Genomic DNA, 55,741 nt, shown 5'->3' on the forward strand with positions numbered 1-55,741 from the left:
TGTTGAACAGCTCGCCCTCGTCGAGACCGAGCGACGTGCAGATGTACTGGAAGGTGTGCGTGTGCACGGCCTCCTCGAACGCCTGGCGGAGCAGGTACTGCCGGCACTCGGGGTTGCTCAGCTGGCGGTAGACGGCGAGGACGACGTTGTTCGCGACCAGGGACTCGGCGGTGGCGAAGAACCCGAGGTTGCGCTTCAGCATCAGCCGCTCGTCGTCGGTGAGGCCGTCCTTCGACTTCCACAGTGAGATGTCCGCCTGCATGGACACCTCGGTCGGCATCCAGTGGTTGTTGCACCCGGCAAGGTACTTCTCCCAGGCCCACGTGTACTTCAGCGGCAGCAGTTGGTTCACGTCGGCGCGTGAGTTGATCATCGCCTTGTCGGTGACCTGCACCCGGGATGCGCCAACGGTGATCTCGCTCAGTCCGGTGGTCACTGGCAGGCCTCGCAGTCAGGGTCGTCGATGGAGCAGACCGCTCCGGTGGGCTCGGGCAGTGCTGGTTCGGCGAGGGATACGGGTACGGCGTTGAGTCGGCCGTCGGTGCCCTTCAGCGTGGACTTCTCGACATGGGTCGCTGACTGGGAACGCAGGTAATAAGTCGTCTTGAGGCCATAACGCCAAGCTGACCGGTAAAGCTCGTCGAGCGCACGACCGGACGGCTTCGCCATGTAGAGGTTCAGCGACTGCGCCTGGTCGATCCACTTCTGCCGCCGCGACGCGGCCTTCACCAGCCAGAGCGGGTCGATCTCGAACGCCGTCGCATACAGCTCGCGCAGGTCGGCCGGGATCCGCTCGATCCCCGCGACGACGCCGTCGTGGTACTTCAGGTCCGACACCATGACCTGGTCCCACAGCCCGCGGGCCTTCAGATCGGCAACCAGGTACGGGTTGGCGACGGTGAACTCGCCGGACATGTTCGACTTCACGAACAGGTTGCTGTACGTCGGCTCGATCGACTGGCTCACGCCGCAGATGTTGGAGATCGTCGCGGTCGGCGCGATCGCCATCACGTTCGAGTTCCGCATGCCGTCGCGCAGGACCTTCGCGCGCAGAGCGTCCCAGTCGAGTTGCGTGTCGCGGTCGACGATCACGTCGCCGTCGCGCGCCGTGTGCAGCAGGTCGAGCGAGTCGATCGGCAGAATCCCAAGGCTCCACAGCGATCCGTCGTACGACGAGTACCGGCCGCGCTCGGCCGCGAGATCGCTGGACGCCTCGATCGCGTGGTAGCTGATCTGCTCCATCGAGCGGTCCGCGAACTCGACCGCGGCGTCGGACGCGTACGGGATCCGCAGTGTGAACAACGCGTCGGCGAACCCCATCAGGCCGAGGCCGACCGGGCGGTGCCGCTGGTTGGCGCGCTCCGATTCCGGGGTGGTGTAGAAGTTCACGTCGATGACGTTGTCGAGCATCCGCACCGCGGTCTTCACGGTGTCGCGGAGCAGGTCGGTGTCGAGACCGTCCGCGGCCAGGTGGGCGACCAGGTTGACCGAGCCGAGGTTGCAGACCGCGGTTTCGTCGACGGTCGTGTTCAGGGTGATCTCGGTGCACAGGTTCGACGAGTGGACGACGCCGTCGTGCTGCTGCGGCGAGCGCAGGTTGCAGGCGTCCTTGAAGGTGATCCACGGGTGGCCGGTCTCGAACAGCACGGTCAGCATCCGTCGCCACAGGTCAACGGCCTTGACCCGCTTGAACACCCGGATCTCCCCGCGATCCGCAGCCGCCTCGTACCGCGCGTACGCCTCGGCGAACGCGGCGCCGTACAGATCGTGCAGGTCCGGCACCTCGTCGGGGGAGAACAAGGTCCACTCCCCACCGGCCTCCACTCGCTGCATAAAGAGGTCCGGCACCCAGTTGGCCGTGTTCATGTCATGCGTACGCCGCCGCTCGTCGCCGGTGTTCTTCCGCAGATCGAGGAACTCCTCGACGTCGATGTGCCACGTCTCGAGATACGCACACACCGCACCCTTTCTTTTTCCACCTTGATTCACGGCCACGGCGGTGTCGTTGGCGATTTTGAGGAAGGGGACGACTCCCTGGGACTCGCCGTTGGTGCCGCGGATGTGGGCGCCGATGCCGCGGACCGGGGTCCAGTCGTTGCCGAGGCCGCCGGAGTACTTCGCGAGCAGGGCGTTGTTGCGGATGCCGGTGAAGATGCCGGACAGGTCGTCCTCGACCGTGGTCAGGAAGCACGACGACAGCTGCGGCCGGGTGGTGCCGGAGTTGAACAGCGTCGGCGTCGACGACATGAAGCGGAACGAGCTGAGCAGCTCGTAGAACTCGATCGCCCGCGCCTCGCGGTCGTCCTCGCGCAGCGCCATCCCCATCGCGACCCGGAGGAAGAACGCCTGCGGCAACTCGTACCGCACCTTGTCGAGGTGCAGCAGGTACCGGTCGTAGAGCGTCTGCAGGCTGAGGAAGGTGAAGTTCAGATCGGCCTCGGGCTTGATCGCGGCAGCGAGCCGGTCGAGGTCGAAGGTGCCGAGCTCGGGGTCGAGCTGCCCGGCCTCGATACCGACCTGGATGTAGCGCGGGAAGTAGTCGACGTACGCCGTGGTCATGTCGGCCTGGCTGGCCTGCCGGGGCTCGCCGTGGACGCGGCCCAGCGCCTCGCGGCGGATCTGGTCCAGCAGCAGGCGGGACGCGGCGAAGCTGTACTGCGGCTCGGTCTCGACGTACGACCGCGCGGCCATCACCAGCGCGAGCTCGACCTCGTGCTGCGCGATGCCGTCGTAGCAGGCGCCGAGCGTCTCGTTCAGGATCAGTTCGGGCTCAACCGCGTCGAGTCCTGCGGCGGCCTCGGCGACGATCACCCGGAGCCGGTCGACGTCGAGCGGGGACCGGCTGCCGTCGGCCGCGCGGACGGTCAGCGCCGGCTTCTCGGTGACGCCGGTCGGGTCGGCGGGGGTGCGGGCCTTGGTCCGCTCTTCGCGGTACAGCACGTAGGCACGGGCGACCTGGTGCTCGCCGGCGCGCATCAGCGCCAGCTCGACCTGGTCCTGGATGTCCTCGACCTGCACGCTGCGGCGGCTGTCACCGCGGCTGGTCAAGGCGGCGACGACCCGGCCGGTCAGGTCGGCGACCAGGTCACGGACCCGGTGGGTGGCGCCCGCGTCGGCGCCCTCGACGGCGAGGAACGCCTTCGTCACGGCGACGGAGATCTTGGTGGCGTCGAACGGCGTACTGCTGCCGTCGCGGCGGATGACGGTGAGCTCCGTGCGAAGCTCAGCCGCCACAGAAGCAGCCGGCACAGACGCAGCCGGCACAGATGAGGAAGCAATGGTCACAGGTGTGCGCTCCAGAAGAGTTCGGAAGCCCGGGACCACGCGAGCGGGCGCATGACGGGACCGGCGGCACCGGCCGGGAACACTGCCGTCACGCCCTGCGACCCACCCGCGAGATCTCGGACCGCGTGCACCGGCGGTACACGCACCGGTGGCAGGTATCCGGGCTCGCGGACACGACTCGACGTCACGTCCGCACACCGTTGCGGGGCAGCTCCGGATTCGCACCGGATTCCCCTGTTGCCTCGGAACAATCAACATCTTGTGGTGCCGACCGTCCCGAACCACCAGTAGTAGTGATGCTAGGTGGGTCGCCCTAGATCTTGTGGTAGCGCCACGCCGCGTGTCGCACATCTTGTGGTCCTCGTCCCCGCATTACGCTGCGACCGCGTAGAGGTCCTGGAGTGTCATGATCTCCGAGCCGTGATGGATCAGCTCGCGATTCAGCCGCAGGACGACGTGGCCGAACGGTTCGGCGGCGTCCAGTTCGTTGGCCTGACTCAGGCCGATCGTCAGCGCCGCGTCCTCGTCCAGACCGGCGATCGCGTCCTGCCAGGCCTCGACCCAGTAGGTCAGCCAGGCGACCGCGTCCCGGGCGTTGCCGTGCAGCGTGATGTCGGCCCGCCCCTGCCGGCTCTCGCCGAACGTCCACTCCCAGCGCTCGAAGAACATCTCGGTCAGATGCGCGATCAGCCAGGCGATCGTCCGCGGTCCGCGATGGTCCGGCTCGTCCGGCCATTGCGCGACCCATTCACCGGACCCGAGTGGCCGGAACGGCCCTGTGTAATGCCGCCGGACGACGGTGAGCGCCTCGCTGCTCGGTCGCCAGAAGTACTGCTCGTCGGTCAGGTGGGCGAGCCGCCCGGACAGCACCATCCAGCTGAACCCGAGCTGGCCGCGGACCATCGCCATCGCCGACGGCCGGTGCAGGATGTCCCAGTCGAACGCCTCCGGCATCACAACTCCCCTGTACGATCGAACATATGTTCGAATTCTTGCTCGATCGCGACCGGAAAGTCAAACCGCCTAGTGTGTCGGTTCTGGCCTCGCGGGGACCGGTCTGCTAGGCGGCTCGATCCGCGTGTCCGCGGCCGGACTCGCGAAGCGACGCTCCAGCAGCGTGAAGGCGTCGATCAGTTCGGGCGCCTCGTAGACGCGGTTGCGGCGCCCGTCGGTGATCTCGCGCAGGATGCCGGTCTCGACCAGCCGGGCGAGGCCTTGGTTGGCGGCCTGCTGGGACCGGTCGATGAGCTGGGCCGCGGCCGCGAGCGTCAGGACCGGCGCGGCGGGCAGCGCCTCGATCAGGAGTTCGGCCGCAGAGCCGGCGCGGACCGGTGCCGCGCGTTCCCGCCATGCGGCCTTGAGGTCTGCGGCGCTCTGCTCGAAGCGTGCGGCCTCGGCAGTCGCGTGCGTGCAGGCCTTCGCGAACATCCGCAGCCACGGGTTCGCGGCCGCGCGGGCCTTCGCGGTCGTCGCGCGTCCGACGTACCGGAAGGCGGTGAGTGTCTCGACGTACTCCGCGGCGTGGGTGGCGAGCGAGAGCGAGACCGGTGGCACGGTGCGCGTGATCAGGCCCTCGGCGCGCAGGATCAGGTGGATCAGCGCGCGCCCGGTCCGGCCGTTGCCGTCGGCGAACGGGTGGATCGTCTCGAACTGCGCGTGCGCGATCGCGGTCTTCGCCAGCACCGGCAGCCCCGACTCGCGGACGAACGTCATCAGGTCCGCGAGCAGTTCGGGGATCAGTTGCGCCGGCGGCGGCACGTAGTACGCCTCGGCGGGGGAGCGGCCGCCGATCCAGTTCTGCAGGTAGCGGATCTCGCCGCCGTACTCCGGGTGCGGCGACTGCGCCATCAACCGGCGATGCGCCTCGAGCAGGTGGTCGACCTCGAGTTTGTCCCCGGCCTGGACGGACTCGGTCGCCCACGTCATCGCGTCGACCGCGCCGAGCACCTCCTCGGCGGTCACGTCGCGGGTGCGCTCTCGCAGTACGTCGGCCTTCAGCAACCTGTGCGCGCCGACGACGAGGCCTTCGATGTGCGACGACCCGACCGCTTCGGCGCGCAGCAGCAACCGCGCCAGCGCCTCGCTGTTGGTCAGTACGGCGGCCGTCGCGTCGAGGCGGGCCAGATCGCCGGCGGCGTCCTCGAGCAGCGCGAGCACGTCGTCGGACAGGTCGAACTCCCGCCCGACCAGCGGGTCGGGGAAATACAGCTCGTACGAGCCGCCCAGGCGCTCCGCCCGGGTGAACCCGTCGGGGTGCCCGGGCCAGCGGTGCAACTCAACCCGTGCCATACCCTTATTCAAGCTTATCCACAAACCTTGAACAAGGTCTGTGGATAAACAACCTGCTGTGGACCCGGATCTGGGGAGACTTCTGGTTGTGACTCTGGATGCGCAGACTCAGCAGATGGTGGCCGCCAACGAAGCCGACTGGAACGCACGGGCGCCGCTGCACGCGGCGAGCGACTTCTACGACCGGCCCGCGGAGTTCTGGTTCGCCGACTACGAGTGGGAGGATCTCGGCCCGCTCGACGGTCGCGACGTACTGCACCTGCAATGTCACCTGGGCACCGAGACGATCGAGTTCGCGCGGCGGGGTGCGCGGACGAGCGGGCTCGACCTGTCCGAGAAGTCGCTGGAGGCCGCACGGCAGATCGCGGCCGAGGCCGGCGTCGAGGTCGACTACCTGCACGCCAACGTGTACGACGCCGTGGACGCGGTCGACGGACGGCAGTTCGACCTCGTCTACACCGGCAAGGGCGCGCTCTGTTACCTGCCCGAACTGAAGCAGTGGGCCGAGGTCGTCCGCGACCTGCTCAAGCCCGGGGGCGTCCTCTACATCGTCGAATTCCACCCGCTGCTCAACGCGCTCCGCGAGGTCTCCCTGCCCGGCGAGTCCGAGGACCTCGTGCTCCGCGCCGACTACCTCGAAGGCCGCGGGCCAATCGCTCACGACTCCACCGTCACCTACACCGGCGACGAGGTCCCCGGCCGCCAGACCAGCTACGAATGGCGCCACGGCCTCGGCGAGATCACCACGACCCTCGCCGACGCAGGCTTCCAACTCAGCAGCCTCCGCGAGTCCGAAGTACTACCGTGGCCTCGCTGGCCATCGATGCAACAGACTCCCGACGGCTGGTGGCGCCTGCCGGACATCGCGCCTCGTATCCCACTCCTCTTCGCCTTGAAGGTCACGAAACCATGAGCCGCGCGGAACGCGAGCAGGACCTCATCACCTACTACTCCAACGAGATCCAGGATCGCGTCGAGCGTGACCTCCCCGAGCCGCGAGTCGCCCGGCGTACGGCGTACCTCGAACAACTCCGCGCCGAAGGCCGCGACACGGTCCTCGAGCTCGGCTGCGGTCCGGGCCGCGACGGAGAAGCGATCGCGGCGGCCGGTTTCACCTACACCGGCGTGGACCTGTCGCCGGCCAGCGTCGACGCCTGCCGCGAACTCGGGCTGCGCGCGGAGGTCGCGTCGGTGCTCGACCTGCCGTTCGACGACGCGACGTTCGACGCCGGCTGGACGATGAGCACGTTGCTGCACGTCGCCGACGAAGATCTCGACCAAGCGCTGCAGGAGATCATCCGGGTACTGCGCCCAGGCGCGCCACTGGCCGTCGGACTCTGGGGTGACGTCAGCTCAGGCGAACGCGTCTGGGAGGACGGCAAGGGCTACGGTCCCGGCCGGTTCTTCAGCATCCGCAGCGACGAGGGACTGCGCCAGGTGCTCGGCCGGTACGGCGTGGTGGAGCAGTGGATGACCTGGGACGACGACCGCGTCATGCACTACCAGTGGGCAGTGCTGCGAGTCAGCGCTTCCTAGGCCCGCGGATCGCGACGTACAGCAGGGAAACGCCGAGGGCCGCGACGATCGGGCCGACGGTCGCCCACAGGGTGCTGCCGGTCATCGAGCTGCCCTTGAGGTACCCGAGGCCTTGCAGCGTCCAGACCCCACCGATCGCGACGAGCAGTACGGCGAACGCGATGGCGACGATCTTTCCCATGCAGGGAGGTTAGCCGAGTAGCTCGTCGCAGAGGGTCGTGAGTTGCCGGCGGAGGGGGCGGGCGCGGTCGGCGAAGGCGCGTTGGGCGGCGGTGTACTCCGCTTTGCCGTCAGGGGTTTCGATCCGCACGGGGGAGTAGCCGAGCGCGGCCAGGTCGTACGGTGATGCGCGCATGTCGAGGGTGCGGATGTCACGGGCGAGCTCGAAGCACTCCAGGAGCAGCGAGCTGGGTGTGAAGGGCATCAGCTTGGTCGCCCACTTGTAGAGGTCCATGTTCGCGTGCAGGCAGCCGCCCTGTTCCAAGGCGGGCTGGGACTCGCGGTCGGGCTGGAGCGTGTTGAGCGGACGGGCAGGGGTCGTGAAGAAGCGGAACGCGTCGAAGTGCGAGCAGCTGATCTTGTGCGACTCGACGACCTGATCGGTGCCCTCGGCCCCTAGCCGCAGCGGCCAGGAGGTGTGCCGTACGTCGGGAGTCCGGTAGACCATCGCCCACTCGTGCAGACCGAAGCAGCCGAATTGGGCCTGCCGATCGAGCGTCGACGCGAGCAGCCGGCGGATCCACGTGATGCTGTCCGCGCGGCGTTCGATCTCGGCTGGATCGAGCGTGGCGGTCCCGTCGACGACGACGTACCCGCGCCGATCGCCGTAGGAAGCCGCATCCTGCAGGCGGATCCCGGGGCCCGGGTGCCAGACGCGGAGCTGGTTCGGCCGCGTCGGGTAGTAGGTGAAGAGGAAGTCCTCGACCGGATGCGCTTCCCGCCGGCGCCGCCGTTCCAGGTGGCCCGCCAGCAGTACGTCGACTCGCGCGGCGTGATCCTCGGCGTACGACGACCACTCGGCAAACGGCAGCGTGACGCTCATAGGTCCAGCGCGAAGGCGTACAGATCGACGCCCGGGATGGGAGACCAGTCACGTTCGGGCAGGCGGACGAAGCCGAGACGTTCGTAGATGCGGTGCGCCGTGGTCATGTAGACGGCACTGCTCATCACGATCCGGCGCTGGCCGAGCTCGCGGGTCCGCTCGATGCACTGCTCGGTCAGCGCGGTCCCGATTCCCAGGCCCCGCGCGCGACCGGCCACGCCGAGCATCCGGAACTCGCCCTCGTCGTCCCGCCCGATCTCGCGGTAGACCGAGCCGACAGGACAGTAGGTAACAGTGCCCAGCAGACCGGACGAGTCGGCCGCGACCCACAGCTCCGCCTTCGCGGCCCGGTCCGCGGCTGCACGCAGCGTCATCGCGTACTCACCCTTGACGAAGCCGTCGTGCGAGTACGCCTCGACGGTCAGCTCACCAACCGCGTCGTACTCCTCCGGAACGGCCGGCCGGATGTCGATAGTCACCGCCTAACTGTCTCATCCCGTACCCCCGGTAGGCTCGGCCCGTGCGTATCGCCAGATTCTCCGTGGACGACGAGCCGAAGTACGGCGTCGTCGAGACCGACGACCCCGAAGGCCTCACCGGTACTGTCAACGTTCTCGACTCGGACCCGCTCTACCGGTCGGCGCAGTTCACCGGCGAGAAGCTGCAGCTCGCGGACGTCCGGCTGCTGGCGCCGGTGATCCCGCGCAGCAAGGTGGTCTGCGTCGGCCGCAACTACGCGGCGCATGCCGCGGAGCTCGGCAACGACGTACCGCAGCAGCCGATGATCTTCCTGAAGCCGAACACCAGCGTGATCGGCCCGCGGGACGGCATCGTCTACCCGGAGCAGACCAACGACCTGCACTTCGAGGGCGAGCTGGCGATCGTGATCGGCCGGATCTGCCGGGACCTGCCCAAGGAGCGGGTCAACGAGGTGATCTTCGGCTACACGATCGCGAACGACGTGACCGCGCGCGACCTGCAGAAGAGCGACGGGCAGTGGGCCCGGGCCAAGGGGTTCGACACGTTCTGCCCGCTCGGTCCGTGGATCAGCACCGAGCTCGACGTGTCCGACCTGCGGGTCAGCACCGAACTGAACGGTGAGCCCAAGCAGGACGGGCGGACGTCGCAGTTCATCTTCGACATCCCCGAGGTGCTGGCCTACATCACCTCCTTCACCACGCTGCTGCCCGGTGACGTGGTGCTCACCGGCACCCCGGCGGGCGTCGGCCCGATGCTGCCCGGTGACGAGGTCTCGGTCAGCATCGAAGGAATCGGAACCCTCACGAACAAGGTGATCGTGCGTGACTGACGCCGTACTGGGCGGTCTGGAACCGAGTGCTGTCCGGGTCCGGTTCCCACCGTCCCCGACCGGCCTGCTGACCGTCGGCAACATCCGCAGCGCGCTGTTCAACTGGGCCTTCGCGCGGCACTTCGGCGGCAAGCTGGTGCTGCGCATCGAGGACACCGACACAGCCCGGAACACGGCCGAGGGCTACCGGTACACCTACGACGCCCTGCGCTGGCTCGGCCTGACCTGGGACGAGGGCCCCGAGGCCGGCGGCGACTTCGGTCCGTACCTGCAGTCCGAGCGGATGGACATCTACGCGGACGTCGTCGCGAAGCTGATGGCGGCCGGCAGGGCCTACCACTGCTACTGCTCGCAGGAGGAGCTCGACCAGCGCCGCGAGGCCGCCCGCACGGCCGGCCAGCACAGCGGGTACGACGGCCACTGCCGCAACCTCTCGCCCGAGCAGGTCCAGGCGTACGTCGACGAAGGCCGGCGGCCCGTGGTGCGGCTGCGGATGCCGGACCGCCCGATCGTGTTCGACGACCTGGTCCGCGGCGAGATCACCTTCCTGCCGGAGAACCTCGGCGACTACGTACTGGTCCGCGCGAACGGCTACCCGCTCTACCCGCTGGTGAACCCGGTCGACGACGCGCTGATGGAGATCACGCACGTCCTTCGCGGCGAGGACCTGCTGCCGTCGACGCCCCGTCAGATCGCCCTGTACGAGGCGCTCGCGGACATCGGGGTCGGCAGCGGCCGGACGCCGCGCTTCGGGCACCTGCCGTTCGTGATGGGCGAGGGGAACAAGCGGCTGTCCAAGCGGGACAAGGGATCCGGGCTGACGGAGTACGTCGACCGCGGGTTCCTGCCCGAGGGGCTGCTGAACTATCTGGCGCTGCTGGGCTGGTCGATCGCCGAGGACCGCGACGTGTTCACGATGGCGGAGATGGTCGAGGCGTTCGACATCCGCAAGGTGAACTCGAACGCGGCCCGCTTCGACCCGAAGAAGTGCGAGGCGATCAACGCCGCCCACATGCGGCTGCTCCCGCAGGAGGAGTTCGCGCAGCGGATGATCCCGTTCCTGGCCACGGCCGGGGTGCTTCCGGAGCAGCCCTCCGAGGAGCAGCTCGCGGTGCTGCGGGCCGCCGTACCGCTCGTGCAGGAGCGGATGAACACGCTGTCGGAGTCCGACGAGATGCTCGGGTTCCTGTTCGTCTCCGAGGACCTGTTCACGGTCGACCCGGACGCTGCCGCGAAGGTGCTGACCGGTGACGCCGGCGCCGTACTGGATGCGTCGGCGAAGGCGCTGACAGACGTGGAGTGGACGACCGAGGCGATCGAGGCCGCGCTGCGGGCGTCGTTGATCGACGGGCTCGGGCTGAAGCCGAAGAACGCGTTCGGCCCGGTCCGGGTGGCGATCTCCGGCCGCCGGATCTCGCCGCCGCTGTTCGAGTCACTGGAACTGCTCGGGCGGGAGAAGTCCCTGCACCGGCTCGAGCGCGCCCGCCGTACGACGTGATGAGCAAGCAGACCACGCCGTACCAGCGGCTCCTCGACAACGACATCACGCCGCGCGCGTTCGTCGTCCTCGGCTCGTTCACGATCCTGGTCGGCTGGATGATCACCGGCGTCGTGATCCAGGGTGTCCAACTCGCGATCCACAAGGACGCGGAGGGGACGCTGTCCTGGTTCGGCTTACTGGGCGTCAACCTGACCGTGATGTCCTTGATCCCGCTGTCGATGCTGATCGCCCGGGCGTTGAACAAGCAGACACCGGGACTGCTGTCGTCGGTGGTCGGCCGGCTGCGGTGGCGTCCGCTGGCCTGGTTCGCGCTGGTCTCGATCGGGCTCGAACTGATCGCGTTCGCGATCATCCAGATCTTCAACGTCCCGCTCGCCACCGGTGAACGTCACGGTGGCGGCGTGGCGCCGGACGCGATCGCGGTCATCGCGGTCACGTTGCTGACCTCGCCGATCCAGGCCGCGGGGGAGGAGTACTTCTTCCGCGGGTACCTGCTGCAGGCCGTCGGGTCGTTCGTGCGGACCTCGCTGGTGGCCGTGATCGTCACCGGGGTGCTGTTCACCGCCGCGCACGGGATCTGGCCGTGGCAGAGTCCGGCGCTGTTCGTCGACCGGCTCGCGTTCGGTCTGATCGCGGGACTGCTCGTGGTCCGGACCGGCGGACTGGAGGCCGGCATCGCGTCGCACGCGGCCAACAACGTGGTGACGTTCGTGTTCGCGGCGATGACCGACACGGTCGGGGCGAGCCTCGGCGTGAAGGACGCGCCCTGGCCGCTGGTGACGATCGACGTCGTGAAGTTCGTGGCGTTCGGCGCGATCGCGTGGTGGATGTCCGGGCGGATGAAACTGGCCAATCGTTCCGAGCTGCCGTTGACCGCGTTGCCGGTCGGCGGCCCGGGACGGGTGTGACGGGAGTGACAACCAGCCTGGAGGGGGCCCGTTTTGCTGTCCGGTCCCTGCCTCGGGTAAGCTCTCCGAGCCGGGTTGGTGAGGGCGGAAACAAACTCTCGACCCAGTGAAATGCCTTTGGGGTATGGGGTAATTGGCAGCCCGTCTGATTCTGGTTCAGTTAGTCTAGGTTCGAGTCCTAGTACCCCAGCGGATTGGACCGCACCGGTGAAAATCGGTAGAGTTCAACCTCGTTGCCCGGCCCGTGAGGACCGGATGACACACCTCTGGCCCCGTTGTGTAGCGGCCTAGCACGCCGCCCTCTCAAGGCGGTAGCGCGGGTTCGAATCCCGTCGGGGCTACCAGAGAGTCGAAGACCCTCGTCCATCGGATGGGGGTCTTCGTGCGTCGGGCGGCTCTTACGGAACGCGACCGGTGAACGCCAGCATCCTGTCCTGGAGGCTCGCCGCTTCGGACACCTGCACAGCCGGCCCCATCATCGGCTGGCCGAGCGGGTTGCGACCTCTCAACAACTCCTGTGGCACGTGTTGAAGACCGGTCATCGTCGCCTCGACGGCGGTTGGCGGAAGGGCTTCGTCGGCTCCGACCGATCGCGCCAGATCCCACGAATGGATCAGCAGGTCGCCGATCAGGAAGGCGGCCAGCTCCTGCTTGGGAATGCCCGCGAACTCAGCCACGGCCCCTTCGAGGTTCGAGGGGTCCGACAGGTGCGTCGCGTACGCCTCGCGGATGGTCTCCCAGTCGTCGCCCGCGGCGAGGGAGGCGCCGAGCAACGCGCCGCCGGTCGCCTGCCATTCCAGGGTGTGGTCGACCAACGCCCGAACGTTCCATTCCACACAGGGCGTGCGGCAGTTCCACTGATCGTCGCCGACCTTCGAACAGACGGCGGTCCACTTGCCGGCGGCTTCGCGCCAGACGTCGATTGGTCCGCTCATCCCGATCCCTTGACTGCCTGGCTGCAGGCTCACTTCAGCACCCGTGTGCGCGGCGGCCCTCCACGACCCTGCATACCATGCCGCGCTCAGGCGATCCACCCCGACGTACGATGCGCGTGTGGGGGCCGAGCGACCAGCAGGCACGATGACGTTCCTGGTCGTCGACGTGGACCGAAGGGTCCGCAGCGACGAAACGCCCGCTGACGCGGCCGCGGCGGTTGTCCTGCGCGACTCGATCGTCCGGGACGCGATCGGACGAAGTGGCGGCTATCTGTTCGCGAGTGGCGACGACCGGTCCATCGCGGCGTTCGCCGCAGCCGTCGACGCCGCTGAGGCCGCGGTTGACCTCCAGCGACAGCTGATCCGCGAGCGCGACAGGCTCGCGTTCCAGGTCCGGGTCGGCCTCCACACGGCAGAGGCGACCAAAGGCGAGCCGGACTACGTCGGTCCGGAGGTCAACCGGGCAGAGCGCTTGGCGTCGATCGCTCACAGCGGGCAGATCGTCGTCTCGGACACGACCGAGCTCTTGCTGCGCAGCCGAGTGACGTTGCGCTCCCTGGGCGAGCACCGGCTGCGTGACCTCGACCGTCGCATGACGGTGTACCAGATCGTCGCCGACGGGCTGCCCTCGGACTTTCCGCCGCTGCGAGGTGTTTCGGCGCGGATCGGCAACCTGCCGGAGCAGCTGGCCTCCTTCGTCGGGCGGGACAGGCTGGTCCTCGAGGTCGCTGAGCTCGTCCGTTCGAACCAGTTGGTCACACTCGGCGGGGCCGGCGGCGTCGGCAAGACCCGTCTGGCGCTCGAGGTCGGAGCGGGTCTCGCCGACGAGTTCCCGGACGGCGTGTGGGTCGTCGAACTCGCCTCCGTCGGCGACGCCGCGTCAGTTCCCGCCGCGATCGCGACCGCACTGGGAATCTCCCCGCGTGCGGATACCGAGCTCGTCGAGACCGTCGCCGAAGCGTTGGCCGGCCGGCGCGCTCTCGTGCTGATGGACAACTGCGAGCACGTTCTCCGGGCAGCTTCGGCCGCCATCACCGAGATCCTCGGCAGATCGGGCGTCGTCCGGGTGCTGGCGACGTCACGGGAGTACCTGTGGATCGCCGGCGAGACATTGGTGGAAGTGTCGCCGCTGGCGCTGACCGGGGGCGTCGCGTCCGACGCTGTGCATCTGTTCGTCGAGAGGGCTCGTGCCGTTCGGCCGGCGTTCGGGTTGCAGGACCCACAGGACGCGGCGGCGGCGACAGAGATCTGCCTGACACTCGACGGCCTGCCGCTGGGCATCGAGCTGGCGGCCGCGCGGATGGCTGCCATGAGTGCGATCGAGGTGCGGGACCGGCTCGGCGCGCGCTTCCGCTTGCTGCGGGGGCCGGCGGCGCGGACCGACCGCCAGCAGACGCTGTCCCGCGCCGTTGGATGGTCGTACGACCTGCTCGACGCCGACGAGCAGAAACTGATGCGCAACGCCTCCGTGTTCTCGGGCGGATTCGATCTGGCGAGCCTCGCGGCCGTCGTCGGCGCCGACGACGTCGACGTCCTCGTGCAGATCGACTCGCTCGTCCGTAAGTCGCTGGTCGTCGCTGATCACGGCGCCGACCACACGCGCTACCGGCTGTACGAGACGATCCGGCAGTTCAGCGAGGATCGGCTGTCCGAGGCCGGCGGCCTCGCGCGCATGCGCGATCGGCATGCGGCACACTTCGCCGTCGAGGCTGCGGCACGCTGGGAGGGTTGGGACGGCCCAGGCTGGCGCAGCGCAGTCGACTGGGTCGAGGCCGAGCTCGGCAACCTCCGAACCGCGTTCCGATGGAGCACGCAGCGCGGGCGCCTGGAGGTCGCGACCGACATCGCGGCGCATGCCGCGCTGATGGGATTCTCGATCGAGCTTTTCGAGACAGTGGCCTGGGCGGAGGAGTTACTGGATTCCGCCGCCGGAACGGCTGTTGCACGGCTCCCGCGCCTCTACACCGCTGCCGGCTACGCCTGCTTCGTCGGGCGCGCTGAGGCAGCGGCAGGCAACGCTCACCGCGCCGTGGAGCTGGGGTCGCAGCCCGGCCGCGACCCCTGCGAGCCCGGGTACGCGACCTTCGTCGAGGCGCTCGGCCAGGTCTACAGCGGACACCTGGACCGCTATGTCGAGCTGACCGGTGCAGTGGCAAGGCAGTTCGGCGCGGCGCGTGGTTACGGCCTGGCGTCGTACGTGGACGGCCTGCAGGCCAGCGGCCGGGTTGCCGAGGCGCTCGAGCTCGTCGCCCCGTCGATCGTCGCCGCTCGCGACCTCGGGAACCCCTACTGGATCGCCTACGCGTTGTGGATCGGGGGGCTGACCCTCGCGAAGGCCGACCGGAAACGTGCGCTGGCGACGTGGGACGAAGCGGTCGACCATGTCCGCGAACACGGGGTGCATTTCTTCGACGGGTTCCTCGCTCGCGACGCGGCACGGCTGCACACGTCGGACGGCGAGGCCGACCGCGCCCTTGCGCTTTTCGACACCGCCATCGGCGCGGCACGCCAGGCGGGAAACGTCGCGCAGCTGATCATCAGCCTGGCCAGCGTGCCCGCCCTGTTCGAGCGCCTCGATCGCGTGGAAGCGGCGATGACACTGTTCGCGGCGTTGTCGGGCGAGCCCGCTGCCTTCCACCACGTCCCCGAGCTCGCCGAGCTGGGCGAGCGGCTGAGCCGGCGGCTAGGCACCGAACGATCCGCAGAGCTCCGGTCGGCGGGGCTGGCTTATGACCTCAACGCCGCCGCCGCGTGGACCCGGGACGAGCTGACCTCGGCCCTCCGCGAGCTCCGGCAGCAGGCCAACGGCGCTCGTACCGCCGGTCTGACGCGTCGCGAGATCGACGTGCTCAAGCTGGTGGCCGAAGGCCGCACGACGAGCGAGATCGCAGCGCGACTGTTCATCTCTGCGAAGACCGCCGATCACCACATCCAGCACATCTACACCAAGATCGGCGTGTCCAACCGCTCCGCGGCGACCCGGTGGGCTGTGCGGCACCAGCTCGTGCCCAACGACAGCGCTCGCTGAGCCCGAAGCTCCACGCGCCCGGCGCGCCCTCGTCATGGCGACCGGAAATGGGGAGAACTCCCGATGCCGGCCTTCGCCGTCGAGAGCAGGATCCAAGTCACACCAGCCAATCGGTTGGCGACACCTGGCGAAGGAAGCTTCGCCGCCGCACGAAGGAGCAAGAGCCATGATCCTGGCAACGACGAAGGTCGAGGACGTCAGCCACTTCCTGGACGTCTTCTCGACGAAGGGCGCGGACAAGCGCGCCGAGCACGGGTCCAAGGGATCTACCGTCTTCCGCGACCCGAACGAAGCGGACCGGGTCTGGGTCCTGTTCGACTGGGACGAGGCAGGTTGGGCGGCATTCGTGTCGGATCCCGACGTACCGCCGATCCTCAAAGAGGCCGGCCATGTCGGCAAGCCGCAGGCCGCCCAGCCGGCCGGCACCTACCGCGCCTGACCAACTGAGGTGACGAGACGATGACGACTTCGAACGGCCGGCCCGCGCGCGTCGGCATCATCACCGATCAGAGCGGCCCGCTCTCCTTCATGGGGATCGCGAACGCCAACACGGCCACGATGGTGGTCGACGACATCAACCAACAGGGCGGCCTGCTCGGCCATCCGATCGAGCTGTTCATCGAGGACAGCGCGACCGAAGACCGAGCCGCCGCCGCGGCAGCCGCCAAGCTCGTGAATCAGGTACACGTCGACGTCGTGCTGGGCGGTATCTACAGCTCGACCCGTCAAGCGATCAAGGGTCCGGCCGTCGAGGACGGCAGGACGCTCTACATCTACCCCGAGCAGTACGAAGGCCAGGAGTGCGACCCGCTGATCTACTGCACCGGACCGGTTCCCGCGCAGCAGCTCGACCCGCTCTTCCCATGGCTCATGCGGCACACAGGTGCGAAGCGGTTCTACCTGCCGTCCGCGGACTACATCTGGCCGCACACGATGAACAAGAAGGTGTGGGAGGTCGTCACCGCGGAGGGCGGCACGGTCGTCGGCGAGCAGTACTTCCCGCTGGATCATCTGGACTACGACCAGCTGGTCGACGACATCATGGCGAGCGGCGCCGAGGTCGTGTTCAACACGATCGTCCCCCCAGGACTCACGCCCTTCCTGGCGCGGCTGCACGAGGCGGGCTTCACGAAGCGGGGCGGTCGTCTCGTGTGCACCTACTTCGACGAGAACTTCCTGAACCTCGTGCCTGCCGAGCACGTCGAGGGCCTGTACGGGTGCCTCGACTACTACCTCGACGTGACCGACTCCTTCAGCGAGGCGCTGCTGGCGCGGTACGACGAGCGGTTCCCCGGCAGCGCGATGTTCACCGCCGGCAGCGCGTGTTCGGGGATGTACCGGGGACTGAAGCTGTGGGAAGCCGCGGTCAACGAAGCCGGCTCCCTGCGTCAGGAGGACGTCGCCGCGGCCCTCGACCACGCGAGGATCGCCGAAGGTCCGGGCGGACCGGCGGAGATGGTGCCAGGTCAGCACCACCTTCGACTGAACATGTACATCGCGCAGTCGCAGGGCGGCACGCTCAAGGTGGTCAAGAACCTCGGGCCGATCGACCCCAAGGAGCGGGAGGTCGCCCACTGAGCCGCTTCGTACGATTGCTGGACAGGCAAGGTCTAAGCGCTTAGAGTCTAACCGCTTAGACCTCTCCTGCCTGGAAAGGGGATCGCTGTGCGGCGAAACCTCTTCGCTCTTCCGGCCGTGGCGATTGCCGCGGCCCTGCTGCTGGCCGGCTGCGGCGGCTCGTCCGGTGATTCGTCCGGTTCTGGCGCCACGGCCGACCCCGGTCCGGAGACCGGGACCATCACGTTCACGGGTACCGACAACGCCGAGACGTACCAGCCCGTGATCAAGGCCTTCGAGGCGAAGAACCCCGGGATCAAGGTGACCTACACCCAGATCCCGTTCGACCAGTTCAACGCGACCATGCAGCAGCGGCTGAGCGCGAAGGACACCGGCATCGACGTCTACACGGTCGACGAGCCGCGGGTCTCGCAGCTCGCTGCGAAGGGTTTCCTCACCGACCTCAGCGACCTCGACGCCAAGGTGAAGACGTCCTTCAGCGCGACGGCGTACAAGACCAACCGCTTCCGCGACAAGCTGTGGTCGTTGCCGATGTGGAACTCGACGCAGTTCCTCTTCTACAACAAGACCGCGCTCGCCAAGGCGAAGGTGACGCCGCCGACCGCGGACCCGGAGCAGCGCTGGACCTGGGAACAGGTCGAGGCCGCCGGCCGGAAGGCGATGCAGTCGGGCGGCACGAAGTACGGCCTGTTCATGGAGCAGCCCGAGGCGTACTACCAGCTGCAGCCGCTGGCCGAGTCGCTCGGCGGCGGATCCGGGATCGAGGGCGACGACGCCCTCACCCCGGCGGTCGAGACCGACGGCTGGAAGAAGGCGATGCAGTGGTACGGCGCCACGTTCGCGAGCGGACTGTCGCCGCGGGGCATCGGCGGGTTCCAGACCGGCCCGGTGTTCGCGGCCGGTGACGTCGCCTTCTTCGTCGGCGGCCCGTGGGACCTGAAGATCTTCGGCAGCTCGAAGGTCGACTGGGGTGTCGCGCCGATGCCGTACTTCCAGGGCGGCAAGCCGGTCACCCCGACCGGTTCCTGGTCGCTCGGCATCAACCCGGCGTCGAAGCAGCAGGGGATGGCGCGCAAGTTCGTCGAGTTCGCGACGCTGGACCCGGCGGGCAACCTGGTCACCACGAGTACGACGACGATCATCCCGGCGAACCTCGAGGCGCAGAAGCAGTACACCCCGCAGATGGACAAGTTCTCCGGTGCGAAGACGGCCGGTGCTGCCGCGATCACGACGTACGAGAGTGAGCACACCGCGGTGTCGCGGCCGGTGAGCGTCGGGTACATCCAGTTCGAGGAAGTCATGGGGAAGGCGTTCGCCGACATCCGCAACGGGACCGACCCGAACACCCGGTTGCAGGAGGCGACCAGGCAGCTCACCGACGCCTGGAAGTCGATCAAGTGAAGCAAAGGCAAGGGCTGATCGCCCTCGCCTTCCTGGCGCCCGCGCTGGTGTGTCTCGCCGTACTGCGGATCGTCCCGGCGATCTCGGCCGTGGTCGAGAGCTTCTACACCGAGAGCCTGCTGCGCGGCGGGCGGGTGTTCGCGGGCCTGGGCAACTACACGGATCTGCTGTCGAACAAGGACTTCCGGCAGTCGGTCGGCGTGACGCTGCTCTTCACCGTGCTGGTGAACCCGATCCAGGTCGTGGTCTCGTTCCTGCTTGCGGTCCTCTTCACCCAGCGGGCCGCGGGCGCGAAGCTCTGGCGCACGCTCGTGATCCTGCCGATAGCCACCCCGCCTGCGGTGTCGGCAGTGATCTGGAGCGTCATCTACCGGCCGGACGGCCTCGCGAACGGCGTCCTCGAACGGCTCGGTCTGCCCGCGCAGCCGTTCCTCACCTCGTCGAGTCAGGTACTGCCGTCGCTGATCGTCATGCTGTCCTGGATCGGCGTCGGGTACTGGATGCTGTTCCTGATCGCGGGCATCCAGGAGGTCCCGGAAGAGGTCCGCGAGGCCGCGCTGCTCGACGGCGCGGGCCCGTGGCGCCGGATGATCTCCGTCGTCCTTCCGCTGGTACGTCGTCCGCTGGCGTTCGTCCTGGTCGCCGACACGGTGTCGAACCTGCTCGTGTTCGCGCCGGTGCAGATCCTCACCAAGGGCGGCCCGAACGGCAACAGCAACCTGCTGATGTACGACGTCTACACCCGCGCGTACGCGATCGGCGACATCCACGTCGCGCAGGCCGAGGTCGTCATCCTGGTCGCGCTGACGCTGGCGATCGTGGCCGGCCAGTTCCGGCTGCTGCGAGGTGACCAGTGAAGCGGGCCAGCCTCTCGGTGCTCGGCGGTGCCGTCGGCATCCTGTTCTTCCTGCCGTTGCTCTGGGTCGTCACGAACTCGCTGCGCCCCGGATCGGAGACCTTCGCCAACCTCAGTCCGCTGTCCTGGCAGACGTTCCTCGAGCTGCGTCCCACCCTCACCAACTACTCCGCCCTGCTGAACAGTGCGATCGGTCGCGCGACGCTCAACTCGATCCTGGTCAGCGCGGCCACGGTCGTCATCGGTCTGGCGGTCTGTGCGACCGCGGCGTTCGGACTGGCGGCGTTCCAGTTCCGCGGTCGCGGGCTGGTGTTCGGCATCGTCGTACTGAGCTTCCTGGTGCCGTTCGACGCGATCGCGATCCCGTTGTCGACGATGTTCCGGGACTGGCACCTGACCAACACGTTCGCGGGTCTGGTGCTGCCGGGGATCGGCAACGGGATGGCGATCTTCCTGCTGCGGCAGTTCTTCCTCGGCATCCCGGCCGAACTGGTCGAGGCCGGCCGGCTCGACGGGCTGGGCTGGTTCGGGGTGTTCCGCTGGATCTACCTGCCGCTGTCGAAGCCCGCGCTGATCGGCGCCGGCCTGATGCTGTTCCTCTTCCAATGGCAGGCCTACGTCTGGCCGCTGCTGATCGGCACCGACGCCAAGCACATCCTCGGCCCGGTCGCGCTGTCCAACCTGCAGGGTCAGAACTTCACCGACTACGGTCTCGTGTTCGCGGGCGCCGTGGTCCTCACCGTCATCCCGCTGGTGGTCATCGCCGGCTTCCAGCGGTACTTCGTCCAGTCCGTGTCCAGCACCGGGCTCAAGTAAGGAGATCTGTGCGATCCATCATTCTCGATACCGATATCGGCTCCGACGTCGACGACGCGATGGCGCTGGCCCAGCTCCTGGGCAGCCCGGAGCTCGACCTCGTCGAGGTGCACACGGTGTACGGCGACACTCGGCTACGGGCCCAGCTCGCCCGGCGGTACGGCGTACTCGCAGGTCGCGACCTGGACGTCGTACCCGGTGTCGTCGAACCGTTGTCGGGGCGGAAGGTCTGGTGGGCCGGGCACGAGGGCACGCTGCACGACGACCTGGAGCAGGAGACGATCAGCGCGGACAGCGCGCCCGAACGGCTGGTGGCACGGCTACGCGAGCAACCTGGTGAGCTCGACGTGGCGGCGATCGGTCCGTTGACCAACGTGGCGGCCGCACTGGCCCTCGAACCGCAGGCAGCCTGGTGGATCCGGCACCTGTGGGTGATGGGTGGATCGTTCGGCGACGACGTGTGCGAGCACAACTTCAAGTCCGACGACGTCGCCGCGCAGGCCGTGCTGACCGCCGGCATCCCGACGACGATCACGGGGCTGGAGATCACCCAGCAGGTCACGATCGAGGCTGCCCGCCTGGAACGGATCCGCGCAGCGGGCCCGCTCGGCGCCGCGCTCGGGGCGGACATCGAGCAGTGGTGGGCGTACTGGAACGAGACGTGGAACGTGCCGCACGACCCGGTGGCGGTGCTCGCCTTGAGTCGCCCGGAGCTGTTCACGTTCTCCAAGCTCGGACGAGTGTCGATCGAGGTCGAGGGAGAGCGGGCGGGGCACAGTACGTTCGCGCCTGCTGCGGACGGCACCGTGCGGATCATCACCGCGGTGGAGGCCGAGCAGGTGGCCGAGGAGATCACGGCGCGGATCGTGGCGGCCGGGACGGCATACCCTGTGGCTCGTGGGGAGATCGATGGCGACCGCACGTGACGTCGCCGAGCGCGCGGGCACGTCCACCGCGGTCGTCAGCTACGTCTTCAACAACGGTCCCCGGCCCGTGTCGGCGGAGACCCGCAGGCGCGTGCTGGAAGCGGCGGCCGAGCTGGAGTACCGGCCGAACATCCTCGCCCGGGCGCTGAGCGCGGGACGCACGTACTCGCTCGGGCTGCTCATCCCGCAGATCCGCAACCCGTACTTCGCCACGCTCGCCGAGCACCTGGAGAATTACGCGCGGCAGCACGACCACCTGCTGCTGATCGGCGACTCGGCCGGCGACCCGGAGCAGGAATCGGCCCACATCGGGTCGTTCATCGAGCGCAAGGTCGACGGCGTGGTTCTCGTCTCGCTGCTCGTCGCGCCGGCGATCCAGCGCTTCGCGACCGCCGGCGTACCCGTTGTCGCACTGCATCCGGTGCCCGACGGCGTGACGGTTTCCACGCTCTCGATCGACTACGTCGCGGGCGCCGAGGCGTCGGCGGACCACCTGCTGTCCCACGGGTACCGGACCCTCGGCGTCGTCACCGGCCCCGAGGATTCACCCGGTACGGCGGAACACCGCCGCGGAATCGAACGCGCGCTGAAGGCGCATCCACGGGCCTCCGCGCGGTACGTCGCCGCGCCCGTATCGCGGTTCGCCGCGCGGGACGCCGTACGGCGGTGGTTCGCGCAGAAGCGGCCGCCGCGGGCGATCTACTGCTCGACGGACGAGCAGGCGTTCGGCGTACTGTTCGCGGCCTGGGAAGCCGGGCTGCAGGTGCCGGACGACGTGGCTGTGATGGGTTTCGACGGCACCAGCGAATGCTCAGTGACGATCCCGCCACTCGCCAGCGTCCGCCAGCCGATCGAGCAAACCGCACGCCAGGCGGTCGAACTGTTGCTCGACCGCACCAACCCACCCGCGGCCCGCCACGTCCTCGACTACGAGCTGATTCCCAACATCTCCTGCGGCTGCACCGAATCCGAGTAGCCTGGTGGGATGGCGGTCGAGTTCAATCACACCATCGTGGACTGCACCGACAAGGACGCCTCGGCGCGGTTCCTGGCCTACATCCTCGGGGTCGGCGAACCGAGCAGTTACGGGCCGTTCGCGGTCGTGCAGCTCGGGAACGGCACGACGCTCGACTTCGCCGAGGGCCAAGGGCAGCCGCACCGGCAGCATTACGCCTTCCTGGTCTCGGAGGAGGAGTTCGACCAGATCCACGCCCGGATCGTCGACCGCGGGCTGACGTACTGGGCGGACCCCTTCCACCGCAGCGAAGGCGAGATCAACACCAACGACGGCGGCCGCGGCCTGTACTGGGACGACCCCGACGGCCACAACCTCGAAATCCTCACAGTGCCGTACGGCGGCTGGAACCGGGGAAACGTACTCGGTTAGTTGATCGTCAGGCCGGCGACGGACTGGACTGAGTAGGTCCGGGTGGGGCCGAGAGCGCGCGCCGCATCGACCATCCGACGCCGATCAGAACGACGCCCCAGATGAGTGCCGTGACGCCCAGCAGTACGGCGATGCCGACCGCGCCCGCACCGGGATTGGCGGCGAACAGTACGCCGATCAGGAGCGACAGCAGCCCATTGAGCACGAGCAGCCAGCGCGGCATCACCTGCTGACTCCGGAACGCACCGGCGAGTTCGAAGACGCCGCGGACGATCAGCCAGATCCCGAGGATCCAGGTCAGCGTCGTGGCAGCCATGCCGGGGCTGGTGATCGCGAAGAACGCTGCGAGCAAGGCGATCACGCCGAGCACGATCAGCCAGAGCCGGCTGCCGCGGGACTCGGGCTGGAAGGCCTGCGCGATCGAGCCGATGCCGTCGACAAGGGCCCAGAAGCCCCACAACAGCGCCAGCGCGATCGCCGTCGAGATCGGCCAGGCGATGGCGAGGATCCCGAAGATGATTCCGAGCACACCGCGGACGAGCAGCATCTTCCAGCCGAGAGTCAGCCAGTCCCGCTCCATGTCGACCTCCTTGAGGCTCGTTCTCCTCATGGTGATCCGATTGCTCATTTACGGCAATCATCGGCTCCTCGCGTCAGTCCTTGGCCGACGGGCCGGCTGAACTCGGAGCCCTGGTGGCGCGGGCCGCTGGGGCGCACGAACGGGTAGATCTCACCGACGACGACACACCGTTGCGGTGATCATCTCGCTGGCCGACTATCAGTCAAGCGTTGACGGCCTCGCGCCAAAGACTCTCTGGACCAGAGAGCCCTTCTGTTTGTGTGGACTACTCAGAGGCGCGGCGGAGGGCTTCGGAGAGGCGTTCCGCGGCGGCCATGACCGCGGGAGCGTGCATGCGGCCGGGCTGGCGGGACAGGCGTTCGATCGGGCCGGACACCGACACGGCGGCGATCACCTTGCCGCTGGGGGAGCGGACCGGGGCGGAGACGGACGCGACACCCTGCTCGCGTTCGCCGACCGAGTGCGCCCAGCCGCGACGCCGTACGCCGGCCAGCGCGGCAGCGTTGAACGAGGCGTTGTGCAGACCGCGGTGCATCCGCTCCGGGTCTTCCCATGCAAGCAGTATTTGAGCGGCCGACCCGGCCGCCATGGTCAGCTGGCTACCCACCGGGACGGTGTCGCGCAGACCGGACGGACGCTCGGCAGCGGCGACGCACACCCGGTACTCACCCTGGCGGCGGAACAGCTGCGCCGACTCACCGGTGATGTCCCGCAGTCGCGCCAGTACCGGACCGGCGGTCGCGAGCAGCCGGTCCTCACCGGCCGCCGAGGCCAACTCGCTGAGTCGCGGCCCGAGCACGAAGCGTCCCTGCATGTCGCGGCCGACCAGGCGGTGGTGCTCGAGCGCGACCGCCAGCCGGTGGGCCGTCGGACGGGCCAGGCCCGTGGCCGCCACCAGACCGGCCAGGGTCGCCGGCCCGGACTCGAGGGCGGACAGTACGAGGGCTGCTTTGTCGAGAACACCGACTCCGCTAGAGTTGTCCATGAGACGATATTGCCGTCTCGAATCGTGGAACGCAAGTGGCTTCTGCAGCCCGCGCCGGAGCACTGTGAGCGAGAGCACTCCACTGTACAAATCTCAAAGGAGAGTCTGATGGGTAGGACGTTGTCGGAAAAGGTCTGGGATGCGCATGTCGTGCGCCATGCCGACGGAGAGCCCGACCTCCTCTACATCGACCTCCATCTGGTGCACGAGGTGACCAGTCCACAGGCGTTCGACGGCCTCCGGCTGGCGAACCGCCCGGTGCGGCGGCCGGATCTGACCATCGCCACCGAGGACCACAACGTCCCGACGTTCGACGTGGACAAGCCGATCGCCGACCCGGTGTCGCGGACGCAGGTGGACACACTGCGCAAGAACGCCGAGGAGTTCGGCATCCGGATCCACACTCTCGGCGACCCGGACCAGGGTGTCGTGCACGTGATCGGCCCGCAGCTCGGCCTGACCCAGCCCGGGATGACCGTGGTCTGCGGTGACAGCCACACCTCCACGCACGGCGCGTTCGGGGCGATTGCCTTCGGCATCGGTACCAGTGAGGTCGAGCACGTGCTCGCCACCCAGACGCTGATGCAGGCCCGCCCGAAGACCATGGCCGTCACGGTCGACGGCGTACTGCCCGACGGTGTCTCGGCCAAGGACCTGGTGCTGGCGCTGATCGCGCAGGTCGGCACCGGCGGCGGCCAGGGCTACATCGTCGAGTACCGCGGCGAGGCGATCCGTGCCCTGAGCATGGAAGCCCGGATGACGATCTGCAACATGTCGATCGAGTGGGGCGCGAAGGCCGGCATGATCGCGCCGGACGAGACCACGTTCGCGTACCTGAAGGACAAGCCGCACGCGCCGCAGGGCGTCGACTGGGAAGCCGCCGTCGAGTACTGGAAGAGCCTGGCCACCGACGCCGACGCCACCTTCGACCGTGAGGTCGTGCTGCGTGCCGAGGACATCGCGCCGTTCGTCACCTGGGGCACCAACCCCGGCCAGGGCGTTCCGCTGTCCGCGGTCGTGCCGTCGCCGGACGACTTCGACAACGAGAACGACAAGGTCGCTGCCGAGCGCGCCCTGGAGTACATGGGCCTGACCGCCGGTACGCCGCTGCGCGAGATCCACGTGGACACGGTGTTCCTGGGGTCCTGCACCAACGGCCGGATCGACGACCTGCGGGCCGCGGCCGGCGTACTGGCCGGGCGGAAGGTTGCCGAGGGCACCCGGATGCTCGTGGTCCCGGGCTCCGGCCGGGTCCGGCTGCAGGCCGAGTCCGAGGGCCTGGACGCGATCTTCAAGGACGCCGGCGCGGAGTGGCGGGGCGCCGGATGCTCGATGTGCCTGGGAATGAACCCGGACCAGCTGGCCCCCGGGGAGCGCAGCGCCTCCACCTCGAACCGCAACTTCGAAGGTCGCCAGGGCAAGGGCGGCCGCACCCACCTGGTGTCGCCGCTGGTCGCCGCCGCGACCGCTGTCACCGGAACGCTCGCCGCTCCGGCGGACCTGCCGCCCGTCGCCGTCCCCGCGAACGCCTGAGGAGCAGAGGAACCATGGACGCCTTCACCCAGCACATCGGTACGGCGGCTCCGCTGCGCCGCAGCAACGTCGACACCGACCAGATCATCCCGGCCGTGTACCTGAAGCGGGTCACCCGGACCGGCTTCGAGGACGGGCTGTTCGCGGCCTGGCGCAACGATCCTTCCTTCGTCCTCAACCAGCCCGAGTACGACGGTGTCTCGGTACTCGTCGCGGGACCGGACTTCGGCACCGGGTCCTCCCGTGAGCACGCGGTCTGGGCCCTGCTCGACTACGGGTTCCGCGTCGTCGTGTCGTCGCGGTTCGGCGACATCTTCCGCGGCAACTCGGGCAAGGCCGGTCTGCTCGCAGCCCTGGTGACGCAGGACGTCGTGGAGCAACTGTGGACCGCGATCGAGGCAGACCCGGGGACCAAGGTCACGGTCGACCTGGAGAACAAGACGATCTCGGCCGGTGACGTCTCGGCACCCTTCGAGATCGACGACTACACGCGGTACCGGCTGCTGAACGGTCTGGACGACGTCGGCATCACCTTGTCGCACGCGGACGACATCGCTGCCTACGAAGCGACCCGGCCGTCCTTCAAGCCGGCAACCCTTCCAGCGAAGGCCTGAAAGCTCCACCAGAGTTAGCGCCCCCGTAACGTTTGGCCGGTCGGGGGCGATAACTCTGGTGTTACCCTTGCGTGGTTGTCAGAACAAGGCTTGCGAGACCGAGGAGGTGGGACGCTCATGAACAACGGCAGCGAACCCTCCAGACATACCGGTCTCGCTCGACCGTCGGTGGCCTTCTTCTTCTAGCAATAGCAGAGCCTCCAGTAGTTGCGGGTCGGGCAGACGTGCGCTCATCACTCACCTGATCCACCGCACCTGGAGGACTCATGTCCGACCTGCGCCTGCGTTCGCTCCGCGCGTTCAGCCGCACCCCGTCACTGCGTGCCGCCGCCCGTAAGCACGCCGCATCCGCCGCCGCGACCGCGATCGAGCCGGCCGAGCGGCCGTCCCGCGATCCGCAGAAGCCCAAGGGACACAGCGTCGTCGACAGCGCGATCTACTGCGGCGGCAACCGGATCGCGTCCCCGGACTCGCTCGCGGACACCTACGCGGCGCTGCACACCTCGCCGCAGAGCCTGGCCTGGATCGGCCTGTACCGGCCGGACCGCCGCGAGCTCGCCTCGCTGGCCCAGGAGTTCGACCTGCACGAGTTGGCGATCGAGGACGCCAACGAGGCGCATCAGCGCCCGAAGCTGGAGCGGTACGGCGACACGTTGTTCGTCGTACTGAAGGCCGCGCGGTACCGGGACGCGACCGAGGAGGTCGAGTTCGGTGAGGTGCACGTCTTCGTCGGCCCGGACTTCGTGGTGACGGTCCGGCACGCCGAAGCGCCCAATCTGGCCGCGGTACGGCGCCGGGTCGAGCGCGACCCCGAACTCCTCGGCCGCGGTGCCGAAGCGGTGCTCTACGCGATCATGGACAAGGTCGTCGACGGGTACGCACCGGTGGTCGCCGGTCTGGAGAACGACATCGACGAGATCGAGACCGAGGTGTTCCGCGGCGACCCGAAGGTGTCGCGGCGCATCTACGAACTGTCCCGTGAGGTGATCGAGTTCCAGCGCGCGACCCGGCCGCTGGTCGGCATGCTCGAGCAGCTCCGCGGCGGTTTCCAGAAGTACGGCGTCGACGAGGAACTGCAACGTTCACTGCGCGACGTGGCCGACCACGTCACCGAAGTGGTGGAGAAGGTCGACGGTTTCCGGGAGTTGCTGCGCGACATCCTGACCGTGAACGCGACCCTGGTGGCCCAGCAGCAGAACGAGGAGATGAAGAGCCTCGCGATCGCCAGCAGCGAGCAGAACGAAGAGGTGAAGCGGATCTCTGCCTGGGCGGCGATCCTGTTCGCCCCGACGCTGATCGGCACCGTCTACGGGATGAACTTCGACCACATGCCGGAGCTGCACTGGCAGTTCGGATACCCCTTCGCGATCGGCCTGATGGCCTTGGTGTGGGGAGGTCTGCACCAGATCTTCAAGCGCCGCGGTTGGCTCTGAACCACCCCGAAAACCCTGTCTGAGTGCCGAATCGGGCCAAATTGTGGCACGAATCGCCTAAAACAAGGCCGAATTGCCGCGTTGGTGTTTGTGAACGGCGTGTTGAGTCCATAACGTTCCTGTGAGATCGAGCGCTGTGCTCGACGCCTACGTTCACGGAGGGAAGCAGTGAACAAGAGCCAGTTGGTCGAAGCGCTCGCAGTGCACTTCGACGGAAACCGCCGCCAGGCCCAGCACGCGTTGGAGTCGGTGATCGACACCGTCCAGCGCGAGCTGACCAAGAAGGGCGGCAAGGTCGCCATCACCGGTTTCGGTGCCTTCGAGGCCATCGAGCGAGGTGCGCGCATCGTGCGCAACCCGCGGACCGGTGAGACCAAGCGCGCCAAGAAGACCACGGTTCCGAAGTTCCGCGCGGGTGCGGAGCTGAAGGCCGTTGTCTCCGGCGCCAAGAAGCTGCCGAAGCTGGTAGCCCCGAAGCCGGCCGCGACCGCCACCAAGGCGGCTGCCCCGGCGAAGAAGGCCGCTCCGGCCAAGGCCGCTGCGACGAAGACCGCCGCTGCGAAGAAGACGGTCGCGAAGAAGGCCCCGGCCAAGACGGTCGCCAAGAAGGCTCCGGCGAAGACCGTCGCCAAGAAGGCTCCGGCGAAGACCGTTGCCAAGAAGGCCCCGGCCAAGAAGACCGTGGCGAAGAAGGCGCCGGCCAAGAAGGCCCCCGCCAAGAAGACCGCGGCGAAGCGTACCGCTCGCTGATCTTCACGCATCGCGGCATACCGCACAACAGCGAAGGCCGGTCACCCCACACCAGGGTTGACCGGCCTTCGCCGTGTCCGGAGATGCTTACGGCAACTACAGCGTGGTGCCGAACTCCACCTTGGTGATCGCCAGTTCCGCACCCGAACCGGTGGTCTCGATCCGTACTCGTTGCCCTACGCGGAGGTGCCGGACGGGCGTGCTGGCGACGGCGTGCACGGTGAACGGGAGCTCGATCCCGGTATCCGTCAGCACTGCTCCGGAGAACGTCTCGCCGTCGTAGCGGCTCACGGTTGCCTGCATGTCAGCAGGCTAGACCCTCGGTCCCGGTCGCGGCACCGAGAACCAGCGACATCACGTCCGCGGTCGCCGGACCGACACCCAGTTGTACGGCGTGCGCGAGATCGGCGGCCGTGTCGACATCACGCCGTACCGACTCGATCGCGGTCAGTTCGATCGGCATCGCGCCGGACGCCTGGTGAGCCAGGGCGGAACCCACACCGAAGCGCGGATCCAGCGGCACCCCGGGCGCTGCGGCGAGCAACGTCGTACCGGTGCCGGGCTGGTCGATCACGAACGAGCGCGGCGCCGTACAGGCCGCGAGGACGGCGGTCAGCTCGGCCGGGCGCAGCGCGGGCAGATCGGCTGAGAGGGCTGCGATTCCGTTGCCTCCGAACTCGGCAGCGGCCACAGTGGCTCCATGCAGCAGGGCTTCGTTGAGACCGGCGGCCGGCAGGTCCGGGACCACGTGCGCGCCGGCCGCGGTGACGTCTGCGGCGACCAGCGGGTCGTCGGTGACCACCAGGACGGTCTGCACCAGGGGAGAACCGAGAGCGGCCGCAGTAGTGTCGACAGCGAAGGCGCGGGCCAGTTCGGGACGGTGCTGAGGGTAGGCCGGAGCGAGCCGGCTCTTCGCGATCGCCGTACGCTTCACCGGGATCACCAGGGTCCAGGGAGCGACCTGTAGGTCTGCCATCAGGCAGGATTCTCCCATGACGGATGGCAGTGACGAGCAGCAGGAGGCAGCAGTGGACGGCCAAGGCGGTGATACCCGGGATCCCCGGCCACGCCGGGGCTTCTGGTTCGGCCTGATCGTCGCGATCGTCAAGCCGTTCATGCTCGCGTTCACCAAGCCACGCTTCACCGGCCGGGAGAACATGCCCCGCTCGGGTGGGGTCGTGTTCGCGGCCAACCACATCTCGCACTTCGATCCGGTGGTGCTCGGGTTCTTCATCTGGGAGTGCCGCCGGATCCCGCGCTTCCTCGGCAAGGCCTCGGTGTTCAGGCTGCCGATCGCCGGCCGGATCATCACCAGTGCCGGGCAGATCCCGGTGCACCGCGAGTCGACGCAGGCCGCGGACGCGTTCCGGGACGCCGTCGCCGCGGTCGAGAAGGGCGAGTGTGTCGGCGTCTATCCGGAGGGCACGATCACCCGCGACCCCGACCTGTGGCCGATGACCGGCAAGACCGGTGCGGCCCGGATCGCACTGCAGACCGGTTGCCCGGTGATCCCGATCGCCAACTGGGGTGCGCAGGAGATCCTGCGGTCCTACACGGGCAAGATCAGGTTCCGGTTGCTGCCGCGCAAGACCCTGCAGGTGCGGGCCGGTGCGCCGGTCGACCTGAGCGCCTTCCAAGGCAAGCCGCTGACCAACCAGCTGTTGCACGAGGCAACCGAGGTGATCATGGCCCGGGTGGCCGACACCCTCGGTGAACTGCGCGGCGAGACCCCGCCCAAGGAGCTCTACGACCTGCGCAAGGCCCGGAAATCCGCCGACGGTGAGGAGAAGGCATGACGAAGGTAGCGGTGTTCGGCGCCGGATCCTGGGGTACGGCGTTCGCCGTGGTGCTGGCGAATGCGGGGAACCAGGTGTCCCTGTGGGCCCGGCGGGAGACGTTGTGCACGGACATCAACACCGCGCACGAGAACCCCGACTACCTCCCGGGACTGCGGTTGCCGGACGCGATCACCGCGACGCACGATCCCGCCGCGGCGGCCGACGGGGCGGAGGCCGTCGTCCTCGCGGTGCCGTCGCAGTCGCTGCGTGAGAACCTCCCGGACTGGGCCGGCGTGCTGCCGAACGCCGTACCGTTGGTCAGCCTGATGAAGGGCGTCGAGCTCGGTACGACGAAGCGGATGAGCGAGGTGATCGCGGAGCTCACCGGCGCCGGTCCCGAGCGGATCGCGGTGGTGTCGGGGCCGAACCTGGCGCGGGAGATCGCCGAGGGTCAACCGGCCGCGTCCGTGGTGGCGTGCGCGGACGAGGGGACCGCGGCGCGGTTGCAGAAGTTGTGCCATTCCCCGACGTTCCGCCCGTACACGAACAACGACGTCGTCGGCTGCGAGCTCGGCGGCGCCTGTAAGAACGTGATCGCGCTCGCGGTCGGGATGGCTGTCGGCCTCGGGTTCGGCGACAACGCCCGGGCGTCGGTGATCACCCGCGGGCTGGCCGAGATCGCCCGTCTGGGTACGGCGTTGGGCGCGGACGAGCACACGTTCTCCGGGCTGGCCGGGCTGGGCGACCTGGTGGCGACGTGTTCGTCGCCGTTGTCGCGGAACCGGACCTTCGGCGAGAAGCTCGGTCAGGGCATGACGGTCGCGGAGATCGCGAGCGGGACCCGGCAGGTCGCCGAAGGCGTGAAGTCCTGCGCGTCGATCAGCGAACTGGCGCATCGGCACGACGTGGAGATGCCGATCGCCGAGCATGTCACCAAGGTCGTCGCCGGCGAGATGACGCCGAAGGACATGCTGTTCAGCCTGGTGTCGCGCTCGGCGAAGTCGGAGCGGTGGGGTTGATCCCGGCGGCCTTCGCGCAGAGCACTGTCGCTCGCGAGGGCGAGGCAGGGTCGGCGTGGCTGGCCGAGCTGCCGGGGATCATCGAGGACCTGCTGGCCCGTTGGGACTGCACGGTCGACGGCGAGATCGCGTACGGCCAGGTGGGCGTCGTCGTGCCGGTGGGCGATGCTGCTTTGAAGGTGTCGTTCCCACACCCCGGCAACGATCACGAGCCGGATGCCCTCGAGGCGTGGGGAGGTTGTGGCGCGATCAAGCTGTACGAACGCCACGACGCCCGCTACGCCATGCTCCTCGAACGGGCGCATCCCACGACGCTGCTCGAGCACGACCAGGACGTCGTCATGATCGCCGGCGTACTGCATCGCCAGCTGACGATCCCCGCTCCTGACGGCCTGCCGCGGTTGTCGGAGCAGGCCGACCGATGGGCGGAGGAGCTCCGCAAGGACGCCGCCGAGCTGGATCATCCCTTGCCGGCGGCGGTGGTGGACGCGGCGCTCGAGGTCGTCGACGACCTCGGCCGCGATCAACCGGAAATCTTGATCCACGGCGACTTCCATCCCCGCAACATCTTGAGCGCGGACCGCGAACCGTGGCTTGCCGTCGATCCGAAGGGGTACGTCGGCGACCCGGCGTACGACGCGACCACACTGCTCCGGACCCGGGCCGCTCACCTCTTCGGCGCCGACGATCTGATCAAGGTGCTGCGGCACGAGCTCGAGCTGTTCGCCGAGGTTGCCGAGATCGATCCCGAACGGATCCGGCGATGGTCCCAGTTCAACATGGTCCAATCGGCGTTCTGGGGCCGCCGGCACGGTTTCGGTCGAGCCCGCGGCGGCGTCGAGCTGGACGACCTGCTTACCCTCTGCGACCAACTCGCCGTGAGCTGGACCGACTAAACCTGCAGAACCTGGTTGAGGACGAGGGTGGTGGCGCCCAGGAGGGCTGCGTCGTGGCCGGCCTGGGAGCGGACGACGCGCAGGTGGGTTGTGGCCAGGGGCAACGATCGGGCGTAGACGGCTTCGCGGAGGCCGGCCAGGAGGCTGTCGCCGGCCTGTGAGAGGGAGCCGCCGACGACGATCACGGACGGGTTGAGCAGGCTGACCGCGGCGGCGAGGACCGTGCCGATCTCGCGACCCGCCTGGCGGATCTCGGCGGTGGCCGCGGTGTTGCCGGAGCGGACGAGCTCGACGATGTCCTGGCTGGTTCGCACTCCGAGCTTGCGGGCGAGCGCGGCCGCGGACGCGATCGCTTCGAGGCAGCCGGTGTTGCCGCAGCGGCAGCGCTCGGTGTGCCCGGGCGCCTGGATATGACCGATGTCCCCGGCCGCCCCTTGCGCGCCACGGTGCAACCGGCCGCCGCTGATCACGCCCGCTCCGATGCCGGTGGCAACCTTCACGAACAGCAGGTGCTCGACGTCCGGGTACGTCGTCGCGTGCTCGCCGAGCGCCATGATGTTCACGTCGTTGTCGACCAGCACCGGCCCGGGGAGCTCCCGGCTCAGTCGACCGACCACGTCGTACGAGTCCCAGCCCGGCATGATCGGCGGATGGTTCGGCCGCCCCGTGCTGTGCTCGACCGGCCCGGGCAGCCCGACCCCGGTGCCCGCCAGATCGTCCAGTGACCTTCGGGCCTCGCGCAGCAGCGCGTGTCCTGCCTGGGCGACCGCATCGAGAACGACTTCCGGTCCTTCGGCGATCTTGAGCGGCGTCGTCGACCGGTGCAGGATCGCGCCGGTCAGATCGGTGAGCGCGACGGACAGGTGCGTCGCGCCGACGTCCGCGGCGAGCACGAGCCGAGCGGTCGGGTTGAACCGGAACCGCGCCGGCGGCCGGCCACCCGTCGACGCCGCCTCACCCGACGGCACGACGAGCCCTTCCGCGAGCAACGCCTCGATCCGCCCGGTCACCGTGGACCTCGCGAGACCGCTGCGTTCGATCAGTTCGGCGCGCGTCCGCGGTCGCCCGTCGAGGAGCAGCCGCAGCACCGCGTCCGCCGTACCGAGATCGCTCATCACCGGACTTCCGTCGTACTGGTCGTGGACTTTTGCTTGACAGGGTTCAAAAGGGTCCCATAGCGTCCTACGACGTGTCCACCAAACGGCTCAGGGTAGGAATCGTCGGCGGCGGCTTCATGGGCCAGGTGCACGGCAGGTCGGCGCTGGTCTCCGGCGCCACTGTCGTCGGCGCTGTCGGATCGTCGCCTGCAAAGGCTGACGCCGCGGCCGAGGCGACCGGTGCGGAGCGTGGGTTCGCGACCCTCGATGACCTCCTTGCTGCGGACATCGACGTGGTGCACATCTGTACGCCGAACAACACGCATCGCGACGTCGCGCTGAAGGCTCTCGAAGCGGGCAAGCACGTGGTGTGCGAGAAGCCGCTCGCGACCTCGGTGCAGGACGCAGCCGGACTGCAGGCTGCCGCGGTCGAGGCTGGGCTGGTGGGCGCTGTGCCGTTCGTGTACCGCTACCACCCGATGGTCCGCGAGCTGCGGACCCGGATCGCCGCGGGCGACGCCGGCGTGATCACCAGTCTGCACGGCTCGTACCTGCAGGACTGGCTCGCCGGCGCGGACGACCAGAACTGGCGTGTGGACGACACGACCGGTGGACCGTCGCGCACGTTCGCCGACATCGGCTCGCACTGGTGCGACCTGACCGAGTTCGTCACCGGCGACCGGATCGCCGCGATCAGCGCCCAGCTGCGGACGGTACGGGCGCAGCGTGGCGGCGTCGACGTACGGACCGAGGACCTGGCCACTGCGCAGTTCCGGACCGAGGCCGGTGTGGTCGGGACGATCGTGGTCAGCCAGGTCGCGGCCGGTCGGAAGAACCGGCTGTACCTGGAGGTGTCGGGCACCGAGTCGAGCTTCGGCTTCGACCAGGAGGACCCGGATCGCCTGTGGGTCGGCCGTCGTACCGCTTCGCAACTGCTGACGCGCGACCCCGAGACGCTCAGCCCGCCCGCGGCGCGGGTGAACCGACTGCCGGCCGGCCATGCGCAGGGGTACCAGGACGCGTTCGACTCGTTCGTCGCCGACAGCTATGCCGCCGTACTGGGTGACCGCCCGGACGGCCTGCCCGATTTCGCCGCCGGAGCGCGGTCCGCTCGCGTGGTCGACGCCGTACTGCGGTCTGCCGCGAGCGACAGCGCCTGGATCACCGTCGACAATTCCTAGGAGTCTGTGAGATGCCACGCCCGATCACGTTGTTCACCGGTCAATGGGCCGATCTGCCGTTCGAGGAGGTCTGCCAGTTCGCCTCCGAGGCCGGGTACGACGGCGTCGAGATCGCCTGCTCGGGTGACCACTTCGACGTCCAGCAGGCCGTCGACGACGACTCGTACGTCCAGGGCCGCAAGGACATCCTGGAGAAGTACAACCTGCAGGTCTTCGCGATCTCCAACCACCTGGTGGGGCAGGCGGTCTGCGACAACCCGATCGACTTCCGTCACCAGGCGATCGTGCCGTCCCGGATCTGGGGCGACGGCGACGGCGAAGGTGTCCGGCAGCGGGCCGCGGAGGACCTGAAGAACACCGCGCGCGCGGCCAAGAAGCTCGGCGTGAACACCGTCATCGGCTTCACCGGCTCGTCGATCTGGCAGTACGTCGCGATGTTCCCGCCGGTGCCCGCGGAGCGGATCGAGGCCGGGTACAAGGACTTCGCCGACCGGTGGAACCCGATCCTCGACGTGTTCGACGAGGAGGGCGTCCGGTTCGCCCACGAGGTGCACCCGTCGGAGATCGCGTACGACTACTGGACCACCACGCTCACCCTCGAGGCGATCGGCCACCGTGAGGCGTTCGGCCTGAACTGGGACCCGTCGCACATGGTGTGGCAGGACATCGACCCGGTCGCGTTCCTCTGGGACTTCAAGGACCGGATCTACCACGTGGACTGCAAGGACACCCGGATGCGGGTCGGCGGCGGCCGCAACGGCCGGCTCGGCTCGCACCTGCCGTGGGGCGACCCGCGCCGCGGCTGGGACTTCTACTCCACCGGGCACGGCGACGTGCAGTGGGAGGACTGCTTCCGGGTGCTGAACTCGATCGGCTACGACGGCCCGATCTCGGTCGAGTGGGAGGACGCCGGCATGGAGCGCAAGGTCGGCGCGGCGGAGGCGGTCAACGTCATCCGTGCCCTCGCCTTCGACAAGCCCGAAGCCGCCTTCGACGCCGCCTTCGCCACCGACAAGTAGCCGAACTTGGGGAGGGTTTTCTACCCGAAACGGGACAAAACCCTCCCCAAGCTGCTCAAACAGGGCGAGTGTCGCGGCCGGCCGTGCGCAGCACAAGGGCCGCGACCGTGGTGGCTACCAGCATCACAGCCGCGATGCACAAGGCGACCCGCAGACCCACGATGAACTCACCTCGGTCCGCGACCAAGGCTCCGAAGACGGCCACCGCGAGCGCGCCGCCCGTCTGCCGGAAGGAGTTCAGGATCCCGGCGGCCATTCCGGCGCGGTCTGCGGCGATGTCGTTCAGCAGGACGGCGGTCAGGGAAGGTACGACCAAACCCAGGCCGAGGCCGACCGGGATGAGCATCGCCGCAATCACTGGTCTGCTGGTCCCCTCGTCCATCCAGAGCAGGCCGAACATCGCCAGCGCGAAGATCGCTTGTCCCACGGCGATCGGCATCCGCGGCCCACAGTGTGCCGCAGCCCTGGCCGAGGCCAGGTTGGCCCCGGCGATCACGGCCATCATCGGTACGAACATCAGCCCCGTCGCCATGACGGACAGGTTCAGAACGTCCTGGAAGAACAGACTCAGCACGAACACCGACCCGTAGTACGCGGCATTGACGACGAAGCCGATCGTGACCGAAACCGTCACCGTGCGCGAACGGAAGAGGTCGAGCGGGACCATAGGCGCGGCGGTACGTGCCTCGATCATGATGAACGCGGCCGTGGCCACCACTGCGAGCCCCAGGCAGCTCAGCACCAGAGGCTCGCCGAAGCCGTTCTCCCCTCCGTCGATCACGGCGAAGGTGAGCGTCGCGAGCGCGACGATCGCCGTGAGTTGGGCGTACGGATCGAGCGGCGTGGGACGGCGCGGCGAGCGCTCCGCGCGGGTCAACACCGCGAGGGTGGCGATGCCGACGGGTAGGTTGACGACGAAGATCGCCCGCCAGCTGAGGATGCTGGACAGCACCCCGCCGGCCACCGGGCCGGCGGCAACCGCGACCGCGCCGCCGACGGTCCACAACGCGATGGCCCGTGCCCGCTCGGCCGCGTCCGGGAAGGCCTGCCGGACGAGGGCGAGTGAGGAGGGCAGCATGATCGCCGCCGCGCTCCCCTGGAACAGGCGGGCGGCGATCAGCTCGCCCAGCCCCGGTGCCAGTCCGCAGGCCGCCGAGGCGACCGTGAAGACCGCGACGCCGGCGCCGAACGCGCGGCTCGCCCCGATACGGTCGGAGAGCGCACCCGCGGACAGCAGGAGCGCGGCGAACATCAGCGTGTAGGCGTCCACGATCCATTGCAGTCCCGCCATGCTGCCGCCGAAGGCCCGCCCGATCCCCGGAAGCGCCACGTTCATCGCCATGGCATTGAAGTTGAGCAGAAAGATGCCCATGAACGTGGTCGCCAGGACGAGCTTCGGTGCGGCCGTGCGTTGCCGGGCATACTGTGACACGCGGGCTGGTGCAAGAGGGGTCATCCGTCCAGGCTGGTGAGGTTCGCGGGGGCTAGGCAGACCGTGATCTTCCGGGGTGCGCCGTAGGGGGTGTGACAGGGCCACGCTCCCGGCTGGACTCGTGACCACACGCTGGCAAAATGACGACATGACCGAGTTCGGGAGGTTCCTGCTGGCTCGCCGTGGCGACCTACGCCCGGCAGACGTCGGGCTACCCGCCGGAACCGGCACGCGCCGTACGCCGGGTCTGCGCCGGGAGGAGCTGGCGGCGCTGGCCGGTGTGAGCATTGACTACTACGTACGTCTGGAACGCGGGAAGGAGACCCATCCGAGCCCCTCCGTGGTCGAGGCGCTGGCCGACGCGCTCCGCCTCAACGAGGAGGAGCGCGGCTTCCTGCGCGAGCTGGCGGCGCGGGCGGCGCGGCGTGCGCCCGAACCCCGTCCCCAGCCGTCGCGGCGGATACGTCCGACCGTCATGCAGCTTCTGGAGACGCTCCGGCCCAACCCGGCGTACGTCGTGAGCCGCACCAACGACCTGCTTGCAGCCAATCCCGGCGGGCTGCGGCTGTTCCCCGGCATGGCCGACTGGCCGGAGCAGCAGCGGAACACCGTCCGATACGTCTTCCTGCACCCGGCTGCCCGCGAGCTGTGGGCGGACTGGGAACAGAAGGCCAAGGGGTGCGTCGCCCAGTTACGGGCGCTTGCCGGCACCGATCCGGATGCCCCGGATCTCGCCGCACTTGTCGGTGAGCTGATCGTCAAGAGCCCCGACTTCAACCGGCTCTGGGAGCGGTACGAGGTGCGCACGATCGGCGACGGAGAGAAGACGCTCCGGCACCCGGAGGTCGGCACGATGACGCTCTCGCACGAAGGGCTGTCGCTGAACCGCGCACAAGGCCAGCGCCTCATCGTCTACATGGCGCCGCCCGGCAGCCCGGACCACGACGCGATGACGCTCCTCGACCTCGCCGCCCCCGGTTCGTCCGGCGATTCCGGCCGTACCGCCGTCAGCAAGGAGGCCGCGCCATGGAACCCGTCACGTTGATCACCGGCGGTTCGAGCGGGATCGGTGCGGCCACTGCCCGGGTCCTGCTCAAGCAAGGCCACCGTGTGGCGATCACCGGCCGCGATGCCGATCGCCTGGCCGCGTTCGCCACCTCGACCGGAGCGGGCGAGCGGCTGCTGACCATCACCGGTGACGCCGGCGACGAGAGCCATGTCGCCGCTGCCGTGCGTCAAGTCGTGGGCTCGTGGGGCCGATTGGACACGGTGATCGCGAACGCCGGGTTCTCCCTGCCCGGCACGCTGGAGGACCACGACCCTGCGGCCATGCGTGCCATGGTTCTCACGAACATCCTCGGCCCGGCTCTGCTGGTACGCGAGGCACTGCCACACCTGAGGAAGTCCAAGGGCCGGATCGTGATCGTCGGTTCGGTCGCGGGCACCAGGAACACGCCCGGCAACCTGTACTCCGTCACCAAGTGGGCCGCGCACGCCCTGGCCGAGAACGTCCGGCTCCTGGTGGCCAAGGACCGCGTCGGCGTCACTCTTGTCGCCCCAGGGGTTGTGGACACCTCATTCTGGGACGATCGCGGTGGATCACCCGCGGCGGCGCCGACATTGACCGCCGAGCAGGTCGCCGAGGCGATCCTGTTCGCCGTCAATCAACCCGAAGGCGTGGACATCAACCACCTCGTTATGCGGCCCGCCGGCCAGGTCAACTGATCTCGATCGCGCTGCGGGTGACGGGCGCATGAGCAGCATCAGGCCACGATCTACGACTGGAGTACTAGGAGGGTTATGCCTGCGACACGGGGCGAAACCCTCCTAGTTCAAGTAGAGCGGGTGTCGCGGCCGGCTGCGAAGCCGAGCACTACCTGTACGGCGGCCAAGGTCGCGAACACGCTCAGCGTCGTGCTCCAGCCGCCGGTCACCTGCGTGAGGTAACCCGCGACGACCGGACCGGCGGCGGCCAGCGTGTAGCCGACTGCCTGCGCCATCCCGGACAGCTGTGTGGTCTCGTGGTGGCCGCGGCCGCGGAGGCTGATCAGCGAGAGCGCGGCGACCAGTCCGGCGCCCTGACCCAGCCCGCCGACGATCGCCCAGACGATCGCCAGGTGCGGCGCAACCAGCAGACCTAGCAGTGCTAGCAGAATCGGCACACTTGCGGTCATCAAGCCGGCCCGTTGGTTGGTCGGATGCTTCAGCAGCAGCGGAATGCTGAGCCCGCCGATCAGACCGAACACCTGGAAGATGAACAGGTGTACGCCGGTGGACCGCTCCGAGACACCGCCGGTGGCGATCTCGATGGTGGGCAGCCAGTTCACAAAGAGGTAGAAGCTCGTCGATTGCAGACCCATGAACCCGGTCACCAGCCAGGCCATCGGCTGCCGCCAGACGCTCACCGGGGGAACGCCGTCGTCCGTCGTTGCCGGTGGCATCGGCTCCGGCGCGAGGGTCCGCGGCAACCAGATCACGGCGACGAGTACGGCGAGCCCGCCCCAGACCGCGAGTGACAGCCGCCAGTCGACCGCGTCGGCGATCGGTACGGCGAGGATCGAGGCGATCGCGGCGCCGCCCGTGATGAAGGCGGTGTAGACGCCGGTCGCACGGGAGACGTGTCCGGCGTAGTCGCGCTTGATGATGACCGGCACCAGCACGTTGCCGACCGCGATCGCGGCACCGACCACCGCCGTACCGATCCACAGGCCGGCCTGACCTGTGTACGGGCGGAGTGCGCTGCTCGCCGCGAGCACCAGGAGCGAGACGAACACCGCTCGCTCCATCCCGAACCGCCGTGACGCGAGGTGGACCAGGGGAGAGGCCACCGCGAACGCGAGCAGCGGCAGTGTGCCCAACAGGCCCTGCGCGGCCTCACCGAGGTGCAGATCGAGCCCGATCCGCGGCAGCACCGGACCGACCGCGGTCAGGGCCGGCCGCAGGCTCAGCGCGACCACGAAGGCGGTCGCGGTGATCAGCGCCGACCGGTCTCGAGCCACTGGTTCGGTCATGACCGCCACAACACACCTCTCTCCTGTGCAGATGTCCTACATTTACACAGTACGCTACTCATGAAGAGGTGATGTCGTTGAATGGGTCACTCGAAGGGCCGGTGCGGCAGGTGCCGCTCGTGCAGCAGGTCTCGGAGCGGTTCCGGGCGCAGATCGAGTCCGGCGCCTGGCCACGCGGGTCGCGGATCCCCGGCGAGAATCAGCTCGCCAGTGAACTCGGGGTCAGCCGCGGCACAGTGCGGGAGGCGTTGCGTTCGCTGAGTCTTACCGGCCTGTTGGAGCCGCGCGTCGGCGACGGCACGTACGTGCGGGCAACCAACGAGATCAGCGGCGTACTGGTCCGGGACGAGCTCTCAGCGTCGCTCACGCACGTCCTCGACGCCCGCGCGGGCATCGAGGCAGCTGCGGCTCGGTTGGCCGCTCAGCATGCGGATCCGGCCCGCCTGGCGCCACTGTCCGACGCGCTCGAGGCCCGCGGTGCCGCGCTGGCGGCGGGTGACCTGGACGCGTTCGTGGCTGTCGACACGGACTTCCACCGCGGCGTCGTCGTCGCGAGCGGGAACCCGCTGTTGCTGCGGCTGTACGACGCGCTCGCCGAGGTCCTCGCCGAGTCGATCCGGGAAACCGCGACGATCCCCGAGGACCACCGGATCCTCGACGCGCACGTCGACGTACTGGAGGCGATCCGGGCCGGTGATCCCGAGGCGGCGAGTCAGGCGTCGTACGCGCTGATCGAGTCCGTCAAGGTCGCTGGATCCGGCCAGTAGTACCGGAAGCAGGCCGGCCGGCCGTTGAGGCGACGCTGCTCGCCACCCGGCGGCGGGACCTCCTTGCGCTCGCCTTGGATGCCTCCGCGCGCCTCGTAGAAGCCTTGTGCGGCGGTGTTCTGCTCGAGCACCCACAGATAGATTCCGGAACCCGGCGCCGCCTCTTGCAGCCCCTCGGCCGTCAACGCGAGCAGCCGGGTCCCGATGCCTTGCCGCTTGAGCGGCGCGCGGACATGCAGGTTGTCGACCAGGGCGCCGAATTTCGGGTCCGCGCCGAGCATGAGGTGCGAGAGCCCGACCAGCTCCCCGCCGTACTCCGCGACTGTCGTAAGCGTCCCCTCCCGCGCCGCCAACCGCCCGGCCCACATGGCGCCGAGATACTCCGCCGACTCGTCGTCGAGGAACCCGTCCGCGTACGCACCCCGGTAATGGCGCCGCCAACTGTCTCCGTGCAGTTCCGCGACCGCCGCCGCGTCATCCGCCCCAGCTACCCGAAACCGCAGCTCAGATTCCGTCACCCACGATTCGTATCACCGGCGCTGCGTGTCGCCCGGGCCCTGTCCGAAGCGTGAACCTACTTGTCCGAGGCCGGTCGCAGCGGACAGCCGGTGCCGATGCGGTCGGTGAGGTCGGCGCGCAGGGTTGCGAGTTCGGCCATCCGGTTGTCGATGACCTGGACCTTGTCGGCCAGCAGGGCGGAGAGGGCGGCTGTGGAGTCGGGGGAGTCGCGGAGTTGGTCGCCGTGTTTCGTGATCTCGGACAACGAGAAGCCGAGCGCTTGCGCCGTACGCACGTAATGCAGCCAGGTCACCATCTCCGCCGGGAAGTCCCGGTAGCCGTTGGGGCGGCGTTCGCCCTCGACGAGGCCGATCCGCTCGTAGAAACGGATGGTGTCCTTGGACAGGTTCGTCTGCTCAGCGAGCTCACCGATGCGCACGGGATCCTCCGTCGGGCTTGACCTTGGACAGCACTCCACTGTTTACCTTCAAACGCGTGTCTCCCCAAAACAGCGGTTATCTCCGCATCGTCCGCGCCAGCGCCTGGTACGACCTGATCGTCACGGCCGGCTTCGCCACACCCTGGACCTACGTGCTCGTCCACCGGGCCCTGTCGTCACTGGGGGCCTTTCCGCCGGCCGACACCATCCAGACGCTGTACGCCAACCTGATGGGCTCGGTCGTGGTTGTCTGGGCACTCCTGCGCCTCTTCCGGACCTTGCCGCTGCATGGCTTGTACGACGGCATTGCCCGGGTGCTGTTCGCGTCCTGGCAGGCGTACGCGTTGACGCACGGCGCTCCCAGGATCCTCGTGGTGTTCCTGGTGGTGGAGGTCAGCTTTGGAGTGGTTCAGCTCCTGCCCTGGCCGGCCGACCTGTTGCGAGGACCCGAGCGAACACGGCCAGCCCGGCGGCCAGTGCGGTGACGACGATGAAGGACATGGTCAGGCTGCTGGCCTGGGCGATGCCGCCGATGATCGACGGGGCTACCAGGCCGGAGGCGTAGGTGATGGTCGCGACGCCGGCGATCGCCTGGCTCGGGTTGGGGCCGGTGTGGCCGGCGGCGGCGAAGGCCAGCGGTACGACGACCGCGATGCCGACGCCGATCAGGCCGAAGCCCGCCATCGCGGCGATCGCGTTCGGTGCGAGGACGACGAGCAGACCGCCGAGGGTCGCGATCACGCCGCTCCAGCGCACCGTCCGTACGGCGCCGAACCGGTCGACGACCGCGTCACCCGTCAGCCGGGCGATCGCCATCGTCAACGCGAACCCGGTCGTCGCGCCGGCCGCGACACCCGCCGAGCTGTCCAGGACGTCGCGCAGGTACACGGCCGACCAGTCCAGGCTCGCGCCCTCCGCGAACACCGCGCAGAACCCGACGGCCCCGATCAGCAGGGCCGACTTCGGCGGCAACGCGAACCGCGCCGGCGGCTCCTCGTCCTCCTCGGGATGGATGTTCAGAACGAACTGACACACCACCGTGCCGACGACGGTCAGCACGACGGCAGCGACCGTGTGGTGGACCTGCGCGCTGAGATTCGCATGTGCCGCGACCGTCCCGACCGCGGATCCGACCAGCGCGCCCACACTCCACAGGCCGTGCAGCCCGGACATGATCGACTTCTTCAGCCGGTGCTCGACCTCGACGCCGAGCGCGTTCATCGCGACGTCGGCCATCCCCGCCGTACCGCCGTAGATCAGCAGCGCGGCGCACAACGTCAGCAGGCCGGGGGCGAACGACGGCAAGATGAGGGCGAGCGTCCACAGCGCGAGCAGCCCGCGCAGCGCGGTCCGGGTCCCGAACCGGTGACTGACCCGGGCGGCGAGCGGCATCATCAGGGCCGCTCCGAGCGCTGGGAACGCAAGCGCCAGGCCGAGTTGGCCCGCGGACACCCCCGCGTGCTCCTGGATCCAGGGCACCCGGGTCGCGAACGACCCGGTCACCGATCCGTGCACGCAGAAGACGGCAGCCACGGCGTACCGCGACCGCTTGACGAGTGTGGTGTCTTCAGTCACAAGCAAACAAACAATCTGTTTGAACAATCAGGCGGATGGTAGTTTTCTGCGCATGAGAAGTGCGGAACGGCACCAAGTGATCGTAGAACGACTACGAGTCGTTGACCGAGTGTCGGTCCAGGAACTGGTCGAAGCGACCGAGGCCTCGGACATGACGGTCCGCCGTGACCTCGACTTCCTGGCCGCGCAGGGCGTCCTGAAACGCGTCCACGGCGGCGCGGTGTCCGCGATGCCGTCCGGCCTGGAGCCGCCGCACTCGTTGCGTGCCCAGGCCGCCGTCGCCGCCAAGCAGGCGATCGCCCGCGCCGTCGTCGAGCACCTTCGCGACGGCGAGACGATCGTGCTCGACAGCGGTACGACGGCCCTCGAGACCGCCAAGCTCTTGCACGACCGGGCGATGACGGTGATGCCGCTCTCGCTGCACGTCGCGCACGAACTGGCCGACGCGCCGCGGATCCGGCTGCTGATGCCGGGCGGCGAAGCGCGCAAGGGGGAGCTGTCGCTGGTCGGCCCGCTGACCGTTGCCTCGCTGCGCGCGCTGCGGTTCGACGCCGCCGTACTGAGCCCGTGCGCGTTCAGCCTCGACGCCGGGCTGACGGCCTTCGACCTCGGCGACGCGGAGGTCAAGCAGGAAGCGATGAACGTTGCCACCCGCACCATCGTGCTCGCCGACGGCGCCAAATGGGACCGCGCCGCCCTCGCCTACGTCTGCCCGGCAGATCGCCCCGACCTGATCATCACCGACAACTCCGCACCCGAGGACCAACGAACCATGCTGACCCAACGCGGCGTACTGGTAGAGGTGGCTCCTTGACCGCCACCGAACAGCTGCAGACCGCACCGCCCCGAGCCGCTCGTGTCGCCACTTGGCTGTACTTCGGTCTGAACGGGTTCGCCGTCGGGATGTGGGTCGTGCACATCCCGAGCATCGAACAGAAGACCGGGATCACCCACAGCACCCTCGGACTGCTCCTGCTGGTCCTCGGCGGCGCCGCGTTCATCGGCATGCAGGTCGCCGGGCCGCTCGTCGACAAACTCGGTCAACGCCGGCTCGTGCCTGCGGCCGGCATCCTGCTCGGCATCGCGCTCGCCGGCCCCGGCCTGGCCACGAACTGGTGGACGCTCGGGCTCACGCTGATCCTCGTCGGCTTCGGCAACGGTTCGATCGACGTCGGGATGAACGCGCAGGCCGTCGTGGTCGAGCGCGGCTACCCGCGACCGATCATGGCCGCCTTCCACGCGATGTGGTCGATCGGTGGGGCGATCGCCGCCGTCATCGGCGCCGCCACGCTGAAGGCCGGCGTACCGACCGAGGTCACGCTCGGCCTGTCCGGCCTGGTCTGTATCGCGATCGCGCTGGCCGCCAGCCGGTTCTTGCTGGAGGCAACGATCTCCGATGAGGACTCGGATGCGGGGGCCCCGCGCGAGAAGCCGCCGGCCAAGCTGGTCTGGGCGCTCGGCGGGCTCGCGTTCGGCCTGATGCTGTCCGAGGGTGTGGCCAACGACTGGGCCGCGCTGCACTTCCGCGACATCCTCGGCACCTCGGTCAGTACGGCGGCCTTCGCGTACGGTTCGTTCGCGGTCGCGATGACCGTCGGACGGTTCCTCACCGACCGGGTCGCGGCCGTCGTCGGTCCGGCGGCGATCGTGCGCTGGGGCGCCGCGATGGCGGCGGTCGGTCTGACGCTCGTGATCGTCGTACCGTGGGTGCCCGCCGCGCTCGTCGGCTGGGCGATCTTCGGCCTCGGCCTCGCGGGCGGCGTACCGCAGTTGTTCACCGCCGCCGGCAACCTCGACCCGCGCTCGTCCGGCGCCCTGATGGCCCGCGTCGTCGGCCTCGGGTACGTCGGCCTGCTGGCAGGCCCTGCACTGATCGGCGGCCTCGCGCACTGGATGCCGCTGAACATCGCGTTCATCCTGCCGGTCCTCCTGTGTGTGCTGACGTTCTTCGGCGGACCGGTGCTCAAATCCCGGCGTTGAGCGCCTGCTCGAGATCGGCCCACAGGTCGTCGGGGTGTTCGATGCCGACGGACAGACGGATCAGGTCCTCGGGGATCGTCGGGACCTCGATCGGCCAGCGGCGGCGGCGTTCCAGCATCGACTCGACGCCGCCGAGGCTGGTCGCGTGCACCCAGAGCTTGGTGCTCTCGCAGACCTTCTGGGCCCCGGTCGCGTCGCCGCCGAGCTCGAAGGCGAGGATCGCGCCGAAGCCGGACATCTGCGCGGCCGCGCGGTCGTGTCCCGGGTCGTCCGGCAGTCCGGGGTAGCGCACGCGGCTGACCCGCGGGTGCGCACGCAGCCGCTCGGCCAGGAACGCGGCGTTCGACTGGGCCCGCTCCAGGCGGAGCGCGAGCGTGCGCAGGCCGCGGAGCGCGAGCCAGGCCTCCATCGGGCCCGGGACCGCACCGAGGCTGCGGCGACGCAGGTCGATCGCCGACCACAGGTCGTCGTCCGCGGTGACGACCGCGCCGAGAAGAACGTCCGAGTGACCGGCGATGAACTTGGTCGCCGAGTGCATCACGACATCCGCGCCGAGCCGCAACGGCTGCTGGAGCAGGGGAGTCGCGAACGTGTTGTCGACGACAACGGTCGCACCGGCGGCACGACCGGCCGCGGCGAGGGCGGGGATGTCGGCGACCTCCATCGCGGGGTTGGTCGGTGATTCGATCCAGAGCATGTCTGCGCCGTCGACCGCTTGGACGGCTGCGTCCGTGTCGGCGATGTCGACTCGGTCGACCTTCAGCCGGCCGGTCGCGGCCTGCTGGTCGAGGAGCGCGAGTACGCCGGAATACGCGTGCTGCGGCGCGACCACACGGCCACCGACCGGGATCAGATCGATGAGGGCCGCCGCGGCCGCCATCCCGGAGGCGAACGTCAGCGCGCGACCACCCTCCAACGCGCCGAGGGTCTCCTCGAGCGCGGTCCAGGCGTCGTTCCCGAAGCGTCCGTAGCCACGATCGCCACCGGCGACGTACGTCGAGCTGAAGACGGGGGACTCGCCGACGGGAGCATTCGGTACCCGCTCCGGCCGACCTGCATGGACGACGACGGTGGACGGATCGAGGTCAGGAGTCATGCCCCGAATTGTCCCTGCTACTTGGCCGTTCGCGTCGGGCGGGTCAAGCGTCCTGCGGGTCAGGCGTCTTGTGCGCCGGGGAGTGGGACGCCGCCGGTGCACAGCAGACGCATCGCGCGCCGGGCCAGCGCCTTCGCCTCGACGGTGTCCGGGGTGTCGACCCAGACGCGGACGACCGTCTCGATGATGTTCATCGCGATCCCCGCGGACAGTGCGGCGACAAACTCCGAGCGGCGCGGGTCGTCCGTGGGCAGCCGGCGTACCAGTTCGTCGGCGAGATCGGTGCGGAAGCGCCAGATCAGCTCGTTCAGGTGCGCGCTCACGGACCCGGTCTGCTCGGCCAGGTCGAACACCGCGCGGATCCGTTCCGGGTTCCTCTCGAGCTGTTCGAGGACCCGCTCGATCACCGCGCGCAGACCGTCGGGCAGGTGCATCGCGGGCTGCTGGTGGAACCAGTCGACCGCGTCGGCCAGGCAGTCGTCGACGAACTCGAGGACCAGCCCCTCCTTGGTCGGGAAGTACCGGTAGAGCGTGCTCGGCCCGACCTCGGCCGCCGCCGCGATCTGCTCGACCGTCGTCCGGCCGAACCCGTTGTCGCTGAACAGTTCGAACGCCTTGTCCGCGATCAGCCGGCGGGTCCGCTCCCGCTTCACCTCGCGCAGTCCCATCAGCACCTCCGCGGGCAGGGTATCGCCTCCGACGCGCCGCTGGGTGTTCCTAATCGGAAGCGTCAGTCATATGGTAGTCACTACCAAAATCTTACGAGAGGGCGCGCGATGACCGAGAGCTTTCCCGTCCGCAGGCCGTCCGGTTGCCCGTTCGATCCGGCGCAGGAGTACGCCGCGTTCCGCCGTACCGAGGCGCCCGCGAAGGTGTCGACGCCGGCCGGTGTCGACGCGTACGTGATCAGCCGGTACGACGATGTCCGCACCCTGCTCCGGGACAGCCGGCTGAGTTCGCGGCTGGCGCCCTCCGATCACGTCGTACCGGATGCGGATCTGGACCGGGAGGTGGAGTCGGGGTCGATCCTGCAGGTGGACGGGGCGGCGCACAAACGTTTGCGCAGGATGTTGGCGACCGAGTTCGCGGTCAAGCGGATGGAGGCGATGCGGCCGCGGATCGCGTCGATGATCGAGGAACGGATCGACGCGATGCTGGCTGGTGGTGGGCCGGTGGACCTGGTGCAGGAGTTCGCGTTGCCGATCCCGTCGCTGGTGATCTGCGAACTGCTGGGCGTTCCGTACGCGGACCGCGACGAGTTCCAGGAGCGGAGTGCCCTGCTCGTCCGGGTCGACGGGTGGACCGACGAGATCGGGCGGGCCAGCGACGAGCTGAACCAGTACATCGTCGGGCTGGTGCTGGCGAAACAGGCGCATCGCGAAGACGACCTGCTGTCCCGGCTGATCACCCGCGGCGAGGACCTCGGTACGCCGCTGAGCCTGGAGGAGCTGGTGACGGTCGGGGTCACGCTGCTGATCGCCGGCCACGAGACGACCGCGAACATGATTGCGCTCAGCACGCTAGCGCTGCTCGCGAATCCGGCGCAGCTCGATTCGCTGCGGGCCGATCCCTCGCTCGCACCGGCCGCGGTCGAGGAGCTGCTGCGGTACCTGTCCGTGGTGCACTTCGGACTGTTCCGGTACGTCACCGACGACCTGCCCGTCGGCCCGTTGACGATCGACGCCGGCGGTTACCTGATCGCGGCGCTGTCCTCGGCCAACCGCGACGAGAGCGTGTTCGACGACCCGGATCGGCTGGATCTGGAGCGGAACGCCGCGGCGCACCTGGCCTTCGGGTTCGGGCCGCACCAGTGCATCGGCCAGCAGCTCGCGCGGGTCGAACTGCAGGAGGTGTTCACGCGGCTGTTCGCCCGCATTCCGACGCTGCGACTCGCCGTACCGTTCGAGAAGATCGACTACCGAGAGAACACGCTCGTGTACGGAGTGACAGCGTTGCCAGTCACCTGGGACGACCCGCTACCTACTGCGATCTGAAGGGTTCTTAACCGAACCCCGGTCGGAACCTGATCTCCGGGCCGCTACAGTCGAGCCGGTGAGTGAGTACTCAGAAAGTCAGCGAAAGCCCCGTGTCGCCGTCGTCTTCGGCGGCCGGTCGAGCGAGCACGCCATCTCGTGCGTGACCGCCGCGAACGTCCTGCAGGTCATCGACCGGGACAAGTACGACGTGGTCCCGGTCGGCATCAGTACCAGCGGGCACTGGGTGCTCGAGAGCGGCGATCCCGAGCGGCTGTCGATCACCGACGGCAAGCTCCCCGAGGTCGACGTGACCGCGATGCCGGTGCTGTTCGGCGCGAACCGCGAACTCGTGGTCAGCGAACCCGACCAGGTGCCGAGCACGCTCGGCGAGGTCGACGTGGTCTTCCCGCTGCTGCACGGCCCGTGGGGCGAGGACGGCACCATCCAGGGCCTGCTCGAGATGTCCGACATCCGGTACGTCGGTTCCGGCGTCCTCGCCAGTGCTGTCGGCATGGACAAGCACTACATGAAGGTCGTGTTCCAGGCCGCCGGGCTCGAGGTCACGCCGTACGTCGTGATCCGCGACCGGGACTGGATCCGGGACGCCGACGCGTGCCGCGCGGCGGTGGACGCGCTCGGCTACCCGGTGTTCGTGAAGCCGGCCCGCGGCGGGTCGAGCCTCGGGATCAGCAAGGTGAACAGCCTGGACGAGCTCGACGAGGCGGTCGCGGTGGCGCGGGCGCACGACCCGAAGGTGATCGTCGAGGCGTCGGCGAAGAGCCCGCGGGAGATCGAGGTCGGGGTCCTCGGCGGCCTGAACGGCGGCAACCCGGAGGTCAGCGTCTGCGGCGAGATCTCGGTCTCGGGCGGCGGGCACGACTTCTACGACTTCGAGACCAAGTACCTGCCGGAGGGCGAGGAGTACACGGCGCTCTCGGTGCCGGCCGACCTGCCTTCGGAGATCGCGGACGAGGTCCGCGCGAAGGCGTTGACCGCCTTCGACGCGATCGAGGCCGAGGGGCTGGCGCGGGTCGACTTCTTCCTGGACGCCGACAACCGCGTGGTCATCAACGAGATCAACACCATGCCCGGGTTCACGCCGACCAGCATGTTCCCGCGGCTTTGGGCGGCCTCCGGCAGGGACTACGCGGCCCTCGTCGAGCATCTTCTGCAACTGGCCATGACCCGCCCCACCGGCCTGCGCTGACCTCACCGGATGGCGCTCGCCGGCACGCAGTACGGCCCGGTCCGGGGGACCGATGCCGACGTGCTGTCCTTCAAGGGCATTCCGTACGCCGCGCCGCCCGTCGGCCCGAACCGCTTCCAGCCGCCGCGCCCGCCGGAGCCGTGGACGTCGCCCCGTGACTCGCGTGGTTACGGGGCGACGGCTCCGCAGACCCGCATCGAGGGCGTGATGGGTCAGCTGATTCCGCGGACGATCATTCCGGGCGACGACTACCTGAACCTGAACGTCTGGACGCCGGGCCTGACCGGACGGGCGCCGGTCATGGTCTTCATCCACGGCGGCTCGTTCACGAGCGGCTCCGGAGCGCTGTCCGTGTACGACGGCACGCGGTTCGCCCGCGACGGCGTCGTACTGGTGACGATCAACTACCGGCTGGGCGCCGACGGGTTCCTGTGGTTCGGGGACGGTACGCCGAACCTCGGGCTGCTCGATCAGATCGCGGCCCTGACGTGGGTCCGCGACAACATCGACGGCTTCGGCGGCGACCCGGGCAACGTGACCATCTTCGGCGAGTCGGCCGGTGCGATGAGCGTCTGCACGTTGCTCGCGATGCCCGCTGCCGAGGGCCTGTTCCATCGGGCGATCGCCCAGTCGGGCGCCGGTCACAACACGATCAGTCCCGAGAGCGCCCGCCTGGTCGGCACGCGCCTGGCCGCAGCGCTCGGTACGGCGCCGACTCGTGAGGCCATCGCCGACGTACCGGTCCCGCAGTTGCTTGCGGCGCAGGACATGCTCAGCCAGCAGGTGTCGGCGAAGCCGCGCGCCAAGCGGTGGGGCGACGTTGCCCGCACACTCCTGCCATTCAGTCCCGTGGTCGACGGTGACCTCCTGCCCGGTGCACCCCTCGACCGCATCCGGGCCGGCGCTGCCGCTGACGTCGACCTCCTCATCGGCACGAACAGCGAAGAGGCGCGGCTCTTCCTCGTACCAACCGGCGTCGCCGCCCGGATGAACACACCGCTCCTGTACGCCGCTGCTGCGCTTCGCTTCGGCTTGCCCGTGAGCGGCGTACGTCGCTACCGCGCGAACCGCCCCGGCGCCACGGCGGGTGATGTGCTGGCCGCGGTGATGACGGACTCGTACTACCGCATCCCCGCGATCCGCCTCGCCGAGGCCCACCGCGGCACGTACATGTACGAGTTCGGCTGGCGATCACCCGCCTGCGACGGCACCCTAGGCGCCTGCCACGCCCTCGAGCTCGCCTTCGTCTTCAACAACCTGGACGACCCCTCAACAGCGCCGATGCTAGGCCCCGCCCCACCACAACACCTAGCGGACCTCGTACACCGCACCTGGCTCAACTTCGCCACCACCGGCACCCCCGACTGGCCGCCCTACACCCCAGAACAACCCACAACCCGCCACTTCAACACCCCCTCCACCACCACCACGAACACCAACCCTGGCCCCACCCCCCACTAACCCCCCGCCGCTGCCCCCGCCGCCGGCCCCAGAGCCTGCCGCCTGAACTGGGCCCGGCGCACAGGAACTAGTGCGAGCGCCCAGGAAATACCCTGTCCAACACCCCCGCCACACGAGCCCAGCCCCCACCACACGGGTACCGCCGCCGCCACACGGGTACCGCCGCCGCCACGCAGGTACCGCCCCGCCGCCTGCCCACTACCGCCGGCCAGGGAGCCTGCTGGCTCATCTGAGGGCCGGTGCACAGGAACTGGTGCGAGTCCCCAGGAAAGAACCTGTCCAACACCCCCGGCACGCAGGCAACGCCCCCGGCACGCGGGCAACGCCCCCGCCACGCAGGCCCCGTCCCCGCCGCCTGCCCACTGCCGCCGGCCTCGGAGCCTGCTGGCTCAACTGGGGCGGTGCACAGGAACTGGTGCGAGTGCCCAGGAAATAACCTGTTCAACGCCCCCGCCACGCAGGCAACGCCCCCGGCACGCAGGCAACGCCCCCGCCGCCGGCCGCCGTCGGCCCGGGAGCCTGCTGGCTCAAACTGGGGGTCGGTGCACAGGAACTGGTGCGAGTGCCCAGGAAATAACCTGTTCAACGCCCCCGCCACGCAGGTACCGCCCCCAGAACTGGGCGGGGCGCGGAACGGATGTGGGGCGGATGGGGCGCAGCGGATGAGGCGCGGACGGGCCGCGGAACGCGATGTGCGCGGACGGGGGGCACCGGATGAGGCGCGGGCGGGCGCAGCGGATGTGGCGCGGGTGGGCGCAGGCGGGGTGTGTGGCGCGGGCGGGTGCGGCGCGGGTGTGCGCAGGCGGGGTGTGGCGCGGGCGGGGTATGGCGGATGTGGTGCCGCGGATGTGGTGCGGCGGATGGGGCGTCAGGTGTTGGGGAGGGTGTTGGCGCGGGTTCGGAGGTAGCGTTGTTGGGGGATGCTGGTGGTTCGGTTTGCTGCTTCTTCGTATGCGGCTCTTGCGCCGGGGGTGTCGCCGGACATCTCCAGTAGGTGCGCGCGGACTGCCGATAGGCGGTGGTCCTTGGCGATTCGGTCGTCGTGCTCGATTGACCCGAGCAACGCGAGCCCTTCGTCCGGGCCTCGCGCCATTGCGACCGCGACTACGTGGTTGAGGGCAACCATTGGGTTGTCGGTGAGCTGTAGCAGTACCTCGTACAACGCGACGATCTGCCGCCAGTCCGTGTCCTCGGCCGTCGGGGACTCGTCGTGCACTGCCGCGATCGCCGCCTGCAACTGGTACGGCCCGACCGGTCCGCGGGGCAGTGTCGCCGTGATCAGTTCGACGCCCTCCCGTATCAGCTCCGGAATCCACAGCGACCGGTCCTGCTCCGCCATCGGCACCAGTTCGCCGAGCGGCCCCGTGCGCGCCGGCCGCCGCGCGTCCGTCAGCAACATCAACGCCAGCAACCCGGCGACCTCGGCATCATCCGGAAGGAGCCTGTGCAGCAGCCGCGCCAACCGGATCCCCTCGGCTGCCAGTTCGACGCGTTGCAGGCTCGGGCCCGTCGTACTCGCGTAACCCTCGTTGAAGATCAGGTACACGACCTTCAGCACCGCTCCCAGCCGCTCGTCGCGATCGGCCGGCATCGTGAACCGCGCGCCGCTGTCCTGCACACTCGCCTTCGCCCGGGTGATCCGCCGCGTCATGGTTGCCTCCGGCACCAGGAACGCCCGCGCGATCTCTCCCGTCGTCAGACCACCGACCGCGCGCAACGTCAGCGCGATCTGCGATGCCGGCGACAACGACGGATGGCAGCACAGAAACAACAGCACCAGGGTGTCGTCCGCGTCGCCGACCGGCTCACCCTGCAGGGCCCAGGTCGCGACCCGTTCCTCCCGCCGCTGACGGGCCTGCTCCCGCCGGAGCAGATCCGTCAGTCGACGAGAAGCGACCGTGATCAACCAGCTACGCGGACTGTCTGGCACCCCGTCCAGCGGCCACTGCTGCGCCGCCGCGAGCAGTGCCTCCTGCACCGCGTCCTCAGCCGTGTCGAAGTGCCCGTACCGCCGGACGAGCGCCCCAAGAACCTGCGGCGTCAGCTCGCGCATCAGGTCCTCGAGCGGCGCGGTCATGAGTCACAGTCCCATGACCACGCCGGCAGCCCATCCAGAAGCGCGGTCATCGTCGATCACTCCACCAGATCGTCGCGGCCCTCGACGAGCGGGCGGATGTCCGCGTACGCCGTCGCGCGGGCGAACTCGGGTGCCGGAGTGTCAGCGAGTCGTGAAGCGATCTCCGTGGCCCGGTCGAACGACTCGCACTCGACGATCCAGTACCCCGCGAGCACCTCCTGCGTCTCGGCGTACGGCCCGTCGGTCACCACCGACTGCCCGTCCTTCGACCCCAGCCGCCGGGTCAGCACCGGCGCCGCCAGCCCGCGCGTCTCGACCAGCTCACCCGACTCGATCAGCTCGTTGTTGAACTTCTCCATGAACGCCCCCATCGCGGCGAAGTCCTCCGGCTTCCAGGCAGGCTTCCCCGTGTCCTTCCCCGCCATCCCGTCGTAGTCCTGCTGCGACGCGTACGTCAGGATCATGTACTTCATCGATCACTCCCGTCATCCGGGCACCCACCGCGGGCGCCTCCACCCGAGACGTCGCACCCGAGATCCCCAACCGGACACCACCAGCCGACGAATCCGACCTCACCAGCGAGTATGCCGGTGGGAACCGTGGCACAGCGATCGCATCGGCGGTAGATCGCGGCACGGTACTAGTTGAATGAAGCAACGACCGCAGTTGATTGCCGAGCGCCCGCATCAGACTGTTGACAGTGAGTCATCACTGACCTAGCGTCATCTACCTGTAACGAATTGTGATCGGCGTGAGACGGCCCGCAAGGCCGCCGCTGATCGAACGGGACGCCAGCACGATGGCGGGACAGCGAAGTTTCTGCTGCCCGTGGCGATCTCCCGATGTCCTGTTACCGGGCCTGGACCTGTCCCGGATCGCTCGATGTCATTTCTTGCGACCGCGGATCCTCCTACGAACTGCCCGGACAACAAGTCGTCCTGTCACCGATCAGGCGGCTTATCGATGGACTGAGGGTGAAACCGATCATGAAGTTGCCCACCTATGCGCCCACACTCGGCCGGTTACGGCTGAGCGTACTGGCGGTCTCCGCTGCACTCGTCGTGTCCGCGGGCGGTTTGCTCGTCACCGGAGGCGATGCGCAGGCCGCAGCCGTGGCGGTGCCACTCGGCACCGACGAGAGTTTCGTGGTCCTGGCCGGAGCGGGAATCACCAACACCGGACCGACCGTGCTGACGGGGGACATCGGCAGCTTCCCGAACCCGGCGATCACCGGCACCGGAACGATGACGATCACCGGAACGAACCACGCCGGCGACAACGTGACCCAGGAGGCGAAGAAGGATCTGGTCACGGCCTACAACGTCGCCGCCGGGGAGTCGCCGCCGACGCCGATCACCGACGATCTGGGCGGCAAGACGCTGACCCAGGGCGTCTACAACTCGGCCTCCTCGATGGGGCTGACCGGCGCATTGACTCTGAACGCCGAAGGCGACGCGGGGGCGGTCTTCGTGTTCCAGGCGGGCTCCACCCTCACCACGGCGTCCAGCAGCAGCGTGGTGCTGACCAACGGTGCTCAGGCCTGCAACGTGTTCTGGCAGGTCGGTAGCTCGGCGACGATCGGTACGGCGACCCAGTTCCGCGGGACTGTCCTGGCGCTGGCCTCGATCACGATGAACACCGGTGCCACTGCGGTCGGCCGGATGCTGGCTCGAAACGGGTCGGTGACGCTGGACACCAACACCCTCACCAAACCGACCTGCAGCACCACGCCTCCGACGACTCCGCCGACGACACCGCCGACCACGCCGCCGACCACGCCGCCGACCACGCCGCCGACCACGCCGCCGACCACGCCGCCGACCACGCCGCCGACCACGCCGCCGACCACGCCGCCGACCACGCCGCCGACCACGCCGCCGACCACGCCGCCGACCACGCCGCCGACGACACCGCCGACCACGCCGCCGACGACACCGCCGACGACACCGCCGACCACGCCGCCGACCACGCCGCCGACGACACCGCCGACGACACCGCCGGTGCCGACGGTCTCGCCTAGGCCGCCGCAGGTCACGAGGACTCCGGGGGGCCCTGTCGGAACGGGTGACGCGTCCGGCTTGTCGATCCTCCTCGTGGGGCCGCCGACCTTCCCGTGGTTCTGGGGGATCGTGGCCGGCACCCCATGAGGACGGGCGCGGCGGTTCTGTTCCTCGCGACCATCCTCACTCTGACCGGATGTAGCACTGAGTCGGGCACGGGGCAGACTCAAGGCGCACGTTCAGTCGAGGTCGCGAGCGGAGCCGCCGCGCCGACCACCACCGTCATCACACCCACGCCGAGCACACCGAGCACACAGAACACGGGCGCACCGACCCGGACACCAACGCTTGCGGTAGGCCCGACCGGGAGACCAACCCTTGCGGTAGGCAAGGACAGTCCAACACTCCGCACGGAGCCATCCGCCGAACCGTCCCGACGATCACCCCAAGGTCAGAGGCGCGGAAAGCCGGCCTCGCTGCGGTCGTCCACCCCGATCCGGGTGCGGATTCCCGCGATCGGGGTGGATTCACGCCTCATGC

General features: G+C 68.8%; 56 protein-coding genes, 2 tRNA genes and 1 riboswitch (2 of these 59 running past the window's edge). Of the genes, 36 read left to right on the top strand and 22 right to left on the bottom strand.

The annotated features are described in order from the left end of the window. From E0H45_RS37865 to E0H45_RS37880, 4 genes are all read right to left on the bottom strand, one after another. Window positions 1-436, bottom strand: the 5' end (the start) of a protein-coding gene (locus E0H45_RS37865) for a ribonucleotide-diphosphate reductase subunit beta (protein WP_238155622.1). 617 nt of this gene lie to the left of the window's left edge; 436 of the gene's 1,053 nt are visible here — the first part of the coding sequence; the start codon lies at window positions 434-436; the stop codon falls past the left edge of the window. Further along, window positions 433-3,234, bottom strand: a complete 2,802-nt coding sequence (locus E0H45_RS37870) for a ribonucleoside-diphosphate reductase subunit alpha (RefSeq protein ID WP_238155623.1) — start codon at window positions 3,232-3,234, stop codon at window positions 433-435. Before E0H45_RS37870 ends, E0H45_RS37865 begins: the two co-directional genes overlap by 4 nt. Before the next feature lie 184 nt (window positions 3,235-3,418). Next, a riboswitch (cobalamin riboswitch) is annotated at window positions 3,419-3,586 on the bottom strand. Between the two features lie 71 nt (window positions 3,587-3,657). Then, window positions 3,658-4,239: a DinB family protein gene (locus E0H45_RS37875; protein WP_131346810.1), complete on the bottom strand. Its 582-nt coding sequence runs from the start codon at window positions 4,237-4,239 to the stop codon at window positions 3,658-3,660. A gap of 69 nt (window positions 4,240-4,308) precedes the next feature. Beyond that, the gene (locus E0H45_RS37880) at window positions 4,309-5,574 is read right to left on the bottom strand and encodes a Fic family protein (protein ID WP_238155624.1); all 1,266 of its coding nucleotides are present in this window, start codon (window positions 5,572-5,574) and stop codon (window positions 4,309-4,311) included. An 88-nt stretch (window positions 5,575-5,662) separates the two neighbouring features. Between E0H45_RS37880 and E0H45_RS37885 the strand changes: the two genes are divergently transcribed. Continuing rightward, window positions 5,663-6,487, top strand: a complete 825-nt coding sequence (locus E0H45_RS37885) for a class I SAM-dependent methyltransferase (RefSeq protein WP_131346812.1) — start codon at window positions 5,663-5,665, stop codon at window positions 6,485-6,487. Further along, complete coding sequence (locus tag E0H45_RS37890) at window positions 6,484-7,110, top strand: class I SAM-dependent methyltransferase (RefSeq protein WP_131346814.1); 627 nt, start codon at window positions 6,484-6,486, stop codon at window positions 7,108-7,110. The genes E0H45_RS37885 and E0H45_RS37890 overlap by 4 nt, the downstream gene beginning before the upstream one ends. Here E0H45_RS37890 and E0H45_RS37895 read toward each other — a convergent pair. Genes E0H45_RS37895 through E0H45_RS37905 form a run of 3 tightly spaced genes read right to left on the bottom strand, consistent with a single transcriptional unit; the run spans window position 7,097 to window position 8,631 of the window. Then, on the bottom strand, window positions 7,097-7,291 hold the full coding sequence (locus E0H45_RS37895) for a hypothetical protein (RefSeq protein ID WP_131346816.1): 195 nt from the start codon (window positions 7,289-7,291) through the stop codon (window positions 7,097-7,099). The genes E0H45_RS37890 and E0H45_RS37895 overlap by 14 nt on opposite strands. Before the next feature lie 9 nt (window positions 7,292-7,300). Then, window positions 7,301-8,152 carry a 3-methyladenine DNA glycosylase gene (locus E0H45_RS37900; protein ID WP_131346818.1) on the bottom strand — a complete coding sequence of 284 codons (852 nt, stop codon included), beginning with the start codon at window positions 8,150-8,152 and terminating at the stop codon, window positions 7,301-7,303. After that, window positions 8,149-8,631 carry a GNAT family N-acetyltransferase gene (locus E0H45_RS37905; RefSeq protein WP_131346820.1) on the bottom strand — a complete coding sequence of 161 codons (483 nt, stop codon included), beginning with the start codon at window positions 8,629-8,631 and terminating at the stop codon, window positions 8,149-8,151. Before E0H45_RS37905 ends, E0H45_RS37900 begins: the two co-directional genes overlap by 4 nt. Window positions 8,632-8,672: 41 nt before the next feature. Here E0H45_RS37905 and E0H45_RS37910 point away from each other — a divergent pair, with 41 nt between their 5' ends. The 5 genes from E0H45_RS37910 (at window position 8,673) to E0H45_RS37930 (ending at window position 12,214) form a co-directional block, all read left to right on the top strand. After that, on the top strand, window positions 8,673-9,461 hold the full coding sequence (locus E0H45_RS37910) for a fumarylacetoacetate hydrolase family protein (RefSeq protein ID WP_131346822.1): 789 nt from the start codon (window positions 8,673-8,675) through the stop codon (window positions 9,459-9,461). Next, complete coding sequence (gltX, locus tag E0H45_RS37915) at window positions 9,454-10,959, top strand: glutamate--tRNA ligase (protein ID WP_202872713.1); 1,506 nt, start codon at window positions 9,454-9,456, stop codon at window positions 10,957-10,959. The genes E0H45_RS37910 and gltX overlap by 8 nt, the downstream gene beginning before the upstream one ends. Next, window positions 10,959-11,870, top strand: a complete 912-nt coding sequence (locus E0H45_RS37920) for a CPBP family intramembrane glutamic endopeptidase (RefSeq protein WP_131346824.1) — start codon at window positions 10,959-10,961, stop codon at window positions 11,868-11,870. Before gltX ends, E0H45_RS37920 begins: the two co-directional genes overlap by 1 nt. A gap of 118 nt (window positions 11,871-11,988) precedes the next feature. Further along, window positions 11,989-12,060: transfer RNA gene (locus E0H45_RS37925), tRNA-Gln, on the top strand. A gap of 78 nt (window positions 12,061-12,138) precedes the next feature. Beyond that, a tRNA-Glu gene (locus tag E0H45_RS37930) sits at window positions 12,139-12,214 on the top strand. Window positions 12,215-12,268: 54 nt separating this feature from the next. On the opposite strand, the gene E0H45_RS37935 is transcribed toward E0H45_RS37930, so the two are convergent. Then, window positions 12,269-12,904, bottom strand: a complete 636-nt coding sequence (locus E0H45_RS37935) for a TIGR03086 family metal-binding protein (RefSeq protein ID WP_131346826.1) — start codon at window positions 12,902-12,904, stop codon at window positions 12,269-12,271. 19 nt (window positions 12,905-12,923) lie between these two features. Between E0H45_RS37935 and E0H45_RS37940 the strand changes: the two genes are divergently transcribed. The 9 genes from E0H45_RS37940 to E0H45_RS37980 all read left to right on the top strand — a co-directional run bounded on the left by E0H45_RS37940 (window position 12,924) and on the right by E0H45_RS37980 (window position 22,797). Further along, on the top strand, window positions 12,924-15,833 hold the full coding sequence (locus E0H45_RS37940; protein WP_131346828.1) for a LuxR C-terminal-related transcriptional regulator: 2,910 nt from the start codon (window positions 12,924-12,926) through the stop codon (window positions 15,831-15,833). A 166-nt stretch (window positions 15,834-15,999) separates the two neighbouring features. Continuing rightward, the gene (locus E0H45_RS37945) at window positions 16,000-16,272 is read left to right on the top strand and encodes a hypothetical protein (RefSeq protein WP_131346830.1); all 273 of its coding nucleotides are present in this window, start codon (window positions 16,000-16,002) and stop codon (window positions 16,270-16,272) included. Window positions 16,273-16,292: 20 nt separating this feature from the next. Next, window positions 16,293-17,411 carry a substrate-binding protein gene (locus E0H45_RS37950; RefSeq protein ID WP_131346832.1) on the top strand — a complete coding sequence of 373 codons (1,119 nt, stop codon included), beginning with the start codon at window positions 16,293-16,295 and terminating at the stop codon, window positions 17,409-17,411. Window positions 17,412-17,498: 87 nt separating this feature from the next. Then, the gene (locus tag E0H45_RS37955; protein ID WP_165546745.1) at window positions 17,499-18,812 is read left to right on the top strand and encodes an ABC transporter substrate-binding protein; all 1,314 of its coding nucleotides are present in this window, start codon (window positions 17,499-17,501) and stop codon (window positions 18,810-18,812) included. Further along, the gene (locus tag E0H45_RS37960) at window positions 18,809-19,669 is read left to right on the top strand and encodes a carbohydrate ABC transporter permease (protein ID WP_202872714.1); all 861 of its coding nucleotides are present in this window, start codon (window positions 18,809-18,811) and stop codon (window positions 19,667-19,669) included. Before E0H45_RS37955 ends, E0H45_RS37960 begins: the two co-directional genes overlap by 4 nt. Continuing rightward, window positions 19,666-20,484 (top strand): carbohydrate ABC transporter permease, encoded by an 819-nt coding sequence (locus tag E0H45_RS37965; protein ID WP_131346845.1) that lies wholly within the window; start codon window positions 19,666-19,668, stop codon window positions 20,482-20,484. Before E0H45_RS37960 ends, E0H45_RS37965 begins: the two co-directional genes overlap by 4 nt. Before the next feature lie 8 nt (window positions 20,485-20,492). Next, window positions 20,493-21,410, top strand: a complete 918-nt coding sequence (locus tag E0H45_RS37970) for a nucleoside hydrolase (protein ID WP_131346847.1) — start codon at window positions 20,493-20,495, stop codon at window positions 21,408-21,410. After that, window positions 21,394-22,386, top strand: coding sequence for a LacI family DNA-binding transcriptional regulator (locus tag E0H45_RS37975; RefSeq protein WP_131346849.1), 993 nt, complete (start codon window positions 21,394-21,396; stop codon window positions 22,384-22,386). The genes E0H45_RS37970 and E0H45_RS37975 overlap by 17 nt, the downstream gene beginning before the upstream one ends. Before the next feature lie 9 nt (window positions 22,387-22,395). Beyond that, a complete protein-coding gene (locus E0H45_RS37980) occupies window positions 22,396-22,797 on the top strand; it encodes a VOC family protein (RefSeq protein WP_131346851.1) in 402 nt (133 codons plus the stop codon). Window positions 22,798-22,804: 7 nt separating this feature from the next. On the opposite strand, the gene E0H45_RS37985 is transcribed toward E0H45_RS37980, so the two are convergent. Both E0H45_RS37985 and E0H45_RS37990 read right to left on the bottom strand, forming a co-directional pair. Next, a complete protein-coding gene (locus tag E0H45_RS37985; protein WP_165546746.1) occupies window positions 22,805-23,407 on the bottom strand; it encodes an HdeD family acid-resistance protein in 603 nt (200 codons plus the stop codon). Window positions 23,408-23,642: 235 nt separating this feature from the next. Next, a complete protein-coding gene (locus E0H45_RS37990) occupies window positions 23,643-24,362 on the bottom strand; it encodes an IclR family transcriptional regulator (RefSeq protein WP_130387568.1) in 720 nt (239 codons plus the stop codon). A gap of 108 nt (window positions 24,363-24,470) precedes the next feature. Between E0H45_RS37990 and leuC the strand changes: the two genes are divergently transcribed. The 4 genes from leuC (at window position 24,471) to E0H45_RS38010 (ending at window position 28,692) form a co-directional block, all read left to right on the top strand. Continuing rightward, entirely contained in the window at window positions 24,471-25,895 is a 1,425-nt protein-coding gene (gene leuC / locus E0H45_RS37995; RefSeq protein ID WP_131346855.1) for a 3-isopropylmalate dehydratase large subunit, read from the top strand. Between the two features lie 14 nt (window positions 25,896-25,909). Then, a complete protein-coding gene (gene leuD / locus E0H45_RS38000) occupies window positions 25,910-26,509 on the top strand; it encodes a 3-isopropylmalate dehydratase small subunit (RefSeq protein WP_131346857.1) in 600 nt (199 codons plus the stop codon). A 266-nt stretch (window positions 26,510-26,775) separates the two neighbouring features. Then, entirely contained in the window at window positions 26,776-27,942 is a 1,167-nt protein-coding gene (gene corA, locus E0H45_RS38005) for a magnesium/cobalt transporter CorA (RefSeq protein ID WP_131346859.1), read from the top strand. 168 nt (window positions 27,943-28,110) lie between these two features. After that, complete coding sequence (locus E0H45_RS38010; RefSeq protein WP_131346861.1) at window positions 28,111-28,692, top strand: HU family DNA-binding protein; 582 nt, start codon at window positions 28,111-28,113, stop codon at window positions 28,690-28,692. Window positions 28,693-28,788: 96 nt separating this feature from the next. Here the strand turns inward: E0H45_RS38010 and E0H45_RS43030 are convergent, their stop codons facing one another. Both E0H45_RS43030 and cofC read right to left on the bottom strand, forming a co-directional pair. Further along, window positions 28,789-28,995, bottom strand: a complete 207-nt coding sequence (locus tag E0H45_RS43030) for a hypothetical protein (protein WP_202872715.1) — start codon at window positions 28,993-28,995, stop codon at window positions 28,789-28,791. A gap of 1 nt (window position 28,996) precedes the next feature. Next, window positions 28,997-29,668 (bottom strand): 2-phospho-L-lactate guanylyltransferase, encoded by a 672-nt coding sequence (gene cofC / locus E0H45_RS38015; RefSeq protein WP_202872716.1) that lies wholly within the window; start codon window positions 29,666-29,668, stop codon window positions 28,997-28,999. A gap of 16 nt (window positions 29,669-29,684) precedes the next feature. Between cofC and E0H45_RS38020 the strand changes: the two genes are divergently transcribed. From E0H45_RS38020 to E0H45_RS38030, 3 genes are read left to right on the top strand one after another with little or no spacing between them, the layout of a single operon-like run. Next, the gene (locus E0H45_RS38020; RefSeq protein WP_131346863.1) at window positions 29,685-30,488 is read left to right on the top strand and encodes a lysophospholipid acyltransferase family protein; all 804 of its coding nucleotides are present in this window, start codon (window positions 29,685-29,687) and stop codon (window positions 30,486-30,488) included. Then, the gene (locus E0H45_RS38025) at window positions 30,485-31,489 is read left to right on the top strand and encodes an NAD(P)H-dependent glycerol-3-phosphate dehydrogenase (RefSeq protein WP_131346865.1); all 1,005 of its coding nucleotides are present in this window, start codon (window positions 30,485-30,487) and stop codon (window positions 31,487-31,489) included. Before E0H45_RS38020 ends, E0H45_RS38025 begins: the two co-directional genes overlap by 4 nt. Beyond that, window positions 31,480-32,385, top strand: coding sequence for an aminoglycoside phosphotransferase family protein (locus tag E0H45_RS38030; protein ID WP_131346867.1), 906 nt, complete (start codon window positions 31,480-31,482; stop codon window positions 32,383-32,385). The genes E0H45_RS38025 and E0H45_RS38030 overlap by 10 nt, the downstream gene beginning before the upstream one ends. Here E0H45_RS38030 and E0H45_RS38035 read toward each other — a convergent pair. After that, window positions 32,382-33,500, bottom strand: coding sequence for an ROK family transcriptional regulator (locus E0H45_RS38035; protein WP_131346869.1), 1,119 nt, complete (start codon window positions 33,498-33,500; stop codon window positions 32,382-32,384). The genes E0H45_RS38030 and E0H45_RS38035 overlap by 4 nt on opposite strands. Before the next feature lie 74 nt (window positions 33,501-33,574). Between E0H45_RS38035 and E0H45_RS38040 the strand changes: the two genes are divergently transcribed. Then, complete coding sequence (locus tag E0H45_RS38040; protein WP_238155625.1) at window positions 33,575-34,663, top strand: Gfo/Idh/MocA family protein; 1,089 nt, start codon at window positions 33,575-33,577, stop codon at window positions 34,661-34,663. 11 nt (window positions 34,664-34,674) lie between these two features. Beyond that, the gene (locus tag E0H45_RS38045; protein WP_131346871.1) at window positions 34,675-35,682 is read left to right on the top strand and encodes a sugar phosphate isomerase/epimerase family protein; all 1,008 of its coding nucleotides are present in this window, start codon (window positions 34,675-34,677) and stop codon (window positions 35,680-35,682) included. A gap of 55 nt (window positions 35,683-35,737) precedes the next feature. On the opposite strand, the gene E0H45_RS38050 is transcribed toward E0H45_RS38045, so the two are convergent. Further along, the gene (locus tag E0H45_RS38050; RefSeq protein WP_202872717.1) at window positions 35,738-37,114 is read right to left on the bottom strand and encodes an MFS transporter; all 1,377 of its coding nucleotides are present in this window, start codon (window positions 37,112-37,114) and stop codon (window positions 35,738-35,740) included. Window positions 37,115-37,262: 148 nt separating this feature from the next. Here E0H45_RS38050 and E0H45_RS38055 point away from each other — a divergent pair, with 148 nt between their 5' ends. Next, window positions 37,263-38,159, top strand: a complete 897-nt coding sequence (locus E0H45_RS38055; protein ID WP_131346875.1) for a helix-turn-helix transcriptional regulator — start codon at window positions 37,263-37,265, stop codon at window positions 38,157-38,159. Continuing rightward, a complete protein-coding gene (locus tag E0H45_RS38060; protein WP_131346877.1) occupies window positions 38,141-38,839 on the top strand; it encodes an SDR family oxidoreductase in 699 nt (232 codons plus the stop codon). The genes E0H45_RS38055 and E0H45_RS38060 overlap by 19 nt, the downstream gene beginning before the upstream one ends. Before the next feature lie 107 nt (window positions 38,840-38,946). Here E0H45_RS38060 and E0H45_RS38065 read toward each other — a convergent pair whose 3' ends face one another. Beyond that, the gene (locus tag E0H45_RS38065) at window positions 38,947-40,125 is read right to left on the bottom strand and encodes a CynX/NimT family MFS transporter (RefSeq protein WP_131346879.1); all 1,179 of its coding nucleotides are present in this window, start codon (window positions 40,123-40,125) and stop codon (window positions 38,947-38,949) included. Between the two features lie 71 nt (window positions 40,126-40,196). Here E0H45_RS38065 and E0H45_RS38070 point away from each other — a divergent pair, with 71 nt between their 5' ends. Continuing rightward, a complete protein-coding gene (locus E0H45_RS38070; protein WP_131346880.1) occupies window positions 40,197-40,892 on the top strand; it encodes a FadR/GntR family transcriptional regulator in 696 nt (231 codons plus the stop codon). Here the strand turns inward: E0H45_RS38070 and E0H45_RS38075 are convergent. Beyond that, on the bottom strand, window positions 40,838-41,410 hold the full coding sequence (locus tag E0H45_RS38075) for a GNAT family N-acetyltransferase (protein WP_131346882.1): 573 nt from the start codon (window positions 41,408-41,410) through the stop codon (window positions 40,838-40,840). The two genes, E0H45_RS38070 and E0H45_RS38075, sit on opposite strands and share 55 nt — an antisense overlap. A gap of 56 nt (window positions 41,411-41,466) precedes the next feature. Continuing rightward, a complete protein-coding gene (locus tag E0H45_RS38080) occupies window positions 41,467-41,829 on the bottom strand; it encodes a MerR family transcriptional regulator (RefSeq protein WP_131346884.1) in 363 nt (120 codons plus the stop codon). Between the two features lie 56 nt (window positions 41,830-41,885). Between E0H45_RS38080 and E0H45_RS38085 the strand changes: the two genes are divergently transcribed. Beyond that, window positions 41,886-42,314 carry a hypothetical protein gene (locus E0H45_RS38085; protein WP_202872718.1) on the top strand — a complete coding sequence of 143 codons (429 nt, stop codon included), beginning with the start codon at window positions 41,886-41,888 and terminating at the stop codon, window positions 42,312-42,314. Here the strand turns inward: E0H45_RS38085 and E0H45_RS38090 are convergent. After that, window positions 42,223-43,404 (bottom strand): MFS transporter, encoded by a 1,182-nt coding sequence (locus tag E0H45_RS38090; protein WP_131346886.1) that lies wholly within the window; start codon window positions 43,402-43,404, stop codon window positions 42,223-42,225. The genes E0H45_RS38085 and E0H45_RS38090 overlap by 92 nt on opposite strands. Before the next feature lie 52 nt (window positions 43,405-43,456). Between E0H45_RS38090 and E0H45_RS38095 the strand changes: the two genes are divergently transcribed. Both E0H45_RS38095 and E0H45_RS38100 read left to right on the top strand, forming a co-directional pair. Beyond that, window positions 43,457-44,218, top strand: a complete 762-nt coding sequence (locus E0H45_RS38095) for a DeoR/GlpR family DNA-binding transcription regulator (protein ID WP_131346889.1) — start codon at window positions 43,457-43,459, stop codon at window positions 44,216-44,218. Then, a complete protein-coding gene (locus tag E0H45_RS38100; RefSeq protein ID WP_238155627.1) occupies window positions 44,215-45,384 on the top strand; it encodes an MFS transporter in 1,170 nt (389 codons plus the stop codon). The genes E0H45_RS38095 and E0H45_RS38100 overlap by 4 nt, the downstream gene beginning before the upstream one ends. Here E0H45_RS38100 and E0H45_RS38105 read toward each other — a convergent pair. Continuing rightward, window positions 45,368-46,480, bottom strand: a complete 1,113-nt coding sequence (locus E0H45_RS38105; protein ID WP_131346891.1) for a trans-sulfuration enzyme family protein — start codon at window positions 46,478-46,480, stop codon at window positions 45,368-45,370. The genes E0H45_RS38100 and E0H45_RS38105 overlap by 17 nt on opposite strands. A 59-nt stretch (window positions 46,481-46,539) precedes the next feature. After that, window positions 46,540-47,148 (bottom strand): TetR/AcrR family transcriptional regulator, encoded by a 609-nt coding sequence (locus E0H45_RS38110; RefSeq protein WP_131346893.1) that lies wholly within the window; start codon window positions 47,146-47,148, stop codon window positions 46,540-46,542. Between the two features lie 108 nt (window positions 47,149-47,256). Between E0H45_RS38110 and E0H45_RS38115 the strand changes: the two genes are divergently transcribed. Genes E0H45_RS38115 through E0H45_RS38125 form a run of 3 tightly spaced genes read left to right on the top strand, consistent with a single transcriptional unit; the run spans window position 47,257 to window position 51,124 of the window. Next, window positions 47,257-48,474, top strand: a complete 1,218-nt coding sequence (locus E0H45_RS38115; RefSeq protein ID WP_131346897.1) for a cytochrome P450 — start codon at window positions 47,257-47,259, stop codon at window positions 48,472-48,474. A gap of 58 nt (window positions 48,475-48,532) precedes the next feature. Continuing rightward, window positions 48,533-49,663, top strand: a complete 1,131-nt coding sequence (locus E0H45_RS38120) for a D-alanine--D-alanine ligase family protein (protein ID WP_131346899.1) — start codon at window positions 48,533-48,535, stop codon at window positions 49,661-49,663. A 9-nt stretch (window positions 49,664-49,672) separates the two neighbouring features. Then, a complete protein-coding gene (locus E0H45_RS38125; RefSeq protein WP_131346901.1) occupies window positions 49,673-51,124 on the top strand; it encodes a carboxylesterase/lipase family protein in 1,452 nt (483 codons plus the stop codon). A gap of 868 nt (window positions 51,125-51,992) precedes the next feature. On the opposite strand, the gene E0H45_RS38130 is transcribed toward E0H45_RS38125, so the two are convergent. Then, complete coding sequence (locus E0H45_RS38130; protein ID WP_131346903.1) at window positions 51,993-53,201, bottom strand: RNA polymerase sigma factor; 1,209 nt, start codon at window positions 53,199-53,201, stop codon at window positions 51,993-51,995. Window positions 53,202-53,257: 56 nt separating this feature from the next. After that, complete coding sequence (locus E0H45_RS38135) at window positions 53,258-53,674, bottom strand: YciI family protein (protein ID WP_131346905.1); 417 nt, start codon at window positions 53,672-53,674, stop codon at window positions 53,258-53,260. A 513-nt stretch (window positions 53,675-54,187) separates the two neighbouring features. Here E0H45_RS38135 and E0H45_RS38140 point away from each other — a divergent pair. Together E0H45_RS38140 and E0H45_RS43520 are read left to right on the top strand one after the other, a co-directional pair. Then, the gene (locus tag E0H45_RS38140) at window positions 54,188-55,348 is read left to right on the top strand and encodes an ice-binding family protein (protein ID WP_165546747.1); all 1,161 of its coding nucleotides are present in this window, start codon (window positions 54,188-54,190) and stop codon (window positions 55,346-55,348) included. Next, window positions 55,345-55,741, top strand: the 5' portion of a protein-coding gene (locus tag E0H45_RS43520; protein WP_131346909.1) for a class F sortase. Its footprint extends 383 nt past the window's final position; the window shows 397 of its 780 coding nt (coding positions 1-397); the start codon lies at window positions 55,345-55,347; its stop codon lies off the right edge, out of view. The genes E0H45_RS38140 and E0H45_RS43520 overlap by 4 nt, the downstream gene beginning before the upstream one ends.

The organism is Kribbella soli, from assembly GCF_004331345.1.
GTDB classification, from domain to species: Bacteria; Actinomycetota; Actinomycetes; order Propionibacteriales; family Kribbellaceae; genus Kribbella; species Kribbella soli.

Coding starts and splice junctions, on each gene's coding strand:
- E0H45_RS38125 (WP_131346901.1), top strand. CDS start 49,673: ATGGCGCTCGCCGGCACGCAGTACGGCCCGGTCCGGGGGACCGATGCC.
- E0H45_RS38135 (WP_131346905.1), bottom strand. CDS start 53,674: ATGAAGTACATGATCCTGACGTACGCGTCGCAGCAGGACTACGACGGG.
- E0H45_RS37890 (WP_131346814.1), top strand. CDS start 6,484: ATGAGCCGCGCGGAACGCGAGCAGGACCTCATCACCTACTACTCCAAC.
- E0H45_RS38095 (WP_131346889.1), top strand. CDS start 43,457: ATGAGAAGTGCGGAACGGCACCAAGTGATCGTAGAACGACTACGAGTC.
- E0H45_RS38035 (WP_131346869.1), bottom strand. CDS start 33,500: ATGAGCGATCTCGGTACGGCGGACGCGGTGCTGCGGCTGCTCCTCGAC.
- E0H45_RS38070 (WP_131346880.1), top strand. CDS start 40,197: ATGTCGTTGAATGGGTCACTCGAAGGGCCGGTGCGGCAGGTGCCGCTC.
- E0H45_RS37980 (WP_131346851.1), top strand. CDS start 22,396: ATGGCGGTCGAGTTCAATCACACCATCGTGGACTGCACCGACAAGGAC.
- E0H45_RS38105 (WP_131346891.1), bottom strand. CDS start 46,480: ATGACTCCTGACCTCGATCCGTCCACCGTCGTCGTCCATGCAGGTCGG.
- E0H45_RS38055 (WP_131346875.1), top strand. CDS start 37,263: ATGACCGAGTTCGGGAGGTTCCTGCTGGCTCGCCGTGGCGACCTACGC.
- corA (WP_131346859.1), top strand. CDS start 26,776: ATGTCCGACCTGCGCCTGCGTTCGCTCCGCGCGTTCAGCCGCACCCCG.
- leuC (WP_131346855.1), top strand. CDS start 24,471: ATGGGTAGGACGTTGTCGGAAAAGGTCTGGGATGCGCATGTCGTGCGC.
- E0H45_RS37945 (WP_131346830.1), top strand. CDS start 16,000: ATGATCCTGGCAACGACGAAGGTCGAGGACGTCAGCCACTTCCTGGAC.
- leuD (WP_131346857.1), top strand. CDS start 25,910: ATGGACGCCTTCACCCAGCACATCGGTACGGCGGCTCCGCTGCGCCGC.
- E0H45_RS38110 (WP_131346893.1), bottom strand. CDS start 47,148: ATGGGACTGCGCGAGGTGAAGCGGGAGCGGACCCGCCGGCTGATCGCG.
- E0H45_RS37990 (WP_130387568.1), bottom strand. CDS start 24,362: ATGGACAACTCTAGCGGAGTCGGTGTTCTCGACAAAGCAGCCCTCGTA.
- E0H45_RS38060 (WP_131346877.1), top strand. CDS start 38,141: ATGGAACCCGTCACGTTGATCACCGGCGGTTCGAGCGGGATCGGTGCG.
- E0H45_RS38020 (WP_131346863.1), top strand. CDS start 29,685: ATGACGGATGGCAGTGACGAGCAGCAGGAGGCAGCAGTGGACGGCCAA.
- E0H45_RS38130 (WP_131346903.1), bottom strand. CDS start 53,201: ATGACCGCGCCGCTCGAGGACCTGATGCGCGAGCTGACGCCGCAGGTT.
- cofC (WP_202872716.1), bottom strand. CDS start 29,668: ATGGCAGACCTACAGGTCGCTCCCTGGACCCTGGTGATCCCGGTGAAG.
- E0H45_RS38045 (WP_131346871.1), top strand. CDS start 34,675: ATGCCACGCCCGATCACGTTGTTCACCGGTCAATGGGCCGATCTGCCG.
- E0H45_RS37985 (WP_165546746.1), bottom strand. CDS start 23,407: ATGAGGAGAACGAGCCTCAAGGAGGTCGACATGGAGCGGGACTGGCTG.
- E0H45_RS37895 (WP_131346816.1), bottom strand. CDS start 7,291: ATGGGAAAGATCGTCGCCATCGCGTTCGCCGTACTGCTCGTCGCGATC.
- E0H45_RS37975 (WP_131346849.1), top strand. CDS start 21,394: ATGGCGACCGCACGTGACGTCGCCGAGCGCGCGGGCACGTCCACCGCG.
- E0H45_RS37880 (WP_238155624.1), bottom strand. CDS start 5,574: ATGGCACGGGTTGAGTTGCACCGCTGGCCCGGGCACCCCGACGGGTTC.
- E0H45_RS38140 (WP_165546747.1), top strand. CDS start 54,188: ATGAAGTTGCCCACCTATGCGCCCACACTCGGCCGGTTACGGCTGAGC.
- E0H45_RS43030 (WP_202872715.1), bottom strand. CDS start 28,995: ATGCAGGCAACCGTGAGCCGCTACGACGGCGAGACGTTCTCCGGAGCA.
- E0H45_RS37900 (WP_131346818.1), bottom strand. CDS start 8,152: ATGAGCGTCACGCTGCCGTTTGCCGAGTGGTCGTCGTACGCCGAGGAT.
- E0H45_RS37950 (WP_131346832.1), top strand. CDS start 16,293: ATGACGACTTCGAACGGCCGGCCCGCGCGCGTCGGCATCATCACCGAT.
- E0H45_RS38065 (WP_131346879.1), bottom strand. CDS start 40,125: ATGACCGAACCAGTGGCTCGAGACCGGTCGGCGCTGATCACCGCGACC.
- E0H45_RS37875 (WP_131346810.1), bottom strand. CDS start 4,239: ATGCCGGAGGCGTTCGACTGGGACATCCTGCACCGGCCGTCGGCGATG.
- E0H45_RS37920 (WP_131346824.1), top strand. CDS start 10,959: ATGAGCAAGCAGACCACGCCGTACCAGCGGCTCCTCGACAACGACATC.
- E0H45_RS38115 (WP_131346897.1), top strand. CDS start 47,257: ATGACCGAGAGCTTTCCCGTCCGCAGGCCGTCCGGTTGCCCGTTCGAT.
- E0H45_RS38025 (WP_131346865.1), top strand. CDS start 30,485: ATGACGAAGGTAGCGGTGTTCGGCGCCGGATCCTGGGGTACGGCGTTC.